Consider the following 53,642-nt stretch of genomic DNA (forward strand, 5'->3'; position numbering starts at 1 on the left):
CAAAACCCCGGGACGCCGACATCCACCCGATGAGCGGCTCTTTGATCCGAGATTGCTGCCAAGCGATGCGAGTGGCAAGAGCGAACCGTGGCTTGAGACCTTTGCGCCGGGATATCAGACCTTTGCGCTAGAATCGCCGACCGGTCTTGGCGTCGAACAGATGAGCACAGGCGCGGTCGATCTCGATGCGCATCTGCGCGCCTTGCTTCAGCGCAAGCCGCTCCCGGAATAGGCAGGAGATTTCCTCGCCGGCGCAGTCGACCCTGGCGAAGATTTCCGAACCCGTGGCTTCCAGAAGCACGATCGTGCCGGCAATACCCTGGGAAATCGTTGCTCGGATATGTTCGGGACGGATGCCGTAGATGAGTTCACCCACGGGAATTTTTGCCAGGTTGATGCCTTCCGGCAGCGGCAGGGTCAGCCCGCCGGTGCTGCGGAAAACGCCTTCCTCGACGCGGCCGGCAATGAAGTTCATGGCCGGCGAGCCAATGAAGCCGGCAACGAACAGATTGGCCGGACGGTCATAAAGGTCGAGCGGCGCACCGATCTGCTCGACAAGGCCGTCATGCAGCACGACGATCTTGTCGGCCATGGTCATGGCCTCGATCTGATCATGCGTGACGTAAATGGTGGTGGTGCCCAGCCGCTGGTGCAACGCCTTGATCTCGCCGCGCATCTGGACGCGCAATTTGGCGTCGAGATTGCTGAGCGGCTCGTCGAACAGGAAGACTTGCGGGTCGCGCACGATGGCGCGGCCCATGGCGACGCGCTGGCGCTGGCCGCCGGAGAGCTGGCGCGGATAGCGGTCGAGCAGCTTGTCGAGGCCCAGGATGCTGGCGGCCCTGCCGACGCGGCTTGCGGTGTCGGCCGGATCGGCTTTCTTGATCTTGAGGGCAAAGCCCATATTGTCGGCCACCGTCATGTGCGGATAGAGCGCGTAGTTCTGGAACACCATGGCGATGTTGCGGTCGCGCGCCCGCAGATTGTTGACGGTGCGATCGCCAATGGCGATCCTGCCGCCCGAGATCGTTTCAAGTCCGGCAATCATGCGCAGCAGCGTCGACTTCCCGCAGCCCGACGGGCCGACCAGGATGACGAACTCGCCGTCAGCGATATCGACGCTGACATCGTGGATAATCCTGGCCGTTCCGAAAGCCTTTTGCACGTTGTTGATTGTGACCGATGCCATTGGGTTTTCCTCGAAAAAGAGTGCGATGCCGTAGCGTGCCTTCAGCCGCCCTTGACGGCGCCCGCGGTCAGTCCGGCGACGATCTGCCTTTGTGCGAACATGGTCAGGACCAGTACCGGCAGTGTCACCACCAGGGCCGCGGCGGCGAGCGGCCCCCAGCTCACTTGCTCGTAGGAGAGCATGTTGTAGACGGCGACCGGCAGCGTGCGCGTCTCACGGCTGGCGAGCACCACGCCGAAGACGAAATTGTTCCATGAGAAGATGACGGACAGGATAAAAGCGACCACTATGCCCGGCTTGGCGATGGGCAAGGCGACCAGCCGGAACACCTGCCAGGAACTGGCGCCGTCGATGTTGGCGGCCTCTTCCAGTTCCATCGGGGTGGTCTCGAAATAGCCGATCATCACCCAGACGACGATCGGCACGGTCACCACCAGATGGATGATGATCTGCGGCCACAGCGTGCCGAGAATGCCGACCCATTGGAACAGCAGGAACAGCGGGATGAGATAGGAAAGCCCCGGCGTCATGCGGGCGATCATGATGACCACCGCCGATCGCTCGGCCTTGAGCCGCGCGATGCCATAGCCGGCCGGCACGCCGATCAGCAGCGCCAAAAGCGTCGCCGTGCCGGTCACCAGAACCGAATTCCAGAGATAGAGCAGGAAATTGTTCTCCTCGAACACTTTTGCATAGTTCGACCAGGCGAGATGTTCGGGGATCAGGATCGGCGGATAGGCGCCGTTGTCGATCTCGAATTTCAGCGACAGCGAGATCATCCAGAGGAAGAACAGGATCGCCGGCGAGACGAAGACCAGGGCCGCGAAGAACAGCCCGATCCGGTTGAGCAGTCGTGAAGTCATCTATTTGCCCTCCACGCCGATCCACTTCGAGCGCTGGCGCAACATCAGGAGGATGAAGGACAGGGCGACGATGACGATGAAGAACACCACGGCCATGGCCGAGCCATAGCCGATGTCGTAGTAGGAAAAGGCGGTGTTGTAGAGATAGATGTTGATGGTCTCCGAGGCCGTGCCCGGCCCGCCCTGGGTCATCGCGTAGATGATGTCGAAACTCTTCAGTGCGTCGATGGTGCGGATGATCACCGCGATCATCAGGAACGGCGCGATCATCGGCAAGGTGAGATAGCGGAATTGCTGCCAGGCATTGGCGCCGTCGATTTCGGCGCTTTCGAACGGCTCGCGCGGCACGGACGCCAGGCCGCCGAGCACGATCAGCATCACCAGCGGCGTCCACTGCCAGGTCTCGACCGCAACCAGCGACGGGATGACCGTGTTGGCGTTGAAGATCCATTCCTGCGCCGGAATGCCGACCAGCGACAGAAGATAGTTGAGGACGCCGAGCTGGGGGTGGAACATCATCGTCCAGACCAGCGCCACGGCGACCGGCGTTGCCATCATAGGCATCACGAAGACGCCGCGCAGCAGGCCACGCAGCGGAAACCTGGCGTCGAAGATCAGGGCGGCGATGGTGCCGAGCAACATCGGCGCGGCAACCGAAAGGAAGGTGTAGCTCAAAGTATGGAGAAGCGATTCCCAGAAGCGTTGGTCGTACGCCAGCCGCAGATAATTCTCCATCCCGGCAAAGCTTCGCGACTGGCCGAGCGTCCAGCGGTTGACGCTCATCCACAGCGTGAAAGCCCAGGGAAAGACGATCACGGCGCCGACGACGACGAGCGCCGGAACGACGAAAGGCCAGTAGTTGGGAGCCAGCCGGATCGTCTGGCTCCCTTCGATGGCTTGCGTCGTCACCCCGGTGCGTTCTGGGGTGGTGGCGGACATCAGCCTTGCTCGCTCCTGTCGAGGACCGGCTGGAATTGGTCGGTAGCCTTCTTCAACTCCTCGGCGGGATCAGCGCCGGCGATCAAATTGGTCAGCGCCACGCCGTAGATGTCGCGGAACTCTGTGACCGGGATGATGACCGGCAGCGATAGCCGGCTGACATTGCCGGAGCCGACCACCGCATCGAGCCAGCTTGCCGGCATGGTGACACCTTCGCGCACCTTTGGATCTTCGAGCACCGATTTGCGGAACGGTACGCCGGCGCCTGCCTGCAGCAGGCGCGCGCCCATGACCGGCGACACTGCCCACTGGCAGAACAGATAGGCGGCCTCCTTCTTCTCGCTGGTGGCCGTCACGCCGATACCGTCGCCGAAGGTGCCAGCCGCGTGCGCCTTGGGACCCTTGGGCATGACGCCATAGCCGACCTTGCCGACCACCCGCGATTTTTCCGGATTTTCCATCGGCGGGGCAAAGCCGACGCCATCGAACCACATGCCGATCTTGCCTTGCAGGAAGGCGGACTGCGCTTCGGCCCAGTTGAAGCCAGTGACGCCTGGAGGCGCGGATTTGGTCATCAGCCGCTGGTAGAGGCCGGCGGCCTCGATCGCCTCGGGCGACGTCGTGCGCAGCTTGCCCTGAGCGTCGAGTGGCGTCATGTCGTAGCCGAGCATGAGCGATGTCCACACCGGCGTGTTGGCGTTCTTGATGCCGCGGGCGACGAAACCGTAAGTATTGGTCGACGGGTCGGTCAGCGCCTCGGCCGCGGCCACCAGCTGCTCGAAGGTTTCGGGATATTTGAGGCCCTTGGCCTCGAACAACTCCTTGTTCCAGTAAACGATCCAGTAGTCGACCGAGAAGGGCAGCGAGCGCAGCACGCCCTGACCGTCCTTGGCGAACAGCATGCCGGCGTCGGCGAAATCGTTTTCGACCAGACCCGGATCGGTAAGGGTGGGGTCGGCGAGATAGCCTGATATGTCGGCAAGCCAGCCGCCTTTTTCGAACTGCCGCTTCTGCACATGGTAGCTCAGATGCACGACGTCGAAGCTCGGCTTGCCGGAGCTCAATTCGATCACCGTCTTCTGGCGCTGCTGCTGCTCAGGCGTTGCCTCGGCATTGACCTTGATCCCGGTCAACTCCTCGAACTCGGCGAGATATTTTATCAGGGTGTCGCTGCGCGGGCTTTTCACCAGATTGACGTCAAGCGTCGTGCCGGCAAAGCGCTTCCAGTCGACGGCCGCGGCAAAGCCTGGGCGAACACCCACAAGGCCGGCGGCGGCAAGTGCCGCGGTTCCCTGGAGGAGTTGCCTCCTGGTTGGGTTGAACAGATTGGACGACATTTCTTCCTCCCGGTTGCTGTCGTTGTCGAATGCGTCGCGACCGCGACGCGGCTCATGCTTCCTCAGATTTGCAGCGCCAGCCGGCGCGCCTTGTCGATGTGCAGGCTGATCGCCTCGACCGCCTTCTGCGGGTCGCGGCTTTCCATGGCTTCGATGACCGCAAGGTGCTCACGCATGACCGGCACGACGCGCCCGTCGATGCGGAAGCGCTCCTGATGGATCAGCCGGATCTTCACCGAGTTGACCAGATAGGCCTTGGCGATGATCTCGTTGCCCAGCGCATCGATGAAAGTGTCGTGCATCGCCCAGTCGATGCTCTGCGCCCTGGCTTCCATTTCCGGCGTCGGCGCCTGCGAAAGGGCTTGAGCCAGCATCTCCTCGTGTTCGCGCCGCAGGCGGGCAAGTTCGTCATCGGAAGCGCTGGCGGTGAACAGCGCCACCGCTTCGCGCTCCATGAACAGGCGGAACTGAAAAGCCTCGCGGATCAGGCTGATGTCGATATGGGCGATCTGCATGCCGCGCTGCGGGATCGTCGTCAGAAGCCCTTCGGCCTCGAGACGCGGCACGATTTCGCGAATGGCGCCGAGCGGCAGACCGGTGAAGGCGACCAGTTCGCGCTGCGATACGAACTGGCCCGGCAGCAGATCGCGGGCCAGCAAATGCCGCGTGAAGCTGGCATAGGCTTTTTCCCTAAGCGTGGTCGGCTCGCTGCCGTCTTCCATTTCAGCGCGTATCCCTTTGCTGGTCAGGCTGATTCCCTGGCAAACAGCCCATGATAGGCGTCAGCCAGCTGTTGTCGCCCCTGCGAACCGATCGGCTCCAGCGGCGGACGGACCGCCAGCCAGCGGTCGTCGCTGGTCTTGCGCGCCACCATGACCTTCACCGCCGGCGTTACCGGGTGTTTGAGCAATTCGAGCACGAAACGCTCGACGCGTGTGTCGTCGCGTCCGTCCTCGGCCATGGCCCGGATTTCGCTGGTAACGAAATTGGCCATGCCAGAGATTGCGCCTTGAGCGCCAATTCGCACGGCTCGTGCCAGATGCCGCTCGTCACCGATCAAGATCACCAGATCGCCATGGGCGCCGAGCAGCGCCTCGCTGTAATCCCAATCCCCGCCGGAATCCTTGACCCCCGCAAGGACATCCGGAAAAGCCGTACGCAATCGGCCGATCAGGTCAAGCGAGAGCTGCACCATGGTGACCGACGGGATGTTGTAGAGCAGAACGCCACGGGCGAGGGGACCGAGCACGGCAAAGACAGTGGAAAACCAGCCGAAAAGACCATCGTCGCCGACATTCTTGAAGTAGCTCGGCGGCGCCAGCAGAATGTTGCGGGCGCCGCGCTGCAAGGCATGCCGGGCCTGCTCAGCGGCGTCTTCGGCCGCATCGACCAGCACGCCGGCAACAAGCTGATGCGGCAGGATGCCGGCGGCCAGCATGGCTTCGGTCACCGACCGCCGCTCCCCGGTGCCAACCGATGCGCCTTCGCCGGTGGTGCCAAAAAGCGTAACACTGGTGCACCCCTCCGCCAGGCAACGCTTGGCCTGGGCGACCATGAGGGCGGTGGCGATCTGCCCGGAGGCGTCAAAAGGCGTGGCAAGGGCGGCCGAAAGGCCAAAGCGTGATGTCACCGGAAGTCTCCGAAAGAGGTTCGGAGGCAGTGATATCTCACTAACATGTCAGTTGTAAATCTGGTTGCTGCGTTTTTTCTGCCCCCGGATGACGTGGGCGAATCTTCTTGCTGGGAAGCGAACAGCGTCACACCGGAGGTGTCGGTCAGACAGAAGAATCCCCAAACACCAGCGAAACATGTCCTCCCGCATGGCGCTCGAGCCGGCCGGCGAGGTCGAGTTCCAGCAGCACCATGAACACTTGGGCCGGGTGCAGGCGGGTATGGCGGATGATCTCGTCGACCGGCACTGGCGTCGGGCCGAGCGCCTCGATGACGCGGGCGCGGTCGCTTTCGCCGGGCGGTGGTGCGGCCAAGAAGTCGGGCGGCTCTTCGAACGGCGGCACGTCGGGCGCTCGCATGCCGGTCAGCGGCGCGATTGCCCTGGAAATATCCGATGCCTCGGTGACCAGGGTGGCGCCCTCCTTGAGCAGGCCGTTGGCGCCGGCGGCGCGTGGATCGAGCGGTGAGCCCGGTACAGCGAAGACCAGTCGGCCCATTTCGCCGGCAAGCCTGGCGCTGATCAGGGACCCAGAGCGTTGCGCTGCCTCGACCACCACCAGCCCAAGGACCGCACCCGCGACAAGGCGGTTGCGGCGCGGAAAATCCTGAGCGCGCGGCTGCCAGCCGAACGGCATCTCCGAAATGATGGCGCCACGCTCGGCAATCTCTTCGCACAGGCCTGCATTTTCAGGCGGATAAGGCTGGTCGAGGCCGCCGGCCAGCACGCCGATCGTGCCGGTCGCAAGACTGCCCTGATGCGCCGCTGTGTCGATGCCGCGCGCCAGGCCGGAGACGATTGCGTAGCCGTCGCGGCCGAGGTCGGCTGCCAGCATGCGCGCCATCTTGATGCCGGCCAGCGACGCGTTGCGTGCCCCGACTATGGCGACACCCGGCAGCCGGAAAACAGCTGCGTTGCCCTTTACCGCCAGCAGGGGCGGCGGATGATCCATGTTGCGCAAGAGGGGTGGGTAGTCTGCTTCACCGATGCCGACAAAGCGGGCGCCGGCCTTTCCAGCTGTTTCCAGTTCGGCCTCGGCCTCGGCAACGGACGGGATGCGGGCGATCCGGATGGCGCCGCCCGAAATCATCAGTTCCGGCAGTATTTCAAGCGCCGCTTCGGCTGAGCCGAAGCGGTTGATCAGGTCGCGAAAGGAGGCAGGGCCGACATTCTGGGTGCGGATCAGTCGTAGCCAGCTCAGCCGCTGCCGGTCGCTGAGGCGCGGCCCGGCGGTCGGCTCGCTCATCCCTTGGCTCCGATCTTGCCCTCGGTGCCGGCAAGCAGGCGCGAAATGTTTTCCCGGTGCTTGATGAAAACGATGACGCTCATCACCACGAACAATCCGGCAATTTGCGGCGTGCTCAGGACATAGAGGGCGATCGGCACGATGACCGCCGCCGTCAGCGCCGCAAGCGAGGAATAACGGAAGAGGAATGCCATCACCAGCCAGACGACGGCGAAGATCAGCGCTACCTGCCAGGCAAGGCCGATCAGCACGCCGAGATAGGTGGCGACGCCCTTGCCGCCCTTGAAGCCCAGCCATACCGGGAAGAGATGACCGAGAAAGGCGCCGAGACCGGCCCAGATCGCCAGGTCAGGCGCGAAATAGCCAGCAATCAGCACGGCGGCCGTGCCCTTCAGCACGTCGAGCAACAGCGTCGCCGCGGCTAGGCCCTTGTTGCCGGTGCGCAGAACATTGGTGGCGCCGATGTTGCCCGAGCCGATCTGGCGCACATCGCCAAGGCCGGCCGCGCGGGTGAGCAGAAGCCCGAACGGAATCGAGCCCAGGAGATAGCCGAACACAAGCGATGGGATGAGGCTGTAAGTCATTGTTTCCCCCGCATTTCCCCCAGTTTGGCCGGATCAGGCGCGGTGCGCGGGTTGTCCGGCTCAGACGGAGAGCACTGTGCGGCCCGCAACCAGAGTTTGCAAGACCTTGCCTTGCAGGCGCGCACCTTCGAAACAGGTGTTTTTTGAGCGCGAACGAATGCCGCTTTCGCTGACGATCCAGGGTTCGTCGAGGTCGACAAGCGCAAGATCGGCGACAGCGCCGGGCTTCAGCGTGCCACCGGGCAGTCCGAACAGTTTTGCCGGGGCCGTGGACAGGGTCTCGATCAGCCTCAGCAACGGCACGTCGCCATTGTGGTAGAGCCGCAAGGCCGCGCCCAGCAGCGTCTCCAACCCGATGGCGCCGGCCGCCGCATCGGCGAAGGGCAGGCGCTTGGTGTCGACATCCTGCGGATCGTGCGAGGAGACGATGACGTCGATCGTACCGTCCCTGACCGCCTCGATCATCGCCAGCCGGTCTTCCTCGGCACGCAATGGCGGCGTCAGGCGAAAGAAGGTGCGGTATTCGCCGACATCGTTTTCATTGAGCGACAGATTGTGGATCGCCACGCCCGACGTCACCGTCGCCCCGTCGGCCTTGGCACGCGTTACAGCGTTTGCCGCCATCGCCGTCGAGATCTTCGCCGCATGGTACGAACCGCGCGTCAGCCGCGCCAGCGCAAGGTCGCGTTCCAGCGGGATGGATTCGGCCTCGCGCGGAATGCCGGAAAGGCCGAGCCAGCTGGCGTAGAGGCCTTCATTCATCACGCCGGATGAACCGAGGTCCGCATCCTGCGTCTCATGCACGATGGTGGCGCCGAAGTCGCGCGCATAGGTCAGCGCGCGGCGCATCACCAGCGCACTCGATATGGTGTGGCGGCCATCGGTGAAGGCGACCGCGCCGGCTTCGCGCAGCAGGCCGAACTCGGTCATCTCGCGCCCGTCGAGGCCCTTGGTGATCGCCGCTGCCGGAAAGACGTTGACGATAGCCGTGTCTTTCGCGGTGCGCAGCACGAACTCGACCAGCGCCACATTGTCGATCACTGGGTCGGTATCGGGCATCATGACGATGGAGGTGACGGCGCCAGCCGCCGCCGCGACACTCGCCGACGCAATGGTTTCGCGATGCTCGCCGCCCGGTTCGCCGATGAAGACGCGGCCATCGACCAGGCCTGGAATGATCGCCTTGCCGGCGCAGTCGATTATGGTGGCGCCCTCGGGCGCGCCCTGGTTGAGCGCTGCCTTGCCGGCGGCAACGATCTTGCGGCCATCGACGATGACGGCGCCGATCTCGTCGATGCCGCGCGAGGGGTCGACGATGCGGGCGCGCTCAAAGACCGTTATGCTCATGCGCCGCGGCCCTCTTGGTTGCGACGGGGATCGAGCAGCGCTTCCATGACCGCCATGCGCACAGCAACGCCCATTTCGACCTGTTCCTGGATGACGCTTTGCGGGCCGTCGGCGATTTCCGAAGCGATCTCGACGCCACGGTTCATCGGTCCGGGGTGCATCACCAACGCGTCGTCTTTGGCCGCCTTCAGTTTTTCCGCATCGAGGCCGAAATAGCGGAAATACTCGCGCACCGAAGGCACGAAGGCGCCTTCCATGCGCTCGCGCTGCAGGCGCAGCATCATCACCACATCGGCGTCCTTGAGGCCTTCGGCCATCGAACGGGTGACGATGACGCCCATCTTCTCGATGCCAGTGGGCAGCAGCGTCGACGGCGCAACGACGCGCACCTGCGCGCCGAGCGCGTTGAGCAGCATGATGTTGGAGCGCGCCACGCGCGAATGCAGGATGTCGCCGCAGATCGCCACGATCAGCTTCGACAGCGGGCCTTTGGCGCGGCGGATGGTCAGCGCGTCGAGCAGCGCCTGTGTCGGGTGCTCATGCGCGCCGTCGCCGGCATTGACGACGGAGCAGCCGACCTTCTGCGCGAGAAGCGCGGCCGCACCGGCCGACTGGTGGCGGATGATCAGTATGTCGGGCCGCATGGCATTCAGCGTCATCGCCGTGTCGATGAGCGTTTCGCCCTTCTTCACCGAAGAGCTTGCCACCGACATGTTCATGACATCGGCGCCAAGCCGCTTTCCGGCCAGTTCGAACGACGACTGCGTGCGCGTCGAGGCTTCATAGAACAGGTTGATCTGTGTGCGGCCGCGCAGCGTCGAGGTTTTCTTCTCGGACTGCCGCGAGATCGCGACCGCCCGGTCCGCCCTGTCGAGCAACAGCTCGATGTCGGCAGGGGAAAGGTCGCGGATGCCCAGAAGATGGCGATGAGGATAGGGGGACGAAGCGTCGGTCATCTCAAGGGGCTGCTATAGGGTGGAGACTTTGCGGCTGCAAGCGCCAGCTTTGCATTGGAGCCGTTCTCCTCATTTTTTTCGTGTAGACGGCCGATTGTATCGGCCGGTATTTTCATCGCGCGCGCTGCATGGCTTGGCTATATCTAGCCGACAGCCTCGGATTCGTGGCTTTCTGACGATAGAAGGATTGGGCGTGACCGACGACGTGACGAACCAGCCGCCGCCGCTGACGGGCGGCAACGCCTGGCGGGGCGATCCGTTGCTGATCCAGCTCGCGGAGCGTTTTTCCGATCCGGTGCGCCGGGAACTCGACGGTCTCGGCCGTTTCGTGCTGACGCAGGAGGCGCAGGAACTGGCGCGCCTCGCCAATGTCGAGACGCCGAAGCTGAGGACGCATGATCGCCAAGGACGGCGCATCGACGTGGTCGAGTTCCATCCCGCCTATCACGCCTTGATGCGCCGCTCCGTGGCCAATGGGCTGCATTCCTCGGTGTGGGAAAACGGCGACACCGAGATCGGCCGCCGCCATCAGGTCCGTGCCGCCCGGTTTTATCTGACGGCGGAGCTCGAGACCGGGCATCTGTGCCCCATCACCATGACCAACGCTTCGCTAGCGGCCTTGATGGCCAGCCCGAAACTGTTTCGTGAATGGGCGCCGCGCGTGACGACGCGCAAATATGACCAGAGCCAAAAGCCGCCGGTCGAGAAAACCGGGCTGACGCTCGGCATGGGCATGACCGAGAAACAGGGCGGCACCGATGTGCGCGCCAATGTGACGAGGGCGGAACGCGCCGGCAGCGGTTTTTATCGTCTGACCGGGCACAAATGGTTCATGTCGGCGCCGATGTCGGATGCCTTCCTGGTGCTGGCGCAGGCGCCGGAGGGGCTGTCGTGCTTCCTCGTACCGCGCGTTCTCGGTGACGGCTCGGGCAACGGCTTCCGCTTCCAGCGGCTGAAGGACAAGCTCGGCAACCGTTCCAACGCATCCTCCGAAGTCGAATTCGTCAATGCCATCGGCGAGATGGTCGGCGAACCCGGTGCCGGTGTGAAGACGATCATGGACATGGTGACGCTCACCCGGCTCGATTGTGCCATCGCCTCGTCGGCGATCATGCGCGCGGGCCTCGCCGAGGCCGTTCATCATGCCCGCCATCGTCAGGTGTTCGGTTCGACCCTGATCGAGCAGCCGTTGATGCAGCGCGTGCTGGCCGACATGGCACTCGATGTCGCCGCCGCCACCGCACTGTCGTTCCGGCTGGCGCGGTCCTTCGACGAGGCGGCCAGCGACCGCGGTGAAGCGGCGTTTGCCCGCGCCATGACGCCGGTCGTCAAATACTGGGTCTGCAAGATCGCGCCGCCTTTGCTCTATGAGGCGATGGAGTGCCTCGGCGGCAATGGCTATGTCGAGGAGGCGCCGCTCGCCCGCTATTATCGCGAGGCCCCGGTCAACGCGATCTGGGAGGGCTCGGGCAATGTCATGGCGCTCGACGTGCTGCGCGTGCTTGGCCGTGCGCCCGGCCTGTTCGAGGATGTGCTGGCCGGCATCGACCGCGATCTCGGCGCCGGCGGACGCGGCACGATCGGCGTGCTGAAGGCGGCGATGCAGGTCGCTACAACCGACGAAGGTTCGGCTCGGCTGCTCACCGAGCAGCTGGCTCTGTCGGCTGCGGCGGCAGAATTGCGCCGTCTGGGGGCAGGGCGGATCGCCGACGCTTTCGTCGAGACGCGATTGGCCGGCCAATGGCGCAACACCTATGGCATGATCGATTCGCGCCACGATGCACGCATGATCATCGACACGCTCTATCCGCCGGTGAACTGAGCCGCGAGCATCGCAAAAACCGGCGCCATCCACAGTTTTGAGGCGTTGGTCCGTATCCTCTCGCATATGGCTAATTTCCGTTAACCTTAACAAATGGTTTCCGTTGCGATGGCGAGCGGCAAGGCCCACTGTCCCGGCGCAAGCAGGCAATGGTTCAGATTGGCCGTCTCCTGCTTTGCGAAGCAGGAACACCGATGCGACAGGTACTGACCTCTTTTCTGACCTTGCACTGGACGATTGTTTTCGCCCTGCTTGCGCTCATCTGCATCGACGGAAACCGTGGTGTGGCGGCGGCGCTCGGCGTGATCGGTGCCACAATCGAGGGTACCCGCTTCGTCAACCTCGACAATTTCGTTGTCGTGGCGCCGCTTGCCACCGCATTGCTGGTCGTCGCGGTTCTGTTTTTCTGGGCCTTTGTCGAAGCCCTGGTCAACGACGCGACCAGCCCGGACGCCGACAGCGTTGCCCGCATCGCCTTCATCTGCGCGTCCGGCGTGTTGTCGCTGATCGTCATCGGGGGTGCTGCGCAAGGCATAAACGGGCTGTTCATGGCTGTTGCCGTGCAGCTGGCAGCACTTCTGGCATCCTATGTCGCCATGCTTGCCGAACGGCGGTCCGTGGTTGCGGCAGCGGCTTCGGGCGAAGGCGAGATCCATGCCGTCGCGCACGGCATGGCAAAAGCCGCAGCCCACAATTCGCTGCTTTCACTCATATCAGGCCGAACGGTGTCCAAAACCGGCTCCAATCCCAGGGGAGGCCGCTGATGCGCTACATCTTCGGATTCTGGGCGGCGCCGATGGCGATTTTCTGGGGCTGGTTCTATCTGTCGGCCAATGACATCAATTTCGGCTACGCGATGCTCAGCCGCCAGATGCACGACTTCTTCTTCCAGCTCTACGGTCAGATGCTCGGCATCGATCCGGCGATCATCCCCGGCATGGTGGCGAAGACGTGCGTCTTCGACGGGTTGCTGCTGATGGCGCTTTGGGCATTCCGCCGTCGCCGCGAAATCGCCGGCTGGGTCAGACAGCGCTGGGCGGGTCCGGTTCCGTTCGAGCGGATGCGTGGAGCGACTGAAGCCGGTCCAAAACTCCCTGCAGAATAAACGCGGCTGCCGCCGAATCGATCTTACCGGCGCGCTTGCGGCGCGAGAAATCCATCTCGATCAGCGTCCTTTCGGCCGCGACCGTCGATAGCCTTTCATCCCAGAGCACGAAGGGCAGGTCGCTCATTTGTGCCATGTTACGGACGAAGGCGCGCGATTTCTGCGCACGCGGACCTTCCGAGCCGTCCATGTTGATCGGCAGCCCAATCACCACGGCGCCGGCATTCTCCTTTTGTAGCAAGGCGAGCAGCACCGCCGCATCGAGCGAAAATTTCCTTCGCATGATGACCGGACGCGGATGGGCGAAGGAAAACCTCTGGTCCGAGACCGCGACGCCGATCGTCTTGTCGCCGAGGTCAAGCCCCGCCAGCGTCTTACCGCCGGCTAACCGCGCCGGCAATTCTTCGATCGTGATAATGCCCACCGGCCGTCCTTCGCCTTTCACCACCAGGTGTTTTGTCAAACGCGTGGCGGACAAGTAACCCTTTGATCTCGGGGCCACTGGCGTTCTATCCTTTGGCAAGTCAAAAATCGAGGAATGCATTCATGAAACTGACCTGGTACGGCCACTCGGCCTTTCGGATCGATACCGCTGATGCCAAGATCCTCATCGACCCCTATCTGATAGGCAATCCGTCATGGACGGGTGGCTGGGAGGGCCCGGCTGAGGGTGTCACGCATGTGCTGCTGACGCATGGCCACAGCGACCACATCAGCGGCGCGGTGGAGGTGCTCGGCAAAAGCGGCGCCCAGCTCGTCGCCAATTTCGAGATCTGCATGTATCTGGTCGGCAAGGGCGTCAGCGACAAGAAGATCAATCCCGGCAACATCGGCGGCACCGTCGATTGCGGCAGCTTCACCACCACTTTTGTCCAGGCGCTGCACTCATCCTCGTTCCCGGGCGAGGGCGGCCAGAACACCTATCTCGGCAATCCGGGCGGCCTCGTCCTGCATTTCCCGGAAGACAAAACGCTCTATCACATGGGCGACACCGACATCTTCTCCGACATGGCGCTGATCAACGAGTTGCATGAGCCGAAGATAGGCCTGGTGCCGATCGGCGACCGCTTCACCATGGGCGGCGCGGTGGCGGCACTTGCCTGCCGGCGCTTCTTCAAATTCGACACCGTGGTTCCCTGCCACTTCGGCACGTTTCCGATGATCGACCCGACCGCCGATAAGTTCGAGGCCGGCCTGGAAGGATCCGGTGTAAGGCTGGCGTTGCCGAAAATCGGTGAGACGATTACGATCTAGAAACAGCTAAAGTGGAATAAATCCATGGTATTGGGGCGATCTCTTTGCGTTTCGATGTTTGTCGCGGCGTCGCCCGCGCTCGCCGCGGATGATTTCATCGAAGGCGTCTATCTTCAGTCCGAAGAGCTTTGCACGCAGGCCAAAAAGGACACGCTGCAAACGCTGATCGACGCCGGCAACATCGTGCTTTCGGCGCACGGCCTGCAGAGCGTGGAATACAATTGCGAGTTTCTGCAGGTCAGCAAGGCGACCGCTTCGCCGAGTTGGGCGGTGACGGCCATCTGCCAGGAACCGGGCTATGTCTTCCCAGATGTCCTCTCGGTGACGCAAATGAATGAGAAGCAGATCGATCTCGTGTCGGTCCGGCCCGTCAACGACGAAAGCGAAGCAAGCGGCAACAGCGGCAGCTACTATTTGTGCGAGGGCGTTGCCCTGCCGTAGACATCATCCTGTGCGTGGATCGATGGCCGAAGACTAGGCCGCCGCCGCAGCCTGGTCTCTCGCACGATGCATGTTGCGCAGCGCGCGCGGCGCCGCTATAGCCCGAACTGGTTTTCCCCGAGGCAAAAACATGTCCGTAGATCTTCAGACAGTGAAGCGCGTCGCGCATCTCGCCCGCATTGCAGTGAGCGAGGAAGATGCCGAACGGATGACCGGCGAGCTGAACGCCATTCTGGGCTTCGTCGAACAGCTGAATGAGGTCGATGTTTCCGGCATCGAACCGATGACCTCGGTGACGCCGATGGACATGAAGAAGCGTCAGGACGTTGTTACTGACGGCGGCAAGGCAGCTGACATCGTCGCCAACGCGCCGGCGACCGAAGAGAATTTCTTCCTCGTGCCGAAGGTCGTGGAGTAAACCGGACGATGGCAATCGACATCGCCATTGAAACGCCACTGCAGGACGACGTGCGCGGCCTGGTCGAGGAACTCAACCAGACCTTGCTCGAACTGACGCCGCCGGAGCATTGCTATCATCTGACGGTCGAGCAGATGGCTGGTGAGGACACGACTGTCTTCATCGCCCGCGACAACGGCATGGCCATTGGCTGCGGTGCGCTGAAACGCCATGACGGCGCTGTCGGCGAGGTCAAGCGCATGTACACGCGGCCCTCGCATCGCGGGCAGAAGATCGGCGCGAAAATCGTCGAGCAGGTCGAGGCGCTGGCGCGCAACGAGGGGCTGAAGCGCCTGGTGCTGGAGACGGGCGACCGTCACCCCGCGGCGTGGACCGTCTACGAACGCGCCGGGTTTTCGCGTTGCGGCCCGGTGCTGGATTATCCCGATTCCGAGTGGTCGGTGTTTTACGAAAAGAGCCTTTGATGAGCGACCTGACCCAGCTGACGATTTCACAGGCCCGCGGCAAGCTGCACGGCAAGGAAATCACCGCGACCGAGATCACCGAGGCCTATCTCTCGGCCATCGATCGCGCCAATCCCGCGCTCAATGCCTATGTCGCGGTGACAGGCGACAAGGCGCGCGACATGGCCAAGGCGTCCGACGCAAGGCTGGTCAAGGGCGAGGGCGGTGCGCTGGAAGGCATCCCGCTCGGAATCAAGGACCTGTTCGGCACCGAAGGCGTCCATACGCAGGCCTGCAGTCATGTGCTGGACGGGTTCAAGCCGCGCTACGAATCGACCGTTACGTCAAATCTGTGGGCCGACGGCGCCATCATGCTCGGTAAACTCAACATGGACGAGTTCGCCATGGGCTCGTCCAACGAGACGTCCTACTATGGCCCGGTCATCAATCCGTGGCGGCGCTCGCGCCTAGACACGGTGGTGATGCCGACGATGCATCAGGGTGATGGCGGCTTCGTCTCGGCCGGCGGCACCAGGACCGCGCGCAGCCTGGACAATGCGCAGCTGGTGCCGGGCGGTTCTTCCGGCGGTTCGGCAACCGCAGTGTCGGCCTTCCTGTGTGCCGGCGCGACCGCGACGGATACTGGCGGCTCGATCCGCCAGCCGGCCGCCTTCACCGGCACGGTCGGCATGAAGCCGACCTATGGCCGCTGCTCGCGCTGGGGCATCGTCGCCTTCGCCTCGTCGCTCGACCAGGCCGGCCCGATCGCTCGTGACGTGCGCGATGCCGCGATCCTGCTGAAGTCGATGGCCTCCGTCGATCCGAAGGACACGACGTCGGTCGACATGCCGGTACCGGACTATGAGGCCGCGATCGGCAAGCCGATCAAGGGCATGAAGGTCGGCATTCCCAGGGAGTACCGCGTCGAGGGCATGCCCGAAGAGATCGAAGCGCTGTGGCAGAAGGGCATTGCCTGGCTGAAGGACGCCGGCGCCGAGATCGTCGATATTTCCCTGCCGCATACGAAATACGCGCTGCCCGCCTATTACATCGTGGCGCCCGCCGAGGCTTCGTCCAATCTCGCCCGCTACGATGGCGTCCGCTACGGCTTGCGCGTGCCGGGCAAGGATATCGTCGACATGTATGAGAAGACCCGTGCCGCCGGTTTCGGCCGTGAGGTCAAGCGCCGTATCATGATCGGCACCTATGTGCTGTCGGCCGGCTATTACGACGCCTACTATCTGCAGGCGCAGAAGGTGCGCAATCTGATCAAGCGGGATTTCGAGACTGTCTTCGCCGCCGGCGTCGATGTCATCCTGACCCCGGCAACGCCATCCGCCGCCTTCGGCATCGCCGACGAGGACATGGCTGCCGATCCGGTCAAGATGTACCTGAACGACATCTTCACCGTCACGGTGAACATGGCCGGCCTGCCGGGCATCGCTGTGCCCGCCGGGCTCGACGCCAAGGGTTTGCCGCTCGGGCTTCAGTTGATCGGCCGGCCGTTTGACGAGGAAACCCTGTTCCAGACCGCCGCCGTCATCGAGCAGGCCGCCGGCACATTCCAGCCGGAGAAATGGTGGTAGCATGCCGCCCCCGTCTCGCATTTCCATCGTCGAGACGGAAGACGAACTGCTGATAACCAACCCACCGCGCATCTCGGATTTCAGGATGGGCTTCGTCCTGGTTGGGGCCGCGATCGTTGCCTACACCGGCTACATGGGATTGACCGACACGTCGCCCGCAAACGTCGCCAGCGGCACTCTCGGACTGCTGTCGTTCACTGCGATCATTGCCCTCTTCACCTACTTCCTCGGCAAGGATTTCATGTGGCTGGTGTTCGGCAAGGAAACCCTGCGGCTAACCGACGTGGCAGCCGTGCGCGACGTCAGGGGTTTTGTGCGAAATCGTTCCTCATTGCCTTTGAAAGGGCACCTTGAGGCCGAAATCCTCGACCATACCTATCCAACGGATGAAGCGGGGCTGTCGGAAGTCATCAGGTTGACCAACACCAACGGCGTCCTTGTTTTCGGCAGGGAGTTGAGCCGGCCCGAGGCCGAGGCTGTGACAAGTGCCGTCGAGCATTTCACCGGTCGTGAGAATTCGAGCCGACGATAGGCAGCCAATGTTCTTCTATCTTTCCAAGATCTTCTGGTTCTTCATCCAGCCGCTCAACCTGGCGATCTTCCTGCTGTTGGCGGGACTGCTCGCGGTCACGATCGGGCGCCGACGGTTGGCGGCCGCCGGCAGCGTGCTGGCATTTTTGATCCTTGCACTGTCAGCATGGACGTCGCTCGGCGCCATGATGCTCAATCCGCTGGAAGAGCGTTTCGCGCGCCCGCCGCTGCCGGAAAAGGTCGACGGCATCGTCGTGCTCGGCGGCGGCTTCGAGGGCGCCATCAATCTGGCGCGCGGCGGCTATGAGCTGAACAGCAGCGGCGATCGGATGGTCGAGACCGCGATTCTCGCCCGGCGCTTTCCCACCGCCAAGGTGGTCGTCTCCGGCGGCACCGGCGCGTTGTTTCTCGATGGCGAGGGCGATGCCGCAACCGCGCCGCGCCTGCTCACCGCGCTTGGCGTGGCCGCCGACCGGATGATCCTGGAGAACAAGTCCCGCAACACCTATGAGAACGCGGTCTTCACCAAGGAGTTGGTAACGCCGAAGCCCGGCGAGACCTGGCTGCTGGTGACCTCGGCCTTCCATATGCCGCGCGCCAAGGCGCTGTTCGACAAGGCCGGCTTTGCAACCGTTCCATGGCCGGTCGACTATCGCACCTCGGGACGAGAAGGCGTCGGCCTGTTCCGCGACAATCCAGCCGATTCGCTGCAGGCCACCACCATGGCCATCCGGGAATGGATCGGGCTTTTTGCCTACTGGCTGTCAGGCCGGATCGATCAGCCTTTTCCGGGTGGCTGACCGATCACCGCCTGCCTGGCCGCCGAGAAGAACTGGCGCCGCACCAGCACCGCCAGCAGCAACAGCGTCGACAACACGAACACCATGGGGTCGACGAACCAGCCGAGATAACCGATCGAGAAGAACACGCCGCGCAGGCCGGAGTTGAAGTGCTTTCCGGCCAGCATGTTCATTTGCGCCGCACGCCACACCGCCGTTTCGGTGACCGGATTGCGCGAGGCTTCGCCATGCGGGATCGGTACGGCGCCGATCAGGATCGTGCAATAATTGAACAGCCGGTACGCCCAGCCGAATTTGAAGAACGAAAACGCCAGGATCAGCACCAGCCCAAACACCTTTATCTGGAAGGCCGCGCGCGACGGCGCGCCACCCAGAGGCAGGTCGCTGAGCACTTCAAGAACCCGGTCGGACGCGCCGAGCAGGGCAAAGCAGCCGCCGATCGCGATCAGCGAGCTGGAGGCGAAGAAGGCGGTGCCTTGCTGCAGCCCGCTCATGATGGCGGTGTCGACGATGCGGATCTCGCGCTCGGCCATGGTCCGCATCCAGGCTTGCCGCTGTGCATTCATCGCCGTCGTCAGCGACACCCGGCTGACAAGCTTGCCGTCGGAGGCAAACGTGTGCAGCAGCCACGCGACGAGGAAGAAGGCCAGCGCCGCGAGATCGGCTGTCGAAAGATCGAGGGAATCGCCCATGGCCTGAATTTATCACATTCAGCGCGATCGCTTCGATGTCCGCATACAGCGATCGTGCCAATGTCGCTGCCGGAGCAAACAAGGTCGGCGGGTGCAGCGCCGCGATTTCCAAAAGAGCGGAAACATCGTGGGAATTCCTATATGTAGTCCTCGACCTGACTCCAGGAGACAACGCCGCGTGTTCCTTTCGGTTTTCGACCTGTTCAAGATCGGCATAGGACCCTCGAGTTCGCACACGATGGGACCGATGACCGCCGCGGCGCGGTTTCTCGACGAGGTCGCGGGAAATGACTGGCCGCGCCCGGCGGGTGTGAAGGTCGACCGCCTTGGCGCCAGCCTGCACGGGTCACTCGCCTATACCGGCATCGGCCACGGCAGTGACCGCGCCGTCATGCTCGGCCTTGCCGGTCTGACGCCGCAGACGGTCGATCCCGACCAGGCCGATGGCATTGCCAGCCGCATCGCCGCCGAAAAGCGTATTTCGCCGCCCGGCCATCCCACCTATCGCTTCGATCCGGCCACCGATCTGGTGCTGGACCGCAAGACGCCGCTCACCGGCCACGCCAACGGCATGGCGTTCTACGCCTATGATTCCGGCGGCCGCCTGCTGCTCAAGCGCATCTATTATTCGATCGGCGGCGGCTTCGTGGTTTCCGAAGAGGAACTGCAGCGGATGAAGGCCAAGGGATCGGTGACGACGGAAGGCAAGAAAGTGCCTTATCCGTTCAAGAATGCGGTCGAGATGCTGGCCATGGCCGGCAAAAGCGGCCTTTCCATCGCCGACATGAAACGCGTCAACGAGGAGACGCAGATGACGCGCGAGGCGCTCGACGCCGGCCTCGACGGCATCTGGAGCGCCATGAAAGGCTGTATCGACCGTGGCCTGTCGCAGGACGGCATCATGCCGGGCGGGTTGAAGGTGCGCCGCCGTGCCCGCATGCTGCATGACAAGCTGCAGGAGCAATGGCAGCAGAACAAGCCCAATCCCTTGCTCGCCAATGACTGGCTGTCGATCTACGCCATGGCGGTGAACGAGGAAAACGCCGCTGGCGGCCGGGTCGTCACAGCGCCGACCAACGGTGCGGCCGGCACGCTGCCGGCGGTGCTGCGCTACTGGCTGCATTTCCATCCCGAGGCGGACCAGCCGAGCATTCGTGATTTCCTGCTGACGGCTGCTGCCGTCGGCGGCATCATCAAGACCAATGCTTCGATCTCCGGCGCCGAGGTCGGCTGTCAGGGCGAGGTCGGGTCGGCATCGGCAATGGCGGCGGCCGGCCTGTGCGCCGTCATGGGCGGTACGCCCGAGCAGGTCGAGAATGCCGCCGAGATCGCGCTCGAACACCATCTCGGCATGACCTGCGATCCGGTTGGCGGGCTGGTGCAGGTGCCGTGCATCGAGCGCAATGCGCTGGGCGCGGTCAAGGCGGTGACGGCAGCGTCACTGGCCATCAAGGGCGACGGCACCCATTTCGTACCTCTCGATGCAGCGATCGAGACCATGCGCCAGACCGGCCTCGACATGAACGAGAAGTACAAGGAAACCAGCCTGGGTGGGCTCGCCGTCAACGTCGTGGAATGCTGAAGGCTGGCCTAAACTGCCACTGTGGAGAAGTCGATCCGGTCGTTGACGCGTCCGCATGCGGGACTAACCTTAAGCGATGTCTCTCAATCTCATAAAACTCTGTGTCGGCTGCGACAGCGTCGAAGATCTCGAGGAGTGGATCGCCTTCCGCCTCGACGAGCGGCGGCGCGCCGGTGAGCCGGTCGAGCAATATCACACCACGCGCATGATGCCGACGCGCGGCGCCGAGGTCACCGATGGCGGTTCGCTCTATTGGGTGATCAAAGGCAATGTGCAGTGCCGCCAACTGATCACCGAGATCCGGCCGTTCACCGATAGTGAAGGCATCGGCCGCTGCCACCTGATTCTCGACCCCGAGGTTGTTCGAACCGACTGGCAGCCGCGCCGGGCCTTTCAGGGCTGGCGCTATCTGAAGCCGGCCGACGCGCCGCTCGATCTGGGCAAGGGCAAGGCCGGACTGATCGAGATGCCGCCGAAACTCAGGCGCGAGCTTGCCGACCTCGGCCTGCTCTGACCCCAGGTGGCATCACCGTCTGGCCCTTTGTGCCGCCCGATGTGGGGCTTGCAAGCGATGTGGCAACGCCACATCTTGTTTTTTATGAGCGATAAGAAGCAACCTGTGCCAGCGAGGACCAATCCTGCGCCGATCAAGCCCCAATCCAACGCCGGCGAGATCGACGCCTTCATTCGCCAGGCGAGGACACTTGCCGCATCGGCGACCGGTTCGGGCAGGCTGATCCTTGCTCTCGACGCGACGATGAGCCGCCAGCCGACATGGGATCTGGCCTGCACGCTGCAGGGCCAGATGTTCGACGCCGTCGGCAAGGCAGGAACCCTCAGCGTGCAACTGGTTTATTTTCGCGGTCTTGGCGAGTGCCGTTCGTCCGCTTTCGTGAGCGACACCAATGCCTTGAAGCAGCTGATGACGCGGATCGAGTGCCGCAGCGGTCATACCCAGATCGGCAAGGTGCTGGCGCATGCGTTGAAACAGACGGCAACCGCTAAGGTCAATGCGCTGGTCTATATCGGCGATGCGATGGAAGAGGATATCGACGATCTGGCCGAAAAGGCCGGCAGCCTCGGCCTTCATGGCGTTCCTGTCTTCGTCTTTCAGGAAGGCCATGATTCCAGCGCGGAAAAGGCGTTCAAAGAGGTTGCGCGGCTGTCCAAGGGGGCCTGGTTCCGGTTTGATCGGCGGGCTGCCGCGACCCTGGCCGGACTGCTTTCGGCTGTCGCCGTGTTCGCGACCGGCGGGTTGAAGGCGCTCGAAGCCAGAGGCAGGCCGGAAGACCGGCTGATGATCGAGCATCTGCGGGGCGGCGGAAAATAATGGGCGCAATCATCGCTTTTGTAGCGTTGCTTTTGCTGCTGCTTGGCGCGGTGACGATCTTTCTGCGTGCCGAGCCAGCGAAACTGGCGGGCACGCTGCGAACGCTCGGGCCGGCTCTTCTGGCAGTTGTCGGCGTCGCCGTGCTGGTGGTCGGCCGTGAAGGCATCGGCGGCATGATCCTCACCGCGGCAATTGCCTGGTATGGTTCCATGCGAATGAAACGCCAGCCGGCGGGGCTTGCACCGGGCAAACGATCGACGGTGCGCACAGCGGCATTGGAAATGGAGCTCGATCACGATACCGGCGGCCTCGAAGGACTGGTCCTGGCTGGCCGCCACGAAGGCAAGATGCTTGGCGCGATGGGGCTGGTGGAATTGCAGCACCTCTACCGCGAACTCTCCGGTGATCCGGAGAGCCGGCAGTTGCTAGAGACGTATCTTGACGGCAGATTTCCCGTCTGGCGCAAAAACACTGAGACGAACGGTGGCGAAGGGCTGGGTGTTGCGCCAGGTCCGGGCGCCATGACTAAGGAGGAGGCCTACAAGGTCCTTGGTCTTGAAGCGGGGGCCGCCGCGGCGGATGTCCGCCAGGCGCACCGCCGCCTGATGCAGCGCCTGCACCCCGATGTCGGCGGCACGTCTTTCCTGGCGGCGCGGATTAACGAAGCCAAGGACGTCTTGCTCTCCAATCACAACTAGTCTCCTTCGACGCAGAATTTTTCCGGGAGATGATTTCCACGCCGTCCTACTGCTGGACGGCGTAGCACTCGATGTTCTTCTTCTTCAAAGCGGTGCAGGCCTTCCAGGCGGCGGTCTTCGAACCGAAGCCGCCGAAGCGGGCGCGATAGTAGGTGACGCCGTCCTTGTCGAAGGCGACGGTGAAGCCGGAGGCGTCGGCCAGCACCTTGGGCGCCTGCTTGGTGGTCTTGTCGAGGAAGGCCTGTGCCTCGGACTGCTTTGGCGACGAGGCGACCTGAATGGCCCAGCCTGACGGCACCGACGCCGTGTTGACCGGGTCGACGGCCGCTGGCGTTGGCTCGGCATAGGCAGCGACGACCTGGGCCGTCGCGACCTGGGGAGCTGAAACGATGACGGTCTTGACCTTTCTGGTCTTGACGACGGGGGCTGCTTCTTCGGCCTGCGGGGTATCGTCTTCCGCGACCGTGGCGTCCTCGGCGACGGTGGCGTCGTCCTGCGCCACAACAGGCTTGTCATCGGGCGTCGGAGCGTCATGCTTGGGCAGGAGAACCTGGGCGAGGGCGGTGACCGGGTTGTTGCCGCCGGCCTTGGCCACCAGATCGCCACCGCCGCGAGTCGATGCCCTCGGCAGATAGGTGTTGATCAAGCTGGCCATCTGATTGTCGCGGCTGCGGCCGGAACTGCCGCCCATGACCACGCCGACGATGCGGCGATTGCCGTCGGAAACCGACGAGACGAGGTTGAAGCCGGAGGCGCGGGTGTAGCCCGTCTTGATGCCGTCGACACCCTTGATGCGTCCGAGCAGGCGATTGTGACCGTTGATGCGCTGACGCCCGTAGAGGAAGGAGCGCTGCGAGAAATAGCCGTAATATTGCGGAAAATGCTCGCGCAGCGCGATGCCGAGCGTCGCCATATCGCGCGCGGTGGTGAACTGGCCAGGGTCTGGCAGGCCATTGGCGTTGCGGAACACGGTGCCGTTCATGCCCAGCGCACGCGCCTTGGCGGTCATCATGCGGGCAAAAGTGGTTTCATTGCCGCCGAGCATTTCGCCGAGCGCGGTGGCCGAGTCGTTCGCCGACTTGGTGACGATCGACAGGATCGCGGTCTCGACCGTGACCGAACCGCCCGGCTTCACGCCAAGTTTCGTCGGCGCCTCGGCTGAGGCCTTGGCGGAAAACACCACTGGCGTATTCCTGCTGATCTTGCCCTTCGCCATCGCTTCGAAGGTCAGGTACAGCGTCATCATCTTGGTCAGCGAAGCTGGATAGCGCCTGCCGTTGGCATCTGCGGAGTAAAGCACCTTGCCAGTCTTGGCATCCACGACGATGGCCGCCTGCTTGGCCGCCAGCGACGAGGCAACGTCTCCAAAAACGAATGTCATCGCCAAGGCGATGATCATCATCGTTTTGAGAGGGGAGGTGGATTTGGAAACGATGCCCAACAACGCCTTACGCACTGGTACTTCCCTTGGATTTCTTCGTTGCGTTGGAGGCGGCAAAGGGTCCTGCCTCGCTTCCGGCCAAGCTACCGGCGCAGCGTTACCAATCCGTTTATGGTAACCGCCGCGTTCACCATTTTCTTCGTGCTTGAAGCTCTCTTTATTCGATTTTTAGCCATTGGCTGCGCAGGCGGGTCCGCAAGCCCGCGAAATCTTGACTTTTGTGCGGCGCACAATATATTATCTTGCATTGCACAAGGGCGCCCCGAAGAAGGACGCCTCAACCGTCAAGGGAATCGTGAAATGACCCAGACCTATGAGGACTTCAGCAAATACGGCAAAGAGTTCGCCGACACCGGATTGAAGAGCTTCGCGTCGCTCTCCAAGGGCGCACAGGCGATTGCCACCGAGGCTGGTGAATACACCAAGAAGAGTTTTGAAACCGGCAGCGCCACTGTGGAGAAGCTGTTTTCAGCCAAGTCGCTGGAAAAGGCCATCGAGATCCAGTCGGACTATGCCAAGCAGTCCTATGAGGCTTTCGTCGCCGAGGCCACCAAGATTGGCGATCTCTATGCCGAACTCGCCAAGGAAGCCTACAAGCCATTCGAATCGATCGTTGCCAAGGCGAAGTAATTTCGCCCGGGCGAACTGATTTCGCCTGACGTGACCCAGATTCAGCCTTTTGACCCGAGAAAAAGCCCGGCCGTGGAAACGTGGCCGGGCTTTTTCGTGTCAATTTCCGTTCCAGAGCCTCGCGCCCCTTCACGATTGCGAAAATCGTCCAAGTTTGGTGACCTAGCCATATTGTCAGCTAACCAGAAGGGCTTAAAATCGTACATCGAACACCTACATGTCGAACTCGCATGGGGAATCGAAAGAGGCAGGAATACGTGACGATCGGTTTGACTGCCACGAGACGCGTGGTGCGAATGCAAGACGGCGACGGTAACGGCAATGGGGCCGGCCGTGGGACGGCCGTTATCACGCGCACCAAAACCAAGACCAAGAAGCCCAGCCTTTATCGGGTCCTCATCCTCAACGACGACTACACTCCGATGGAGTTCGTGGTTCACGTGCTGGAGCGTTTTTTCCAGAAGGATCGCGAAGCCGCCACACGCATCATGCTTCATGTTCACAATCATGGAGTGGGCGAGTGCGGGGTCTATACATTCGAGGTGGCCGAGACCAAAGTGTCCCAGGTCATGGATTTCGCCCGACAGAATCAGCATCCGCTGCAATGCGTGATGGAGAAGAAGTGAGGTAACATGCCGGCTTTCTCCCAAGGCCTGGAAAAGGCGCTTCACCAGGCGCTGACGCTCGCCAATGAGCGGCACCATGAATATGCAACCCTAGAACATCTGCTGCTCGCGCTCATCGACGATACCGAGGCGGCCGCCGTCATGCGCGCCTGCAATGTCGATCTCGATGAGCTCAAGCATACGGTTCTCACCTATATCGACACCGAGCTGGACAACCTCGTCACCGGCTACGACGAGGACTCCAAGCCGACGGCCGGTTTCCAGCGCGTCATCCAGCGCGCGGTGATCCATGTGCAGTCTTCTGGCCGCGAGGAAGTGTCGGGCGCCAACGTGCTCGTCGCTATCTTCGCCGAGCGCGAGAGCCATGCCGCTTATTTCCTGCAGGAACAGCAGATGACCCGCTACGATGCGGTCAACTACATCTCGCACGGCATTGCCAAGCGTCCGGGCGCGTCGGAGACACGCTCGCCGCGCGGCGCCGACGACGAGCAGGGCGGCCAGAACGGCGCCGAGCCGCAAGAGGAAGGCGGCAAGAAGAAGCAGCAGCAGGACGCGCTGACGGCTTATTGCGTCAACCTCAACAACAAGGCCAAGGCCGGCAAGATCGATCCGCTGATCGGCCGCGAGTCCGAGATCAACCGCACCATCCAGGTGCTGTGCCGCCGCTCCAAGAACAACCCGCTCTATGTCGGTGACCCCGGCGTCGGCAAGACGGCGATCGCCGAGGGCCTGGCCAAGCGCATCGTCGAGGGCGACGTTCCCGAAGTGCTGCACAATGCAACCATCTTCGCGCTCGACATGGGCACGCTGCTCGCCGGCACGCGCTATCGCGGTGATTTCGAGGAACGGCTGAAGCAGGTCGTCAAGGAGCTCGAGGATTATCCTGGCGCCGTGCTGTTCATCGACGAGATCCACACGGTGATCGGGGCAGGGGCGACTTCAGGCGGCGCCATGGATGCGTCCAACCTGTTGAAGCCGGCGCTGTCGTCGGGTGCGATCCGCTGCATCGGCTCGACCACCTACAAGGAATTCCGCCAGTTCTTCGAGAAGGACCGTGCCTTGGTGCGGCGCTTCCAGAAGATCGACGTCAACGAGCCGACCATCGAGGACGCGATCGAGATCATGAAGGGCCTCAAGCCCTATTATGAGGAGTTCCACAAGGTGAAGTTCACCAACGAGGCGATCAAGGCCTCGGTGGAGCTGTCGGCACGCTACATCAACGACCGCAAGCTGCCGGACAAGGCGATCGACGTGATCGACGAGACCGGCGCCTCGCAGATGCTGGTGCCGGAAGCCAAGCGCAAGAAGACTATCGGCATCAAGGAGATCGAGGCGACGATCGCCACCATGGCCCGCATCCCGCCGAAGACGGTTTCGGCCGACGACGAGAAGGTGCTGCAGGGCCTCGATATCGAGCTGAAGCGAGTCGTCTATGGCCAGGACACTGCGATCACCGCACTGACCTCGGCGATCAAGCTGGCGCGTGCCGGCCTGCGCGAACCGGAGAAGCCGATCGGCTCCTACCTGTTCTCCGGCCCGACCGGCGTCGGCAAGACCGAAGTGGCCAAGCAGTTGGCAGCGTCGCTCGGCGTGGAGCTGATCCGCTTCGACATGTCGGAATATATGGAGCGCCACACCGTGTCGCGGCTGATCGGTGCTCCTCCCGGCTATGTCGGCTTCGACCAGGGCGGTCTTCTGACGGACGGCGTCGACCAGCATCCGCATTGCGTGCTGTTGCTGGACGAGGTCGAGAAGGCGCATCCGGACCTGTTCAACATCCTGTTGCAGGTTATGGACCATGGCAAGCTGACCGACCACAACGGCAAGCAGATCGACTTCCGCAATGTGATCCTGATCATGACCACCAATGCGGGCGCGTCGGATGCGCAGCGTGCGGCGATCGGCTTCGGCTCGACCAAGCGCGAAGGCGACGATGTCGAGGCGATCAACCGGCTGTTCACGCCGGAGTTCCGCAACCGTCTCGATGCGATCATCCCGTTCGGCTCGCTGCCGGTGCCGGTCATCCATCAGGTGGTGCAGAAGTTCGTCATGCAGCTCGAGGCCCAGCTTTCCGAGCGTGGCGTCACCTTCGACCTGTCGGCGGACGCGATCGCCTGGCTCGCCGACAAGGGCTATGATGAGCGCATGGGCGCGCGGCCGCTCGGTCGTGTGATCCAGGAGCACATCAAGAAGCCATTGGCCGACGAGGTGCTGTTCGGCAAGCTCAAGAAGGGCGGCACGGTGCGCGTCACCGTCGAGAAGAAGGAAACCGGCGAGACCGGCCTGAAGCTCGAATCGCTGGCCGACGAGGCGCCGGTGAAGCCGAAGAAGGAAGAGCCGGAAGAAACGCCGAAGTCCAGAAAGGCCGTGGTGAAAAAGCCGACGGCCAAGAAGCTGGTGGCGCAGAAGCCCGAAGCCAAGGGCAAGGACGGCGGCAAGCGCAGCCTGGTGCCACAACTGCCCCGAAAGAACTGAACCTTACGAAAGTCAAGAAAGCCCCGGGCACGGGGCTTTTTTATTGGAGCGAGGGTAGGCATAATCGGCCAGATCATCACCCTGAACGGTGCGCCGCGATCGAAAAACAAGCATCGCCAAGGCTGTTCAGGGGTGCTTCGATGGCGTCTGGATCAATCTCGGTGTCGACGTTTGCGATCAGGCCATGCCGCCGCGCTATCGACCCGGGATGGGATTGCGGCCCGGTGGCGCGCCTGTGGCAGGAAGAGGTGCACCGGCCCGGTGTGTACGATCTGGAAGTCGACACGTCGCTCCTGAGCCCTGGGCAATGCGCGGACACGCTCGCAGAGCAGCTTCGGCAAGGACCGTATCCAACAGCGTTTCGGAAATTGTCCAACCCATCCAGCGCCGCCCTTGAGGCGTTTTGACCGGCATGCCGCCGCAGGCGAGTTCGTCCAGATCGGCGAATTTACATCCCGCAAAGGGCCGGCGATTGCATGGTGGAGCTCTCAGCGGCCGCGCTGTCCGACTCGAAACGGGTCAGCAAATATCCGCACGCCTTCCAGATCGCGACCATCAGGGATGCGCCCGCATAGCCATCCACGGCATAGTGCCAGCCAAGCACGACGGCTCCGACCATAATGACGCCCGCGAATAACCACATCACAACACCGGCCAGCCGAGACCGCCGCGTTGCATAGAGAGCGAACAGCACCGCCATCGCAACGTGCAGGGATGGGAAGGCGGATATACCGACGCTGCCGGTAGTTGCGCCGGTGTAGCCACCCCACAGCATATCCTGCGTGTTGAGCGCCCAGATTGGATAGATGCGATCGGCGGTGGCGAGTGCTTGCATGAGGGCGTGAAAGTCGTTGCCGAACCCCAATCGCTCGTAAAAGCAAGGGCCAGCCGACGACAGGCCCATCGCGAGGAAGAAGCCACCCAGCGTCCACACCGTCATGAAGCTCATCAGGAACTGGTGACGCAGCTTCGTATCCTTGCGTGCGATGCACACGGTGAAAACCGCGGTAATGAGCACGACGAACCAGAAATTGTAAGCGATGTTGATGATCTTCAATGCAAGCGGCGACTGGACGATAAACCACAACCATTCGTGCGGGGCTCGACCGAAATGCAGGATGCGGTCGGCCTGAGCCAATGCCTTGTCCCATGCAAACGGAGAGAGGATTGCAATGGCTCCCTTCAACACACCGATCGCGGATATGAAGGCAAGACCCGCACCCAGGCCATTCAGGCTGTTGGCAATGCGTTCGGCGTCGCCAAAGAATCTACCCAGTGACTTCAGGAAGGTGTGCAGCGGTTCGGTATCCCGCTGGACCAGCGCAAGATGGAGAAGCGTCCCAAGTGCAAAGGCTGAGCCGCAAATCCAGAAGGCGATGAAAAGATACTCAGCGTATTCCTCCAGAACGCCGAAATCCGGCATGTTTCCAGTGTGCCACCCGACTGCGCTTGCCAGAAGCAGCGCAGCGGCAGCCATAGCGTGCAGCAGCCGGTGTCGCCAAAAGGCATCCGCCAAGATGCCAAGAAAAGCACGCTCGACAATTGCCCCCGCCAGTGGGGCCGATGCCGCAACCGAATGTTCCATGGTTTTGAAGCCCCACAGCTCGCCACGCGTTAGCATTTTACCGTGAGATGGTTCGATATTTCCTAATCAGACGATTAGAGTTGCAAACGGTTGAGTCGGCACTGGGCACGGCCGGGCATTAGAATCGGCTTCTGGACTGAACGGCGCTTGTTAGTCCGATATTCTCGACCAGGTCCACCACATCATTGGCGGACCTCCCGCTCTCAATTTTTGAGTGCAGTCCGTATCTTTTCGGCGTTCCCGACCAGAATCTCCGGCTTCTCCATCTCGCCCGTGTGCGGCTTCAGCGGGATGCCGTCGAAGCGCGGAATGACATGCACATGCAGATGATAGACGGTCTGCCCCGAGGCCGGCTCATTGAACTGCATGACGGTGACGCCATCGGCGCCGAAGGCCTTTTTCACCGCCAGCGCCACTTTCTGAACGGCGCTCAAGAGATGGCCGAAAATTGACGGATCGGCATCGAGAAGGTTGCGCGACGGCGCTTTCGGCACCACCAGCGTATGGCCGGGCCCCTGCGGCATCACATCCATGAAGGCGATGACCGCGTCATCCTCGTAGACACGGTGCGAGGGAATTTCGCCGCGCAGGATCTTGGCGAAAATGTTGTCGGTATCGTAGGCGGCCTCGGTCATGGCGAACGCTCCGGATTGTGCCTTCGTGTAGCGAAGGCGTCGAAATTCGGCAAGATAATCGTCGCCCCCCAATCGGCCAACCGGGGCTACTCCTCGAGATCCTTGCGGAACGGGGTATGCTCTTCCAGATATTCGCTCATCCGCTCCACCTCCTGCCGTTCGCGCCGAAGATAGTCGGCGACGGCGTTGCGCAGGCCTGGGTGCGCAATGTAGTGCGCGGAATGCATGGTCACCGGCCGGTAGCCGCGCGCCAGCTTGTGCTCGCCCTGCGCTCCCGCCTCGACCACCTTGAGCTTGCGCTCGATGGCGAAGTCGATCGCCTGGTGATAGCAGACCTCGAAATGCAGGAAGGGATGGTCCTCGATGCAGCCCCAGTTGCGGCCATAAAGTGCATCCGAACCGATGAAATTGATCGCGCCGGCGATATAGCGCCCGTTGCGCCTAGCCATCACCAGGAGGATGTCGTCGGCCATGCGCTCGCCGATCATCGAGAAGAATTGACGATTGAGATAGGGCCGGCCCCATTTGCGACTGCCGGTGTCCATGTAGAAGGCGAAGAAATCGTCCCAGGCTTTCTCCGTGAGGTCCTTGCCGGTCAGCCGGTCGATTGAGATGCCTGGGGCAAGCGCTTCGCGCCTTTCCTTTTTCATCGCCTTTCGCTTGCGCGAGGCAAGGGTGGCGAGGAAGTCGTCATAGGTTGAAAAGCCTTCGTTGAAGAAATGGAATTGCTGGTCGGTGCGGTGCAGGAAACCGGCTGCTTCCAGCACCTCCACATCGCTCTCTTGCGCGAAGGTGACATGTGCGGAAGAGACACCGAGCTTTTGCGTCACCGCCTTCAGGCCCGCAGCGAGACCGGCCTTCACCTTGGCACTGTCCTCGCCCCTGGTGACCAGCAGGCGAGGGCCGGTGACCGGGGAGAACGGCACGGCACTTTGCAGTTTGGGATAGTAGCGGCCACCGGCGCGTTCGAACGCATCCGACCAGCCATGGTCGAACACATATTCGCCCTGGCTGTGCGATTTGAGATAACAGGGCACCGCGCCCAGCAATCTGCCCCGCCCATCCTCCAGCCTGAGATGGTGGCCCTGCCAACCAGTGCGGCGCACGGCGCATCCGGAATCCTCAAGGGCGCTCAGGAAAGCGAATGAAACCAAAGGATTGTAGCTGGTTTCTAAATCGCCGCGCGCAGTTCCCGCAAAGCCATTCCATTCATCACAGGTGAAGGCGCCGATGCCGGCGGCGACGCGGATCGAATAGTCCGCATTGGCCGTTTGTCCGTCACCCTCGTCGCCCTGATCCATGAGGCTTATTTAAGCTCCGTCCGGCCTGGTGCAAGTCACGTTTCAGACACTCAGGCGACTTTGACCAGATCGGGTTCGAACCCTTCGAACGTCATCTGATCGGCATATCTGAAGGTCAGGTCGACCGCCGGCTGGTCATGCACCGTCCAGGTGATAACAGGCATTTTCAGCCTTTCACGCACGAAGCTGACAAATGGGTTTGGCAGGTCGCCGGCGGCGTAGGAGGTGAAGGCGATCTCATGCGCCAGCATGGCGAAATGCGCCTCGATCAACCCGACGTCCTTGCCGTAGGCGGTGAGACCCCCTGGGATACCCGGCGCGTCCTTTGGGAAATCGCGGACCAGCCAATGGTCGAACGACATGATCGCCGCCTTGCCCTTGTAGCGCTTGAGCATCTTGCCGACGCTTGCCACCAGGCCTTCGTCATAGCCGGGCGTGCCTTTCAGCTCGACGACCAGTGGCACGCGGCCATCGACCAGGTCGAGCGCTTCCTGCAGCGTCGGCACATGGTCCGCCGTGCCACCGACCCTGAGCGCCGCGAGTTCAGCTGCGGTACGCTGCCAGACGAAACCATCCTGGCCGGTCAGGCGCTTGAGATCGCCGTCATGGATGATGACGGGAACGCGGTCGGACGACAGGTGCACGTCGCATTCGATGGCGTAGCCGCGTTCGGCGGCTGCGGCAAAGGCCGACAGCGTGTTTTCCCAGCGCGTCTTGTTCATGTCGTGGAAGCCGCGGTGGGCAACGGGCCGGGCGGTCAGCCAGGATAGGTCGGTCATATCTGTACCCTGGCTCATGCGACTTCGAAGATGGCTTCGATTTCCACTGCGGCATTAAGCGGCAGGCAGGCCGTGCCGACGGCGGAGCGTGCATGCTTGCCGCGCTCGCCAAGGGCGGCGACCAGGAAATCGGAGGCGCCGTTGGCAACCAGATGCTGCTCGACGAACTCGGGTGACGAGGCGACGAAAACGGTGATCTTCACCAGACGGCTGATCTTCTCGAGGTCGCCGAGTGCTGCCTTGGCCTGCGCCAGGATGTTGATCGCGCAGTATTTTGCCGCGTCCTTGCCGCCTGCCGTGTCGACGTCGCGGCCGAGCAGCCCGCTCGCCTGCAGCTTGCCGTCCTTGAGCGGCAATTGCCCGGCAGTGAACAGCAAATGGCCGGTCCTGCAATAGGGCACGTAGTTGGCGGCGGGCGCGGCGGCGACGGGAAGCGTCACACCCAGATCGCTTAGCCGCTTTTCGATTGTTTCACTCATGGTATTTCCCTATTGCTTGGTGACGCCGCGCCGGCCGGGCCGAAATTGCTATTTTTGCCTCGCTTCCGCCACGACTTTTTTTAAGCTGGACCATCTTTCCCTGCGGCCTGCCATCAGTCGCGACGATCGGAGTACCTCATGCGCGCAACGCGCCTCGCATTCCATGCCGTCCTGTTGTCGGGGATATTCTCGATAGGCCCTGTCTTCGCAGCGCCGGCGCTGCAAGCCCACCGCGCCGTCTACGATCTTACCCTGAAAAAGGCTTCCGATCAGTCCGGCATCACGGGTATATCCGGCCGCATGGTCTATGAGTTCAACGGCTCGGCCTGCGAAGGCTATACGGTGAAATTCCGCTTCGTCACCCAGATCGTCACCGCCGACAACACCAGGTTGACCGACCAGCAGACGACCACTTTCGAGGATGCCGAGGGCAAGACCTTTTCGTTCGTGACAAAGTCCTTCGTCGACCAGAATCTCGACAAGGAGGTCAAGGGCATCGCCACGAAAGAGACCAAGGGCCTCAAGGTCGACATCGACAAGCCTGAAAAGAACAGCGTCGAGCTCGCGACAACCCAATTCCCGACCCAGCATCTGGTCGAACTGATCGGCAAGGCCGAAAAGGGCGAGAATTTTTACGAAACCAACCTGTTCGACGGTTCCGAAGACGCCAACAAGGTGATGACCACCACCGTCGTTGTCGGCAAGAAAACCGATGCCGACAAGGCCGACCCGGAAGCTTCGGCACTGGCAAAGCTCGCCACCGACAAATACTGGCCGGTCGACATCGCCTATTTCGACGACACCAACAAGACCGGCGAAGAGGTTCCGGAATACCGTATCAGCTTCAAGCTGCATGAGAACGGCATCACCCGCGATCTCGTCATGGACTATGGCGACTTCTCGATGACCGGCAAGCTGGTCAACCTGTCGCTGTTCGACCAGACAAAACCTTGTCCCGCCAAATAGTGCCTGTCTAGGCAGCTGATTTGCCACGGCACGGCGTGGTCGTAACGAACGACTTGAACGTGCCGCAATCGTCTCCCAACCTGCTTCCCAGCGTCCAGGCGCGAGGGGGATCAGCTTGAGCAGGATCGATACGTTCGTCGCGCCGCGGCCCAACCCGGCACTGATCAGGGCCATGACATCCGTCAACCGGATCGTCATGCTGCGCGGCATTCCCGGGTTTCGGGATCTGTTGCCGTTCAATCGCCTGGCCGGTCTGCGCGGCGTCTCAAATGTCCGCCATATCGACTTTCCCGACGCTGATCTTGAGCGGCTGAAGGCCAATTGCGGGGCAGGGAAGGCGACCTTCATTACGCCCAATCATCCCGAGTTCTTCACCGACTGGATGATCGACAAGGAAATCGTGTCGCAGGTCAGCCCGCTCACGGCCTCATGGGCGACCAATGGTGTCGTCAACGGCCTTGGCCGGCTGATGCAGAAGTTCTGGCTGGCCAACAATCTGATCGCCCAGATTCCCGGCAACAGCGGGGCAGCGAAGGAACACTCGATCGCCTGGGCCTTGAAAGGCCATGGCGTGCTGCTGCATCCCGAAGGCGGCGTCGGCTGGCATGCCAATGTCGTTGCGCCTTTGCTGCCGGGTGCCGTCGAGATGGGACTGGAGGCCCTCAAGCGCGGTCGGGCCACGGATCCCAATTTCAAGGTCTGGATCGCGCCCGTCGTCTGGAAGCTTGTCTTCACCGGCAACGTCGAAGCGGCACTGGCGAAGGAATGTGCCTATGTCGAGAAAAACCTCAAAATAGAACGCCAGGCGACCGACACGCTGCCGCAGCGCATTCACCATGTCTATTCGACACTGCTGGCCCGCGATGAAGCTGCCAGCGGTATGCCGTTCGCCCAAGGCGCTTCCTATGCCCAGCGTCAGAGGGTTTTGGTCACCGAGCTCAGCCGCCAGCTCGGCAAAAGCATCTCAGCCGACATTGATGTCGCCGACATCACCGAGCTTCTGCGGCGGGCGCGTCGCTGGCAGCGCGAAAACACTGGCGATGCCGAACGGCAAAGGCAGGTCCGCGCGCTCGCCGATAGGGTTCAGAGGCTGCAACGCGTCGGACCCTGGGCCTGCGCCAATCCGCGCATTAGCCAGGAGGAGATCGCCGAACATCTGAAGCGGATCCGCAACGACTATTGTCGGGGCGGGCTGCGCGACACGATGAACCGGTTCGTTCCGCAGCCGGCCGGGCCGCGTTGCGCCCACATCCGGGTGCCGGAGGCACTGGGCTTGCATGAGCATACGGGCTCGATCGACGATGCGGTTGCCGATCTGCACCGTCGCATGCAGGATACAGTCACCAACATCGTCGCCGAGCTTGCAGCCAATGGCGGCTTCATTTTCTATCCCAATCCATTCTATCGTCACTGACATCAGCCGGGCCATGTGGCCGACTGTCGTGACGGATGGAAGGCAGACAGCAAGCTTTATGGCAGCCTATGTCGACGCAGCGATCTGGAACTGGGCCGGCCATCGCTGGTGCCATCTGTTGGCCGACGACACCGACGAGTTGCATCGCTTTGCCGCGCATCTTGGCGTCAAGCGCTCATCCTACCAGGGGCCGCCCAAGACATCGGCGCCGCATTATGACATAACCGGCTTCGAGCGTGACCGTGCGGTGCGGCTCGGCGCCATCGAATGCAGCCGCGAGGAGATCGTCGCGGTCTTCCGGCGGGTGCGGGTGCCGAACGGCAAGATAAAGCGCTGACGGCAGCGCGCGGATCGTCGCACGCCGCACACAGGTCCCGCGGCACTTGCGTTTATCGCGCATCCCCTCTATATGCGCGCTCATTCCACACACGGACTTTGGTGTCTGCCCGGGAGAAATCCGGCTGAAACCTCCGGTGGCGTTCGAGGACAAAGTCCAAAAATGCCTGTGTCCGTGGAGGCTAACCGGAAAGGAACTTTGAATGGCACTGCCTGATTTCAGCATGCGCCAGCTTTTGGAAGCTGGCATTCACTTCGGCCACCAGACCCATCGCTGGAACCCGAAAATGGCGCCCTACATCTATGGCGCCCGCAACAACATCCACATCATCGACCTCTCGCAGACGGTGCCTTTGCTGCACCAGGCGCTGAAGCAGGTTTCCGACACCGTCGCCAAGGGCGGCCGGGTGCTGTTCGTCGGCACCAAGCGCCAGGCGTCCGACATCGTCGCCGATGCGGCACAGCGTTCGGCCCAGTACTACGTCAACTCGCGTTGGCTCGGCGGCATGCTGACCAACTGGAAGACGATCTCGAATTCGATCCAGCGCCTGCGCAAGCTCGACGAGATGCTGGCCGGTGAGGCGCAAGGGTTGACCAAGAAGGAACGCCTGAACCTCGACCGCGAGCGCGAGAAGCTCGACAAGGCGCTGGGCGGCATCAAGGACATGGGCTCGACGCCCGACCTGATGTTCGTGATCGACACCAACAAGGAAGCGATCGCCATTCTCGAGGCCAAGCGCCTCGGCATTCCGGTCGTCGCCATCATCGATTCGAACTGCGATCCGGACAAGATCGACTTCCCGATCCCCGGCAATGACGACGCGGCCCGCGCCATCCAGCTCTATTGCGATCTGATCGCCAAGGCTGCGATCGACGGCATCGCCCGTCAGCAGGGCGCGCTCGGCGTCGACATCGGCGCTTCGATCGAAGCTCCCGTCGAACCCGCGCTCGACCCGGCTCCGGCCCCGGCTGCAGACGCTCCGGAAGCTTGATAATCGAAGGCCGGTTGCGGCCTTCACCTTTCTCATATTCTGGCACGCTAAACAGACGCACCATCGAATACCGATGGTGCGTCGGTGCATTTAAAACAAAGAGGCGACAATGAGCATTTCGGCTGCACAGGTCAAAGAACTCCGCGACTTGACCGGCGCGGGCATGATGGATTGCAAGGCGGCGTTGACCGAGACCAACGGCAACATGGAAGAGGCCGTCGACTGGCTGCGCAAGAAGGGTATCTCCAAGGCCGACAAGAAGGCTGGCCGCACCGCGGCTGAAGGCCTGATCGGCGTCGACAACGGCGTGCGCGAGGCTGCCGTCGTCGAGGTCAATTCCGAGACCGACTTCGTTGCCCGCAACGCCGCGTTTCAGGAAATCGTCGCCAATGTTGCCAAGGTTGCGCTGGCCTACGGCACGACGGAGGCTGTGGCCGCCGCAAAGTATCCGGGTTCCGACAAGTCGGTTGCCGACACCATCAAGGACGCTGTCGGCACCATCGGCGAAAACATGGGCTTCCGCCGCTCGGCCAAGCTCACCGTCCCGCACGGTGCTGTCGCCACCTACGTCCACAACGCAGTTGCCGATGGTCTTGGCAAGCTCGGCGTTCTGGTCGCGATCGAGACCACGGGCAATGAGCATGCCGCCAATGCCTTTGGCCGCCAGGTTGCCATGCATGTCGCCGCCACCAACCCGCTGGCGCTGACGGCCGAGCAGATCGATCCGGCTGCGGTCGAGCGCGAGAAGGCGATCTTCGCCGATCAGGCGCGCCAGTCCGGCAAGCCGGAAGCGATCATCGAAAAGATGGTCGAAGGCCGCCTACGCAAGTTCTATGAGGAAGTCGTGCTCCTGAAGCAGGCCTTCGTGCTCAATCCCGACATCACTGTCGAGCAGGCACTGAAGGATGCCGAGAAGGAAATCGGCGCTCCGGCCAAGATCTCCGCCTATCTGCGCTTTGCGCTCGGCGAAGGCATTGAAAAGGAAGAGACCGATTTCGCGGCGGAAGTCGCGGCTGCGGTGAAGAAATAATCCTTACAAATAGCCCCTGAAGGGGCTTCTCAGCTCAGGCAACTCGGCCGGGTGTCCGCAAGGATGCCCGGCCGATTTCTTGTGCGGTGTCGATAAAGGCCCTGAGCTTCGGCGCCATTGACGCCCGGCGCGGGAAATAGAGGAATAGCCCCGGTTCCTCGATCGCCGTCTGCGGCAGCATCTGGACCAGGCGGCCCGCGGCAAGATCGGCGCGCGCCAGCGGCTCGAAGACATAGGCAAGCCCGACGCCTGCAAGCGCAAGATCGATTGCTGCGAGCGAATCCGTCACGACAACGCTGCCCCGCGTCTCCATGGCGATGTCCTTGCCATCCTCGATCAGATCCCAGCGATAGAGCGCACCAGAGCGGACGAGCCGGTAGCCAATACAATTGTGGTTCGCCAAATCGGCAACGCTGCTGGGACGGCCGTGCCGTCCGATATAAACGGGCGAGGCCACGATGACGACGGAGAACGGCGGCGTCAGCCGGACCGCGACCATGTCCTGGGCGATCATCTCGCCAAGCCGGATGCCGGCATCGAAGCCTTCGCCGACGATGTCAACCAGACCCTGGTCAGCGAAGACCTCCACCGTAACCTCCGGATAGCGTTCGGCCATCGCGGCGACCACCGGCGTCACCGCCAATGGTATGGCGATGTTGGAGGCGTTGATCCTGAGCAGGCCAGACGGCCTGCCTTTGACGCTGCGGATACGGTCCATCCGCTCGGCAATATCCTGGAGGGCCGGAGCCGCCGTTTCCACCAGCGCCTTGCCGGCCTCGGTGAGCGAAACGCTGCGCGTCGTCCGTGCGAACAAAGGCTGGCCGATCCGCTCTTCGACAATGCGCACCGCATGGCTGACTGCCGAAGGGCTCATGCCGAGTTCGGCGGCGGCAAGCGCGAAGCCGCCGCGTCGGGCCACGGCGACGATCACAGGCAAGTGGGTGAGCAGGTCCCGGTACATTCATGCATGATATCGCATGGTCCATGCGAACAATGCAATCTTGTCGATGTCGGCCGAGCGGTCCACATTGCCGGCCGCACGTCGACGATGGGCTGATGGCATCGAGGAGAAAGAACATGAATGCGTTGAAGCGCGTAACTTTCGCGGCAGGCATGGCGTTGGCGCCGATGGACGCCGGCGAGGCGGAGCCATCAGACTGGCGGGCGCTCGCAGACGAACGCGCGGTCATTCGCATCGCCGATGCCATCGACCGGGCCGTCGACGCCCAGAACTGGAAGCTTGCACGCAGCTATTTCGCGGATCGGGCCACTGCCGATTTCAGCAGCCTTTCCGGACAGCCGGCGGCCAACATCGCTTCCGACGACCTGATTGGCGCCTGGGCGGCCAACCTCAAGGGCAGCAAGACAAGCCTGCATCTGCGCACCAATCACCAGGTCGTTCTCGAAGGGGACACGGCGACTGTCCTGTCGAACGGCTATGCCTGGAACCGGATGGAAGGCAATGGCGACCCGCTTTGGGAGGTCTGGGGCACCTATGAGCATCACCTGACGCGTTTTGCGGATGGCTGGAAGGTCGATGGCTTTGCGTTCCGCATGACACACGAGCGCGGCAATCCCTGGGTCAAGACCACTCCGGGCCAGTGACGCTCGGGCATCTATCACCAAGCATTGGAAGACGATTATGACCATGACCTACTACACTCTTGGCAACAGCGGCCTCAGGGTCAGCCGGCTGGCGCTGGGCACGATGACTTTCGGCACGGAATGGGGCTGGGGAGCCGACAGGGATACGGCGCGGGCGATGTTCGACGCCTATGTCGAGGCGGGCGGCAATTTCTTCGACACGGCGGATCTCTACACAGACGGCACGGCCGAAGCCTGGCTTGGCGAATTCATCGCCGAGCGCGGCTTGCGCGACATGGCGGTGATCGCCAGCAAGTTCACCATGAACATGCAGCCCGGAAATCCGAATGCCGGCGGCAATGGCCGCAAGAACATCATGCGGGCCGTAGATGTTTCGCTGAAACGGTTGGGGACCGACTATATCGATCTCTATCTCATGCATGTCTGGGACAGGCTGACCCCGGCCGAGGAGGTCATGCGCACGCTGGACGACCTGGTTCGGATGGGCAAGGTGCGCCATGTCGGCCTTTCGGATGTGCCCGCCTGGTATGCGGGCCGCGCACAGGCGATCGCCGAATTGCGCGGATATGAGCCGGTTTCGGCGCTACAGCTCGAATATTCATTGGCCGAACGCGCGATCGAGAATGAGTTCGTGCCATTCGGCACGCGCCATGGCGCCGGCATCATGGTGTGGAGCCCGCTGGCCAGCGGGCTGCTGAGCGGCAAGTATCGGCCGGCTCAGGCCGGAACCGCGGGCCGGCTCGACGGATTTCGCAACTCGACGCATCCGGGGTTCCAAAAGTTCACGCAACGCAACTGGGCTATCGTGGCCGAACTCGAGAAGGTCGCATCCGAGATCGGCCGCAGCATGCCTCAGGTCGCGCTCAACTGGGTAGCGACGCAGCCGGGGATCGCGACCGTCATTCTCGGTGCGACGACGCTCAGCCAAATGCAGGACAATCTTGGCGCGCTGGATTTCGAGATTCCGAAAGCGCATCGCGACCGGCTGGAGAGGGTCAGCAGAACTCCAGCGCCGTTTCCCTATTCCTATTTCGGCGCGCAGATACAGGCGCGCGTCACCGGCGGCGCGACAACCGGCGACAAGCCCTCCAACTACGTGTCACCGGTGCTTATCGAAGGAGAGTCGGCCAGCGTGTCCACCAATTGATTGATGGGACAGGAAACCGGCGAATTTGCCGTTTGGGCGCCGCGTGACATCGCGGCGCCCTTCGTGTATCGGAACGCCATTGTTTCGAGGCGGCGCCTGCGCGAGGGTAGCCACCGGAACGCGCCACATGCAAATGAAGAGGCCCAGATGACGTTGAAGCCCCTCTACCGACGTGTCTTGTTGAAAGCGTCGGGCGAAGCATTGATGGGCGAGCAGCATTTCGGCATCGACGTTTCAGTGGTGGATCGCATCGCCGGCGACATCGCCGAGGCGCGTGCATTGGGCATCGAGGTCGGCGTCGTCATCGGCGGCGGCAACATCTTTCGCGGCGTGGCGGTTGCCTCCAAGGGCGGCGACCGTGTCACCGGCGACCACATGGGCATGCTTGCCACGGTGATCAACTCGCTGGCGCTGCGCACGTCGTTGAACAAGATCGGCGTCGACGCCGTGGTGCTTTCGGCGATCGCCATGCCCGAACTTTGCGAGAGCTTTTCGCAGCGCCAGGCGACTGCCTACATGAACCAGGGCAAGGTGGTGATCTTCGCCGGCGGCACCGGCAATCCGTTCTTCACCACTGATTCGGCCGCCGCCCTCCGCGCGGCTGAAATTGGCGCCGACGCACTGTTCAAGGGTACTCAGGTCGACGGCGTCTACTCGGCGGACCCGAAGAAGGACCCGAATGCGACGCGTTTCGAGCGCATCAGCCATGGCGAAGTCATAAATCGCGGCCTTTCCATCATGGATACTGCAGCGATTGCACTTGCGCGCGAAAACAACATTCCGATAATCGTCTATTCGATCCACGAAAAAGGTGGTTTCGGCGATATTCTGAGGGGCGGCGGCCGCTGCACGGTCGTCGCGGACGATTGATCGGCGGCCTGGCCCGAAGGGAAACCGGTTTTCGAAGGTCCGATTCGAAGACGGCCCCGAAGCAGTGAGCCCGCATTAGACGGGTCGAGGAGATAAAGATGAGTGGTGAGTACGACGATCTCAAGCGGCGCATGGATGGGGCCATCGCCGCGTTCAAGCATGATCTGGCTTCGCTGCGGACCGGTCGCGCCTCCAGCAATCTGCTCGATGCGATCCAGGTGCAGGCCTATGGCACCACCATGCCGATCAATCAGGTCGCCAACGTCTCGGTGCCGGAGCCGCGCATGATCTCGGTGTCGGTCTGGGACAAGTCGATGGTTGGCGCGGTCGACCGCGCGATCCGCGAATCCAATCTGGGTTTCAACCCGATCGTGGACGGCACCAACCTCAGGATTCCGCTTCCCGAACTCAACGAACAGCGCCGCAAGGAACTGGTCAAGATCTCGCACACCTACGCCGAGAACGCCCGGGTCGCCGCGCGCCATGTGCGCCGCGACGGCATGGACTTCCTGAAGAAGGCGGAGAAGGACGGCGACATCAGCGAGGACGATCAGCGCAAGCGCTCGGACCAGGTTCAGAAACTTACCGACGAGACGATCAGCACCATCGACCACCTGCTTTCCGATAAGGAAGCTGAAATCATGCAGGTTTAGGGTCTTGGCCTCCGGCTGACCCGAAAGCGAGAACATGGCAACGCCCGCGCATGTCGCGATCATCATGGACGGAAACGGACGCTGGGCCAAGGCGCGCGGCTTGCCTCGTCTTGCGGGCCATCGTGCCGGCGTCGAGGCGCTGCGCAAGACGGTGCGCGCAGCACCCGGGCTCGGCATCTCCTACCTGACCGTCTACGCTTTCTCGTCGGAGAACTGGTCGCGGCCGAAATCCGAGGTCAGCGACCTGATGGGCCTTCTGAAAATGTTCATCCGCCGTGACCTTGCCGAACTGCACCAGAGCGGTGTGCGGGTTAGAATCATCGGCGACCGGGCAGGGCTGCAGCCCGATATCAGGGGACTGCTCGACGAGGCCGAAACGCTGACGGCCGCAAATGAATCTCTGACGCTGGTGATCGCCTTCAACTATGGCGGACGCGACGAGATCGTTCGCACGGCGCAAAAGCTCGCTTTGGCCGTGGCGCGTGGCGAACTCGACGCCGAGGCGATATCAGCCGAAAGCTTTGCCGTTGCGCTTGATACGCAAGGCATTCCCGACCCGGAACTGGTCATTCGCACCAGCGGCGAGCTTCGCCTGTCGAATTTCCTCCTGTGGCAGGCCGCCTATAGCGAGCTCGTCTTCCTGCCTTGCTACTGGCCCGACTTCAGCCGCGAGCACCTTGCCGAGGCCTTGCGTGAGTTTGCTGGCCGCGAACGCCGGTTCGGTGGACTTGGAGGCCAGGACGTCGCTTCGCGACCGGCCGCGGGATGAGCAATCTCCAGCTGCGTGTCGTTTCGGCGATCGTGCTCGCCATCATCACTCTCGGTCTGACCTGGATCGGCGGTCTGCCGTTCCGGCTGCTGTGCGCCGTGATATCGGCGGCGATCTTCTATGAATGGACCCGCATGTCGCGCCCGACCGGGGCCACGGGCCTGGGTTTCCTGCCGGAAGCATTGCTGGTCGTCTTCGTTGGCGCCTTGATCGGCGGCCTGGCCGCCTCCTGGCTGCTGCCGCTTGTGGCGGCCATTGTTGCCGCAACGGCGATAGCCGCCTCGCTTCGCAAGACCGGACAATGGGATGCGAGCGGCCTCGCCTATGCCGCGGTTTCAGGCCTGTCGCTCGCCTTGCTGCGCGATGGCGATCGTTCGGGCCTCATTGCCATCCTGTTCCTGTTTGCGGTCGTCTGGGCCACCGATATCCTTGCCTATTTCGTTGGCCGTGCCGTTGGGGGGCCGAAACTGGCGCCCTCTATCTCGCCCGGCAAGACGCGCAGCGGCGCGCTCGGCGGTGCGCTCGGCGGCGTCGTCGCCGGGCTGGTCCTCGCCGTAGCTGCCGGTGTCGGCAATCTGGCATTGCTCGGCCTGGTGGCGCTCGTGCTGTCGATTGTCTCGCAGGCAGGCGACCTGTTTGAATCCTGGGTCAAGCGCCGCCATGGCCGCAAGGACTCAGGCGCGCTCATCCCGGGCCATGGCGGCGTCATGGATCGTGTCGATGGGCTTGTCGCAGCTGCATTCGCCCTATACGTCATCGGCTGGATTTCGGCGAACGCCGATCATCCGGCGCAGGGTCTGTTTCCCGTTTGAGTGGTGTCATTTCAGGTCCTTTGCGCGATGCGCCTTGGATTCGCCCGGATTGGTGTCACAGTCACGGCGCAGTCTGCGCCGTGGAAGAATTGAGGGTTTGTCTTGAACGAGATTCTTCACGCGCTTTTCAGCACACAAGGCTTTGTCCTCGGCACGCTGGTGCCATTCCTCTTCGTGCTGACCGTGGTCGTGTTCGTCCACGAAATGGGCCATTACCTTGTCGGGCGCTGGTGCGGCATCGGCGTCAGGGCCTTCTCGATCGGCTTCGGCCCGGAACTCTTCGGCTTCAACGACAGCCACGGCACGCGCTGGAAACTGTGTGCGATACCGCTTGGCGGCTATGTCAAATTCGTCGGCGACATGAACGCCACATCGAGCCAGCCGACGTCGGAAGAAATTGAAACGCTGACCGCGGAAGAGCGCAAGGTCGCCTTCCACACGCAGCCGATCTGGAAGCGCGCGGCAACGGTGGTGGCCGGACCGCTGTTCAATTTCCTGCTGACGATCGTCGTCTTTTCCGTGCTGTTCACCGCCTATGGCCGCTATGTCGCCGAGCCGATGGTGGCCGAGGTGACCGCCGACAGCCCGGCGGCGAAGGCCGGCATCCTTCCCGGCGACCGATTCGTCAGCGTCGACGGCAACAAGGTCGAAACCTTTGGCGACGTTCAACGCCTGGTTTCGGGCCGTGCGGACGACGCAATCACTTTCGTCATGCTGCGCGACGGCCGGGAGGTCACTGTGACCGCGGCACCGCGGCTGATGGAACAGGAAGACGCGCTCGGCAACAAGGTCAAGGTCGCTGTAATCGGTGTCGTCAACAACAAGGAACTCGGCCAGCCACGGCTCATCACCTACACGCCTGTTGGAGCTGTCGCGGCAGCGGTCGAGGAAACCGGTCACGTCATCCAGCGCACCGGCCAGTTCCTGCAGCGCTTTGTTGTCGGGCGCGAAGACAAATGTCAGCTGGGCGGCCCGGTGAAGATCGCCGACATGGCGGGCAGGGCTGCGAAACTGGGATTCGAATGGCTCGTGCAGCTGGTTGCACTGCTATCCGTTGGCATCGGAATTCTGAACCTTTTGCCGATTCCCCCCCTCGACGGCGGTCACCTCTTGTTCTACGGGGTGGAGGCTGTCATTCGCCGTCCGGTGTCGGAACGGATGATGGAAATGGCCTATCGGGCCGGGTTGCTTCTGGTGCTGTGCTTCATGGGGTTCGTTTTTTGGAACGATCTGTTTGGGTGCTGAAATCATGAAGAAATTTGGCTTCTGCATGGACGATGTTGAGACGCCGTTTACCATGCAAGGGGATATGAGTGACGCGAAAGCCACGCCGCAGGGTTAAGTAAATACAAATTAACCAGAAGCCTTGCGTGTAGGGAAAATCCGGTTAATACGGTAGGGGAAATTACCGCACGTCCGGTTTTCTCGCCGTGGGGACTACGAGAAAAGGTTATTAAGCCCGATGAAGGCAGCATCCAAGTTTCTAAGCGCCGCGTCCGCGGTGACCCTGTCCGCGGCCATGGTCGTGCCAGGCGCGCTCGCAGTGCAGTTCGTTGCCACATCGGCGGCTGAAGCCGCTGTCGTCAGCAGAGTCGAAGTAAGCGGCAACCAGCGTATCGACGCTGAGACCATCCGCAATTACATCACCATCAAGCCGGGCAAGGCTTTCTCCAGTTCCGATATCGACGGTGCGGTCAAGGCACTGTTTGGCACCGGCCTGTTTTCGGATGTGCAGATCAACCAGGTCGGCTCGACGCTGGTGGTGAAGGTTGCCGAGTATCAGGTTGTCAACCAGGTGCTGTTCCAGAACAACAAGAAACTCAAGGACAATGCGCTCGCGGCGGCGGTGCAGCTGAAGCCGCGCGGAACGTTCTCGCAGGCGACGCTCGATGCCGACGTGGAGTCGGTCAAGGCTGCCTACAAGCGCATTGGTCGCGACGACGTGACCGTGACCACGCAGGTCATGCAGCTTGGCGACAATCGCGTGAATGTGGTCTTCAACATTGCCGAAGGCGATCGCACGCAGATCGCGGCGATCAATTTCGTCGGCAACAGCGCCTATTCCAGCCGCCGCCTGTCGGATATCATCAACACCAAGCGTTCGTCCTGGGTTTCCTTCATCCTGCGCGACGACGTCTACGACGATGACAAGCTGCGCGCGGACCAGGAGCTGCTGCGCCGCTTCTACTACAATCACGGCTATGCCGACTTCCAGGTCGTGTCCGCCGTCGGCGAGCTCGACAGCGCGACGAACAAGTACACGGTCACCATCACCGTCCAGGAAGGCGACCGCTACACGTTCGGCGATGTCAGCGTCGAGAGCACGATCCCTGAAGTCGACGGCAAGTCGCTGGAATCGGTGATCGAGACCCACAAGGGTGACGTCTACAACGCCAAGAACGTCGAGGATTCCATCATCGCGCTGACCGAGAAGGTGGCCGGTTCCGGCTATGCCTTCGCGCAGGTCACGCCGCGCGGCGACCGCAATTTCGAGAACCACACCATTTCGGTGGTCTATACGATCGACCAGGGCACCAAGGCCTATATCGAGCGCATCGAGATCCGCGGCAACGATCGCACGCGTGACTATGTCATTCGCCGGGAGTTCGACGTCAGCGAAGGCGACGCCTTCAACCAGGTGCTCATCCAGCGCGCGAAGAAGCGCCTGGAAAACTTGAATTACTTTGAGAAAGTCGACATCTCGACTGTGCCGGGTTCGCAGCCCGACCAAGTCGTTCTGGTGGTTGACGTGGTTGAGAAGTCGACCGGCGAGTTCTCGGTGGGTGCTGGTTATTCGACCGGTGGCGACACGGCCGGTCCGTCGGTCGAAGGCTCGGTGACCGAGCGCAACTTCCTCGGCCGCGGCCAGTTCATCAAGGTGTCTGCGGGCGGCGGCAAGAATTCGCGCGACTACAGCCTGTCCTTCACCGAGCCTTATTTCCTCGGACGGCGCATCGCCGCCGGTTTCGACATCTTCAAGCAAACCCGGAACTACGATCATTACGACAGTGACACCACGGGTGCGACCGTGCGTTTCGGCCTGCCGATCACCGACAGCATCACGACGCAGCTAGCTTACAACATCTCGCAAGAGAAATATAAGCTGGATGATGATTGCGTGACCGGTGGCATTTATGATCCCCTTAAGTGCAATGTTTCCGACGCTATCCTGGATGGCATAGAGCAGAGCCCATGGATCAAGTCTTCGGTTAGCCTGGGATTGGTCTACAACACCATCGACGACATGAAGAACCCGCACGAGGGTATCTACGCCACCACGACGGTGGAAGTCGCGGGTCTCGGTGGCGATGCAAAGTTCGTGAAGGTCACGGGGCGAGGCAGCATCTACCAGACGCTGTCGGAGCAGTATGATCTGGTCGGACTTATTTCGGGCGGCGCCGGTCATGTCGAAGGCTACGGCGGCGACGGCGATCTGCGCGTGTTCGATCACTTCCAGAGCAGCGACCGCATGATCCGCGGCTTCGCCTACGGCGGCATCGGTCCGGTCGACAACGACGGCGCTGGCGACCATCTGGGCGGCACGACCTATTTTAACGCCTCGGCGGAAGCCCAGTTCCCGCTTCCGGTCGTTCCAGAGAGCTTCGGCCTGCGTGGCGCGGTCTTCGCGGATGCGGCCACGCTCTACGGCAGCAAGGTTGCCAACGACTTGGTCGACCAGTCGACGGTGGGCATGAAGCTGCGCGCTTCGGTCGGTGTTGGCTTGATGTGGGCGTCGCCGTTCGGTCCGATCCGTATCGACTACGCGATCCCGGTCAAGAAGGAAGCGTCTGACGACGTGCAGGAATTCAACTTCGGCATATCGACCCGCTTCTGATCGGCGGCCAACGATGCTCCCGGGTCTTCAGGGTCCGGGAGAAATGTTCCGACCTAGCTGGATATAGCTTCTGGAATGACCGATCCGGTGTTCTTCGCGCCATCACGCCGGTATACGGCGGGCGAAGTCGCGAATCTGACCGGCTCGGTGCTTGTCGATTCCGGCCACTCCAATATTTTGATCGAAGCACTCGCGCCGGCCAGCGAGGGCGGCGAGAATGCGCTCGTCTTTGTCGACGGCAAGCGTAATTCCGCGCTGATGCCGTCGCTGCGGGCTGCCGCGGTGCTGTGCCCGGCGGAATTTGCCGGCAAGGCGCCGGCAAGCGTTGCCGTTCTCATTCATCCGCGTCCGCAGCAGGCCTTCGCGCTGATCGGGCGTCTGCTGTTTCCGAGGGCAGCGACACCAGGGCCGATGACCAGTGAAACCGGCGTCTCGCCGCACGCTCATGTCGATGCGACCGCGCATGTCGAAGCCGGTTCCGTCATCGAGGCCGGCGCGGTTATCGGGCCAGGCGCTTCGATCGGCAGCGGTACTGTCATCGCCCCGAATGCGGTCATCGGACAATCCTGCCAGATCGGCCGCGACGGCTATGTCGGTCCGGGCGCCAGCATCCAGTATGCCTTGATCGGCAATCGCGTCATCATTCATGGCGGCGCCAGGATAGGCCAGGATGGTTTTGGCTTCGTCGGCGGGGCCAAGGGTCCCGAACGCGTGCCGCAGATCGGCCGTGTCGTTATCCAGGACGACGTCGAGATCGGCTCCAACACCACCGTCGATCGCGGCGCCATGTCCGATACGATCATCGGCCAAGGCACCAAGATCGACAATCTCGTGCAGATCGCCCATAACGTCCGCATCGGCCGCAATTGCATAATAGCCGGGCTTTCGGGTATTTCGGGTTCTGTGGTCGTGGGTGACAATGTCACCATGGGCGGCGGCGTGGGGCTTGCGGATCACCTGACCATAGGGACAGGGGCCAAGCTTGCCGCCAGAAGTGGATTTATGAGCAATGTCCCTGCAGGCGAGATCTGGGGCGGCTATCCGGCACAGCCGATGGCGGAAGCCATGCGGGAGATAGCCATGCTGCGCAAGCTCGCCAGGACCCGCAAACAGGGCGAGGGAGGCAATGGCTGACATGATCGCGTCGACGACGCTGGAAGCGGTCGACATCATGGGGCTGATGAAGCTCCTGCCGCACCGCTATCCGTTCCTGATGATCGATCGTATCGTCGACATCGATGGCGACGAATCCGCCATCGGCATCAAGAACGTGACCATAAACGAGCCGCATTTTCAGGGCCATTTCCCTGAGCAGCCGGTCATGCCGGGTGTGCTCATCGTTGAGGCGATGGCGCAGACGGCCGGCGCCATCTGTATCCGCAGCCTGGGTACCGAAAAGCCGTCGCTGGTCTATTTCCTGACCATCGACAACGCCAAATTCCGCAAACCGGTCGTTCCCGGCGACCAGTTGAAGATCTATGTCAAGAAAATCAAGAAACGCGGCAACCTGCTCAAATTCGCTTGTGAAGCCATGGTCGACGGCGCCAAGGCGGCCGAGGCCGAGATTTCAGCCATGATGGTCACCAGCGACTGACGATCGAGTGCTTATGAAAATCAAGACATCCATCCATGCTTCCTCCATTGTCGAGGAAGGCGCCAAAATCGGCCAAGGTGTGCGCATCGGGCCGTTCTGCCATGTCGGCGCCGATGTGGTGATCGGCGACGACGTCGAACTGGTCAGTCATGTCTCGGTGATGGGCGCGACGTCGATCGGCGCCTCGACCAAGGTCTACCCGATGGCGACATTGGGCGCGCCGCCGCAGAACACCAAGCACAAGGGCGGCCGAACCACCCTGGTCATCGGCAGGAACTGCACGATCCGCGAAGGCGTGACGATGCATCTCGGCACCGATTCCAGCCGCGGTGAGACGACGGTCGGCGACAACGGCAATTTCCTCGCCTACGCCCATATCGCCCATGATTGCGTCGTCGGCAACAATGCGACGTTCGCCAATGGCGCAACGCTGGGCGGCCACTGCGAGGTCGGTAACAACGTCTATATCGGCGGCCTGACCGCAGTGCATCAGTTTGTCCGCATCGGCGACAACGCCTTTCTGGGCGGTTGCTCCGCGATCGTCGGCGATGTCATCCCCTTCGCCATAGCGGTCGGCAACCGCGCCAGTTTGCGCGGTCTCAACATCATCGGGCTCAAGCGCTCCGGCCTGCCGAGGTCCGAAATCCTTGTGCTGCGCAAGGCTTACAGGATGATCTTCGATCGTTCCCGCACTGTTGGCGAGAACATCGAGTTCGCCAAGGCGGAGTTCGCGTCGTCGCCGACCGCCATGAAGATCATCGATTTCATCACCAGTCGCGGCAAGCGGCACTATGCTGTGCCGTCGCTCAAGGGCGGCGATGGCGACGACGTCGATGACGAAGACTGAGACAGCGGCAGCGCGTCTTGATCTTCCGCCGGGCTCCAGGGTCGGCATCATTGCCGGCGGCGGCAGTCTGCCGGTCGAAGTCGCGGCCGGCTCGGTTGAACAAGGCTATCCGCCCTTCGTCATCCTGATGGAAGGCGAGGTCGACCGCATCGCGGAGCTCTCCCGATACGATCATGAAAGCCTCGCTCTGGAAGGTATAGGCTCGCTGGTCCCATTGCTACGGCGGCACCGGATCACCCATCTGGTGCTTGCAGGCGAGATCAAGCGCCGGCCGCGATTGCTTGCGCTGCGCCCCAGTCTCAGCCTGCTCGCGGTAATTCCGCTGGTCGTCTTGGCGCTCGCGCGTGGCGACGATGGCCTGCTGAAGGTCTTGGCGAGGGGCCTCGAAGCCCGTGGAATAAAAGTTGTCGGCGCCCATGAAGTCGTGCCGAGCCTTGTCGCCGCCGAAGGCGTCCTGACCAACGCCGCGCCACAAAAGTCGGACTGGCGTGACATCGAGGCAGGCCTTGCCGCAGCAAAAGCCATCGGGGCGCTGGACATCGGCCAGGCCGCGATCGCCATCGGTGGCCGGACCATTGCGCTGGAAGGCATCGAAGGAACAGCCGGATTGCTTGAGCGGGCAAAGCTTTTACGCGGCCACGGCCGTATTGCGGGCAAGACCCGCGGCGTCCTGGTCAAGTGCGCCAAGCCTGGCCAGGAACTGCGAGCGGATCTTCCGTCCATCGGCCTGCAGACGGTCGAAGCAGCGCATGCAGCCGAGCTTGCCGGGATTGCCGTCGAGGCGGGACGTTCGCTGGTTCTCGAAGGTCCTGAAACCATCGCGCGCGCCAACGCACTCGGCCTGTTCGTCATTGGCCTGCCTGCCACGACGGAGCCGCACAGTGGCTGACAGGGCATTGAAGATCGCGATTGTTGCCGGCGAGGAGTCCGGCGACCTGCTCGGCGCCGACATAGTACGCTCGCTCAGGCAGGCGGCCGGGCGCGAGGTGCAACTCGTCGGCCTCGGCGGCCGTCATTTGCAGACGCTGGGACTGGTCTCGCCATTCGATGCCGGCGAGATCGCCCTCATGGGGTTCAGTGCCGTCCTGCGCGACCTTCCGCGCCTGATGCGGCGGATCAGCCAACTGGCCAAGACCGTTGCCGACGAAAAGCCGGATTGCCTCGTCACCATCGACAGTCCGGACTTTTCGTTGCGCGTCGCCAAAAAGGTGCGTGCGGCCAACCCGTCGATTCCGATCATCCACTATGTCTGTCCCAGCGTATGGGCGTGGCGGCCGGGCAGGGCGGTCGCGATGAAGCCCTATGTCGACCACATCCTCTGCATCCTGCCTTTCGAGGTTAAGGAGTTGGAGCGGCTCGGCGGGCCACCGGGCACCTATGTCGGGCATCGCCTGACGCACGATGCGGGCTTGCTCGCTGCAGCCAAGGCGCAGGAGTTGCCGCGCGACCTTTCTCCTGATCGGGTCAAAACCTTGCTCGTCCTGCCCGGTTCGCGGCGTAGCGAGGTACGGCGGCTGCTCGACCCGTTCGGCGAGACGGTGTCGATCCTGCGCGCGCGCGGCCACCGCTTGCGGCTGCTGCTGCCGACCGTCCCGCATGTCGCCGACCTCGTCAAATCTTCCGTCAACCGCTGGGATGAAAAGCCTGAGATCATCGTCGATCCCCAGCGCAAATGGCAGGCTTTCGGCAGGGCCGATGCGGCGCTGATCGCGTCCGGGACGGTATCGCTGGAACTGGCGCTGGCCGGCGTGCCGATGATTTCCTGCTACAGGCTCGACCCGGTCGCGCGCATCTTGGCGCCGTACCTCGTTTCCGTCTGGTCGGCGCTGCTGCCCAATCTGATATCGGATCGAGCGCTTATTCCCGAATTCTACGACGGCTATATCAAGCCGAACAACCTTGCCCGGCAATTGGAAGCACTGTTCGCCGACAGCGGCATGCGTGCCTGGCAGAAGGATGGATTTGCAGAGATCAGGCGGCGCATGGCTACCGGTAGACCGTCCGGCGAGATCGCCGCGCAGGTGGTGATGCGGTATGTCAAGAGAGTGAGTAGTCAGTAATCAGTAGAAATGGTCGACTTCACTACTCACTACTCACTACTCACTACTCACTATTTCCTAATTCACCGCTTGGCGATCGGCACGTAATCCCGCTCCGGTGCACCGGTATAGAGCTGGCGCGGGCGGCCGATCTTCTGGCGCGGATCCTCGATCATCTCTTTCCACTGGGCGATCCAGCCGACGGTGCGGGCGACCGCGAACAGCACGGTGAACATGGTGGTGGGGAAGCCCAGCGCCTTCAGCGTAATGCCGGAATAGAAGTCGACATTCGGGTAGAGCTTCTTCTCGATGAAATAGGAATCGGTCAGCGCGATCTTTTCCAGCTCCATGGCGATGTCGAGCAGCGGATCGTCCTTGATGCCGAGCTCGCCCAGAACCTCATGTGCCGTCTTCTGCATGATCTTGGCGCGCGGATCGTAGTTCTTGTAGACGCGGTGGCCGAAGCCCATCAAGCGGAACGGGTCGTCCTTGTCTTTGGCGCGGGCGATGAATTCGGGGATGTGATCGACATGGCCGATCTCGCCAAGCATGTTGAGCGCCGCTTCATTGGCGCCGCCATGCGCGGGTCCCCACAGGCAGGCTATGCCGGCGGCGATGCACGCAAACGGGTTGGCGCCCGACGAGCCGGCGAGGCGAACGGTCGAGGTCGAGGCATTTTGCTCGTGGTCGGCGTGCAGGATGAAGATGCGTTCCATGGCGCGCGCCAGCACCGGATTGATCTTGTATTCCTCGCAAGGCACGGCAAAGCACATATGCAGGAAGTTGGCGGCAAAGTTCAGCTCGTTCTTCGGGTAAATGAAGGGCTGGCCGATGTGGTATTTGTAGGCCATCGCCGCGATCGTCGGCATCTTGGCGATCAGCCGCATGGAGGCAACCATGCGCTGGTAGGGGTCGGAAATGTCGGTGGAGTCGTGATAGAAGGCCGACAGCGCGCCGACCACGCCGCACATCACCGCCATCGGATGCGCGTCGCGGCGGAAGCCGGTGAAAAAGCGCGACATCTGCTCATGCACCATGGTGTGGCGCGTCACGCGGTAATCGAAATCGTCCTTCTGCGCCTTGGTCGGCAATTCACCGTAGAGCAGGAGATAGCAGACCTCGAGGAAGTCGCCATGTTCGGCCAACTGGTCGATCGGATAGCCGCGGTGCAACAGGATGCCGGCGTCGCCGTCGATGAAGGTGATTTCGGACTCGCAGCTTGCCGTCGAGGTGAAGCCGGGATCGTAGGTGAAAGCGCCGGTGGTTGAGTAGAGCGAGGCGATGTCGATCACATCAGGCCCGACCGAACCGCTTCGCACCTTGAATTCATGGGTCTTGCCGGCGAATTCAAGCGTTGCGGTGGCCTCTTGGGTCTTGCCCAAATCCAGTTTTTTCGCAGCTTCGGTCATTGCAAACTCCTTCTTGTTTCCTCATGCCGGCAAAGGCAAATTTCGCAGAGCGACACGTCGAAAATCACCGCAATGCGCGTATTCGCCACCGCATTTCAGGAGGTGCGTGCCAGATTGGGCCAAGGCCTAATGTTGCACTGCGAAACCCGCCTTTCAATGCCAATCTTCTTGGGCCAGTTTGCTCCTAATCGATTTGATCTGAGATGCGCGCCAGGCTTTCCTCGCGGCCGAGCACGGCGAGCACATCGAACACGCCCGGCGAGGTGCTTTTGCCGGTCAAAGCGGCGCGCAAAGGCTGGGCCACCGCGCCGAGCTTGTGGCTGCCGGCCGCTGCCACCTCGCGGATCGCCGCCTCCGCCGAGGCGGCTGTCCAGTCACCCGCAAGCCCGTTCAAAGCTTCGTGAGCACTGCGCAGGATCTTGCGGGCGTCATCGGTGAGCAGAAGGGCCGCCTTGTCGTCGATCGGCAGCGGTCGGGTGGCAAACAGGAAAGCCGCGCCGTCGACGAGCTCCACCAGCGTCTTGGCGCGCTCCTTCAGGCC

The 53,642-nt window shown here is 62.3% G+C and carries 55 protein-coding genes and 2 pseudogenes; 36 read left to right on the top strand and 21 right to left on the bottom strand.

Going from position 1 to position 53,642, the window contains the following annotated elements; genetic code table 11:
- Nucleotides 1-127 precede the first annotated feature (127 nt).
- The 10 genes from ugpC to EN990_RS17445 all read right to left on the bottom strand — a co-directional run bounded on the left by ugpC (nucleotide 128) and on the right by EN990_RS17445 (nucleotide 10,130).
- Nucleotides 128-1,189 (bottom strand): sn-glycerol-3-phosphate ABC transporter ATP-binding protein UgpC, encoded by a 1,062-nt coding sequence (gene ugpC / locus EN990_RS17400; protein WP_127369499.1) that lies wholly within the window; start codon nucleotides 1,187-1,189, stop codon nucleotides 128-130.
- Nucleotides 1,190-1,230: 41 nt separating this feature from the next.
- Nucleotides 1,231-2,052, bottom strand: coding sequence for a carbohydrate ABC transporter permease (locus EN990_RS17405; protein WP_127385629.1), 822 nt, complete (start codon nucleotides 2,050-2,052; stop codon nucleotides 1,231-1,233).
- The gene (locus EN990_RS17410; protein WP_127370202.1) at nucleotides 2,053-2,991 is read right to left on the bottom strand and encodes a sugar ABC transporter permease; all 939 of its coding nucleotides are present in this window, start codon (nucleotides 2,989-2,991) and stop codon (nucleotides 2,053-2,055) included.
- Complete coding sequence (locus EN990_RS17415) at nucleotides 2,991-4,328, bottom strand: sugar ABC transporter substrate-binding protein (protein ID WP_027161536.1); 1,338 nt, start codon at nucleotides 4,326-4,328, stop codon at nucleotides 2,991-2,993. Before EN990_RS17415 ends, EN990_RS17410 begins: the two co-directional genes overlap by 1 nt.
- A 62-nt stretch (nucleotides 4,329-4,390) precedes the next feature.
- Nucleotides 4,391-5,050, bottom strand: coding sequence for a GntR family transcriptional regulator (locus tag EN990_RS17420; protein WP_064995846.1), 660 nt, complete (start codon nucleotides 5,048-5,050; stop codon nucleotides 4,391-4,393).
- Nucleotides 5,051-5,073: 23 nt separating this feature from the next.
- A complete protein-coding gene (locus EN990_RS17425) occupies nucleotides 5,074-5,958 on the bottom strand; it encodes a dihydrodipicolinate synthase family protein (protein WP_127370137.1) in 885 nt (294 codons plus the stop codon).
- A gap of 145 nt (nucleotides 5,959-6,103) precedes the next feature.
- On the bottom strand, nucleotides 6,104-7,243 hold the full coding sequence (dprA, locus tag EN990_RS17430; protein WP_127385888.1) for a DNA-processing protein DprA: 1,140 nt from the start codon (nucleotides 7,241-7,243) through the stop codon (nucleotides 6,104-6,106).
- Entirely contained in the window at nucleotides 7,240-7,827 is a 588-nt protein-coding gene (gene plsY / locus EN990_RS17435) for a glycerol-3-phosphate 1-O-acyltransferase PlsY (RefSeq protein ID WP_013531796.1), read from the bottom strand. The genes dprA and plsY overlap by 4 nt, the downstream gene beginning before the upstream one ends.
- Before the next feature lie 60 nt (nucleotides 7,828-7,887).
- Entirely contained in the window at nucleotides 7,888-9,174 is a 1,287-nt protein-coding gene (locus EN990_RS17440) for a dihydroorotase (protein WP_127369566.1), read from the bottom strand.
- The gene (locus tag EN990_RS17445; protein WP_013531794.1) at nucleotides 9,171-10,130 is read right to left on the bottom strand and encodes an aspartate carbamoyltransferase catalytic subunit; all 960 of its coding nucleotides are present in this window, start codon (nucleotides 10,128-10,130) and stop codon (nucleotides 9,171-9,173) included. Before EN990_RS17445 ends, EN990_RS17440 begins: the two co-directional genes overlap by 4 nt.
- A gap of 193 nt (nucleotides 10,131-10,323) precedes the next feature.
- Here EN990_RS17445 and EN990_RS17450 point away from each other — a divergent pair, with 193 nt between their 5' ends.
- From EN990_RS17450 to EN990_RS17460, 3 genes are all read left to right on the top strand, one after another.
- Complete coding sequence (locus EN990_RS17450; protein ID WP_127369565.1) at nucleotides 10,324-11,952, top strand: DNA alkylation response protein; 1,629 nt, start codon at nucleotides 10,324-10,326, stop codon at nucleotides 11,950-11,952.
- Between the two features lie 194 nt (nucleotides 11,953-12,146).
- Nucleotides 12,147-12,716, top strand: a complete 570-nt coding sequence (locus EN990_RS17455; protein WP_013531792.1) for a hypothetical protein — start codon at nucleotides 12,147-12,149, stop codon at nucleotides 12,714-12,716.
- On the top strand, nucleotides 12,716-13,057 hold the full coding sequence (locus tag EN990_RS17460; protein ID WP_013531791.1) for a DUF6105 family protein: 342 nt from the start codon (nucleotides 12,716-12,718) through the stop codon (nucleotides 13,055-13,057). The genes EN990_RS17455 and EN990_RS17460 overlap by 1 nt, the downstream gene beginning before the upstream one ends.
- Here the strand turns inward: EN990_RS17460 and ruvX are convergent.
- Nucleotides 12,975-13,481, bottom strand: a complete 507-nt coding sequence (gene ruvX, locus EN990_RS17465; protein ID WP_013531790.1) for a Holliday junction resolvase RuvX — start codon at nucleotides 13,479-13,481, stop codon at nucleotides 12,975-12,977. The two genes, EN990_RS17460 and ruvX, sit on opposite strands and share 83 nt — an antisense overlap.
- Before the next feature lie 122 nt (nucleotides 13,482-13,603).
- Here ruvX and EN990_RS17470 point away from each other — a divergent pair, with 122 nt between their 5' ends.
- The 7 genes from EN990_RS17470 to EN990_RS17500 all read left to right on the top strand — a co-directional run bounded on the left by EN990_RS17470 (nucleotide 13,604) and on the right by EN990_RS17500 (nucleotide 18,530).
- Entirely contained in the window at nucleotides 13,604-14,311 is a 708-nt protein-coding gene (locus tag EN990_RS17470; protein WP_013531789.1) for a metal-dependent hydrolase, read from the top strand.
- Between the two features lie 24 nt (nucleotides 14,312-14,335).
- Complete coding sequence (locus EN990_RS17475; protein ID WP_082827391.1) at nucleotides 14,336-14,752, top strand: hypothetical protein; 417 nt, start codon at nucleotides 14,336-14,338, stop codon at nucleotides 14,750-14,752.
- Between the two features lie 130 nt (nucleotides 14,753-14,882).
- Nucleotides 14,883-15,170, top strand: a complete 288-nt coding sequence (gatC, locus tag EN990_RS17480; protein WP_013531787.1) for an Asp-tRNA(Asn)/Glu-tRNA(Gln) amidotransferase subunit GatC — start codon at nucleotides 14,883-14,885, stop codon at nucleotides 15,168-15,170.
- An 8-nt stretch (nucleotides 15,171-15,178) separates the two neighbouring features.
- On the top strand, nucleotides 15,179-15,634 hold the full coding sequence (locus EN990_RS17485; protein WP_013531786.1) for a GNAT family N-acetyltransferase: 456 nt from the start codon (nucleotides 15,179-15,181) through the stop codon (nucleotides 15,632-15,634).
- On the top strand, nucleotides 15,634-17,199 hold the full coding sequence (locus EN990_RS17490; RefSeq protein WP_127388339.1) for an amidase family protein: 1,566 nt from the start codon (nucleotides 15,634-15,636) through the stop codon (nucleotides 17,197-17,199). Before EN990_RS17485 ends, EN990_RS17490 begins: the two co-directional genes overlap by 1 nt.
- 1 nt (nucleotide 17,200) lies before the next feature.
- Nucleotides 17,201-17,731 carry a hypothetical protein gene (locus tag EN990_RS17495; protein ID WP_127385485.1) on the top strand — a complete coding sequence of 177 codons (531 nt, stop codon included), beginning with the start codon at nucleotides 17,201-17,203 and terminating at the stop codon, nucleotides 17,729-17,731.
- A gap of 7 nt (nucleotides 17,732-17,738) precedes the next feature.
- On the top strand, nucleotides 17,739-18,530 hold the full coding sequence (locus EN990_RS17500) for a YdcF family protein (RefSeq protein WP_127385486.1): 792 nt from the start codon (nucleotides 17,739-17,741) through the stop codon (nucleotides 18,528-18,530).
- Here the strand turns inward: EN990_RS17500 and EN990_RS17505 are convergent.
- Nucleotides 18,509-19,222 carry a DUF599 domain-containing protein gene (locus tag EN990_RS17505; protein ID WP_013531782.1) on the bottom strand — a complete coding sequence of 238 codons (714 nt, stop codon included), beginning with the start codon at nucleotides 19,220-19,222 and terminating at the stop codon, nucleotides 18,509-18,511. The genes EN990_RS17500 and EN990_RS17505 overlap by 22 nt on opposite strands.
- 178 nt (nucleotides 19,223-19,400) lie before the next feature.
- Here EN990_RS17505 and EN990_RS17510 point away from each other — a divergent pair, with 178 nt between their 5' ends.
- From EN990_RS17510 to EN990_RS17525, 4 genes are all read left to right on the top strand, one after another.
- On the top strand, nucleotides 19,401-20,804 hold the full coding sequence (locus tag EN990_RS17510) for an L-serine ammonia-lyase (protein WP_013531781.1): 1,404 nt from the start codon (nucleotides 19,401-19,403) through the stop codon (nucleotides 20,802-20,804).
- A gap of 76 nt (nucleotides 20,805-20,880) precedes the next feature.
- The gene (locus EN990_RS17515; protein ID WP_013531780.1) at nucleotides 20,881-21,318 is read left to right on the top strand and encodes a DUF1489 family protein; all 438 of its coding nucleotides are present in this window, start codon (nucleotides 20,881-20,883) and stop codon (nucleotides 21,316-21,318) included.
- Nucleotides 21,319-21,402: 84 nt separating this feature from the next.
- The gene (locus tag EN990_RS17520; RefSeq protein WP_027161546.1) at nucleotides 21,403-22,134 is read left to right on the top strand and encodes a hypothetical protein; all 732 of its coding nucleotides are present in this window, start codon (nucleotides 21,403-21,405) and stop codon (nucleotides 22,132-22,134) included.
- The gene (locus EN990_RS17525; RefSeq protein WP_127388340.1) at nucleotides 22,134-22,832 is read left to right on the top strand and encodes a DnaJ domain-containing protein; all 699 of its coding nucleotides are present in this window, start codon (nucleotides 22,134-22,136) and stop codon (nucleotides 22,830-22,832) included. The genes EN990_RS17520 and EN990_RS17525 overlap by 1 nt, the downstream gene beginning before the upstream one ends.
- A 46-nt stretch (nucleotides 22,833-22,878) precedes the next feature.
- Here EN990_RS17525 and EN990_RS17530 read toward each other — a convergent pair whose 3' ends face one another.
- Nucleotides 22,879-24,288: a D-alanyl-D-alanine carboxypeptidase gene (locus EN990_RS17530; RefSeq protein ID WP_013531777.1), complete on the bottom strand. Its 1,410-nt coding sequence runs from the start codon at nucleotides 24,286-24,288 to the stop codon at nucleotides 22,879-22,881.
- Between the two features lie 285 nt (nucleotides 24,289-24,573).
- On the opposite strand from EN990_RS17530, the gene EN990_RS17535 reads away from it, so the two are divergent.
- From EN990_RS17535 to EN990_RS17550, 4 genes and pseudogenes are all read left to right on the top strand, one after another.
- On the top strand, nucleotides 24,574-24,903 hold the full coding sequence (locus tag EN990_RS17535) for a phasin family protein (RefSeq protein WP_013531776.1): 330 nt from the start codon (nucleotides 24,574-24,576) through the stop codon (nucleotides 24,901-24,903).
- A 296-nt stretch (nucleotides 24,904-25,199) separates the two neighbouring features.
- On the top strand, nucleotides 25,200-25,529 hold the full coding sequence (gene clpS / locus EN990_RS17540; RefSeq protein ID WP_023812950.1) for an ATP-dependent Clp protease adapter ClpS: 330 nt from the start codon (nucleotides 25,200-25,202) through the stop codon (nucleotides 25,527-25,529).
- A 6-nt stretch (nucleotides 25,530-25,535) separates the two neighbouring features.
- The gene (gene clpA, locus EN990_RS17545; protein WP_063172102.1) at nucleotides 25,536-28,004 is read left to right on the top strand and encodes an ATP-dependent Clp protease ATP-binding subunit ClpA; all 2,469 of its coding nucleotides are present in this window, start codon (nucleotides 25,536-25,538) and stop codon (nucleotides 28,002-28,004) included.
- A gap of 60 nt (nucleotides 28,005-28,064) precedes the next feature.
- Nucleotides 28,065-28,411: pseudogene (locus tag EN990_RS17550) on the top strand (hypothetical protein).
- 41 nt (nucleotides 28,412-28,452) lie between these two features.
- On the opposite strand, the gene EN990_RS17555 reads toward EN990_RS17550, so the two are convergent.
- From EN990_RS17555 to EN990_RS17575, 5 genes are all read right to left on the bottom strand, one after another.
- Entirely contained in the window at nucleotides 28,453-29,589 is a 1,137-nt protein-coding gene (locus tag EN990_RS17555) for a phosphatase PAP2 family protein (RefSeq protein ID WP_245460910.1), read from the bottom strand.
- A gap of 203 nt (nucleotides 29,590-29,792) precedes the next feature.
- Complete coding sequence (locus EN990_RS17560; RefSeq protein ID WP_013531772.1) at nucleotides 29,793-30,224, bottom strand: HIT family protein; 432 nt, start codon at nucleotides 30,222-30,224, stop codon at nucleotides 29,793-29,795.
- Between the two features lie 86 nt (nucleotides 30,225-30,310).
- Complete coding sequence (locus EN990_RS17565) at nucleotides 30,311-31,525, bottom strand: GNAT family N-acetyltransferase (protein ID WP_013531771.1); 1,215 nt, start codon at nucleotides 31,523-31,525, stop codon at nucleotides 30,311-30,313.
- Between the two features lie 50 nt (nucleotides 31,526-31,575).
- The gene (locus EN990_RS17570; protein WP_024503355.1) at nucleotides 31,576-32,304 is read right to left on the bottom strand and encodes a glycerophosphodiester phosphodiesterase; all 729 of its coding nucleotides are present in this window, start codon (nucleotides 32,302-32,304) and stop codon (nucleotides 31,576-31,578) included.
- A gap of 14 nt (nucleotides 32,305-32,318) precedes the next feature.
- Nucleotides 32,319-32,783: a RidA family protein gene (locus tag EN990_RS17575; protein WP_127368436.1), complete on the bottom strand. Its 465-nt coding sequence runs from the start codon at nucleotides 32,781-32,783 to the stop codon at nucleotides 32,319-32,321.
- Nucleotides 32,784-32,921: 138 nt separating this feature from the next.
- Between EN990_RS17575 and EN990_RS17580 the strand changes: the two genes are divergently transcribed.
- The 5 genes from EN990_RS17580 to tsf all read left to right on the top strand — a co-directional run bounded on the left by EN990_RS17580 (nucleotide 32,922) and on the right by tsf (nucleotide 37,521).
- Entirely contained in the window at nucleotides 32,922-33,749 is an 828-nt protein-coding gene (locus tag EN990_RS17580) for a cell envelope integrity EipB family protein (protein WP_013531768.1), read from the top strand.
- Nucleotides 33,750-33,864: 115 nt separating this feature from the next.
- Nucleotides 33,865-35,163 carry a hypothetical protein gene (locus EN990_RS17585; RefSeq protein WP_127368435.1) on the top strand — a complete coding sequence of 433 codons (1,299 nt, stop codon included), beginning with the start codon at nucleotides 33,865-33,867 and terminating at the stop codon, nucleotides 35,161-35,163.
- Between the two features lie 58 nt (nucleotides 35,164-35,221).
- Nucleotides 35,222-35,500 carry a DUF4031 domain-containing protein gene (locus tag EN990_RS17590; protein ID WP_013531766.1) on the top strand — a complete coding sequence of 93 codons (279 nt, stop codon included), beginning with the start codon at nucleotides 35,222-35,224 and terminating at the stop codon, nucleotides 35,498-35,500.
- 202 nt (nucleotides 35,501-35,702) lie between these two features.
- Nucleotides 35,703-36,491: a 30S ribosomal protein S2 gene (rpsB, locus tag EN990_RS17595; RefSeq protein WP_013531765.1), complete on the top strand. Its 789-nt coding sequence runs from the start codon at nucleotides 35,703-35,705 to the stop codon at nucleotides 36,489-36,491.
- A gap of 109 nt (nucleotides 36,492-36,600) precedes the next feature.
- The gene (gene tsf, locus EN990_RS17600) at nucleotides 36,601-37,521 is read left to right on the top strand and encodes a translation elongation factor Ts (RefSeq protein WP_013531764.1); all 921 of its coding nucleotides are present in this window, start codon (nucleotides 36,601-36,603) and stop codon (nucleotides 37,519-37,521) included.
- Between the two features lie 34 nt (nucleotides 37,522-37,555).
- On the opposite strand, the gene EN990_RS17605 is transcribed toward tsf, so the two are convergent.
- On the bottom strand, nucleotides 37,556-38,482 hold the full coding sequence (locus EN990_RS17605) for a LysR family transcriptional regulator (protein ID WP_127368442.1): 927 nt from the start codon (nucleotides 38,480-38,482) through the stop codon (nucleotides 37,556-37,558).
- A gap of 116 nt (nucleotides 38,483-38,598) precedes the next feature.
- Here EN990_RS17605 and EN990_RS17610 point away from each other — a divergent pair, with 116 nt between their 5' ends.
- The 13 genes from EN990_RS17610 (at nucleotide 38,599) to lpxB (ending at nucleotide 51,713) form a co-directional block, all read left to right on the top strand.
- Nucleotides 38,599-39,126 carry a nuclear transport factor 2 family protein gene (locus EN990_RS17610; protein ID WP_127385400.1) on the top strand — a complete coding sequence of 176 codons (528 nt, stop codon included), beginning with the start codon at nucleotides 38,599-38,601 and terminating at the stop codon, nucleotides 39,124-39,126.
- A gap of 37 nt (nucleotides 39,127-39,163) precedes the next feature.
- Nucleotides 39,164-40,273: an aldo/keto reductase gene (locus EN990_RS17615; RefSeq protein WP_127368444.1), complete on the top strand. Its 1,110-nt coding sequence runs from the start codon at nucleotides 39,164-39,166 to the stop codon at nucleotides 40,271-40,273.
- A 147-nt stretch (nucleotides 40,274-40,420) separates the two neighbouring features.
- Complete coding sequence (pyrH, locus tag EN990_RS17620) at nucleotides 40,421-41,143, top strand: UMP kinase (protein ID WP_127368445.1); 723 nt, start codon at nucleotides 40,421-40,423, stop codon at nucleotides 41,141-41,143.
- A 98-nt stretch (nucleotides 41,144-41,241) separates the two neighbouring features.
- A complete protein-coding gene (frr, locus tag EN990_RS17625; protein ID WP_013531759.1) occupies nucleotides 41,242-41,796 on the top strand; it encodes a ribosome recycling factor in 555 nt (184 codons plus the stop codon).
- A 34-nt stretch (nucleotides 41,797-41,830) separates the two neighbouring features.
- Nucleotides 41,831-42,565: an isoprenyl transferase gene (locus EN990_RS17630; protein WP_013531758.1), complete on the top strand. Its 735-nt coding sequence runs from the start codon at nucleotides 41,831-41,833 to the stop codon at nucleotides 42,563-42,565.
- Nucleotides 42,562-43,377 (top strand): phosphatidate cytidylyltransferase, encoded by an 816-nt coding sequence (locus tag EN990_RS17635; protein WP_127368446.1) that lies wholly within the window; start codon nucleotides 42,562-42,564, stop codon nucleotides 43,375-43,377. Before EN990_RS17630 ends, EN990_RS17635 begins: the two co-directional genes overlap by 4 nt.
- Before the next feature lie 102 nt (nucleotides 43,378-43,479).
- Nucleotides 43,480-44,622 (top strand): RIP metalloprotease RseP, encoded by a 1,143-nt coding sequence (gene rseP / locus EN990_RS17640; RefSeq protein ID WP_024503348.1) that lies wholly within the window; start codon nucleotides 43,480-43,482, stop codon nucleotides 44,620-44,622.
- 217 nt (nucleotides 44,623-44,839) lie between these two features.
- Nucleotides 44,840-47,212, top strand: a complete 2,373-nt coding sequence (gene bamA / locus EN990_RS17645; protein ID WP_027161557.1) for an outer membrane protein assembly factor BamA — start codon at nucleotides 44,840-44,842, stop codon at nucleotides 47,210-47,212.
- 75 nt (nucleotides 47,213-47,287) lie between these two features.
- A complete protein-coding gene (gene lpxD, locus EN990_RS17650; RefSeq protein WP_127368447.1) occupies nucleotides 47,288-48,346 on the top strand; it encodes a UDP-3-O-(3-hydroxymyristoyl)glucosamine N-acyltransferase in 1,059 nt (352 codons plus the stop codon).
- On the top strand, nucleotides 48,339-48,806 hold the full coding sequence (gene fabZ, locus EN990_RS17655; protein WP_013531753.1) for a 3-hydroxyacyl-ACP dehydratase FabZ: 468 nt from the start codon (nucleotides 48,339-48,341) through the stop codon (nucleotides 48,804-48,806). The genes lpxD and fabZ overlap by 8 nt, the downstream gene beginning before the upstream one ends.
- Before the next feature lie 13 nt (nucleotides 48,807-48,819).
- Nucleotides 48,820-49,653, top strand: a complete 834-nt coding sequence (gene lpxA / locus EN990_RS17660) for an acyl-ACP--UDP-N-acetylglucosamine O-acyltransferase (protein ID WP_013531752.1) — start codon at nucleotides 48,820-48,822, stop codon at nucleotides 49,651-49,653.
- Nucleotides 49,640-50,542, top strand: a complete 903-nt coding sequence (locus EN990_RS17665) for an LpxI family protein (protein ID WP_164753762.1) — start codon at nucleotides 49,640-49,642, stop codon at nucleotides 50,540-50,542. The genes lpxA and EN990_RS17665 overlap by 14 nt, the downstream gene beginning before the upstream one ends.
- On the top strand, nucleotides 50,535-51,713 hold the full coding sequence (gene lpxB / locus EN990_RS17670) for a lipid-A-disaccharide synthase (protein ID WP_127385140.1): 1,179 nt from the start codon (nucleotides 50,535-50,537) through the stop codon (nucleotides 51,711-51,713). The genes EN990_RS17665 and lpxB overlap by 8 nt, the downstream gene beginning before the upstream one ends.
- Before the next feature lie 62 nt (nucleotides 51,714-51,775).
- Here lpxB and gltA read toward each other — a convergent pair whose 3' ends face one another.
- The gene (gltA, locus tag EN990_RS17675) at nucleotides 51,776-53,101 is read right to left on the bottom strand and encodes a citrate synthase (protein ID WP_013531749.1); all 1,326 of its coding nucleotides are present in this window, start codon (nucleotides 53,099-53,101) and stop codon (nucleotides 51,776-51,778) included.
- 184 nt (nucleotides 53,102-53,285) lie between these two features.
- Nucleotides 53,286-53,642, bottom strand: a pseudogene (locus EN990_RS17680) (glutamate--tRNA ligase); the annotation flags it as partial.

The organism is Mesorhizobium sp. M7A.F.Ca.US.005.03.1.1, assembly GCF_003997975.1.
GTDB lineage: Bacteria > Pseudomonadota > Alphaproteobacteria > Rhizobiales > Rhizobiaceae > Mesorhizobium > Mesorhizobium ciceri.

What these genes read in the sequence shown, in the direction of transcription:
- ugpC (WP_127369499.1), bottom strand. Translation starts at nt 1,189, where the DNA reads ATGGCATCGGTCACAATCAACAACGTGCAAAAGGCTTTCGGAACGGCC.
- EN990_RS17405 (WP_127385629.1), bottom strand. Translation starts at nt 2,052, where the DNA reads ATGACTTCACGACTGCTCAACCGGATCGGGCTGTTCTTCGCGGCCCTG.
- EN990_RS17410 (WP_127370202.1), bottom strand. Translation starts at nt 2,991, where the DNA reads ATGTCCGCCACCACCCCAGAACGCACCGGGGTGACGACGCAAGCCATC.
- EN990_RS17415 (WP_027161536.1), bottom strand. Translation starts at nt 4,328, where the DNA reads ATGTCGTCCAATCTGTTCAACCCAACCAGGAGGCAACTCCTCCAGGGA.
- EN990_RS17420 (WP_064995846.1), bottom strand. Translation starts at nt 5,050, where the DNA reads ATGGAAGACGGCAGCGAGCCGACCACGCTTAGGGAAAAAGCCTATGCC.
- dprA (WP_127385888.1), bottom strand. Translation starts at nt 7,243, where the DNA reads ATGAGCGAGCCGACCGCCGGGCCGCGCCTCAGCGACCGGCAGCGGCTG.
- plsY (WP_013531796.1), bottom strand. Translation starts at nt 7,827, where the DNA reads ATGACTTACAGCCTCATCCCATCGCTTGTGTTCGGCTATCTCCTGGGC.
- EN990_RS17440 (WP_127369566.1), bottom strand. Translation starts at nt 9,174, where the DNA reads ATGAGCATAACGGTCTTTGAGCGCGCCCGCATCGTCGACCCCTCGCGC.
- EN990_RS17445 (WP_013531794.1), bottom strand. Translation starts at nt 10,130, where the DNA reads ATGACCGACGCTTCGTCCCCCTATCCTCATCGCCATCTTCTGGGCATC.
- EN990_RS17455 (WP_013531792.1), top strand. Translation starts at nt 12,147, where the DNA reads ATGCGACAGGTACTGACCTCTTTTCTGACCTTGCACTGGACGATTGTT.
- EN990_RS17460 (WP_013531791.1), top strand. Translation starts at nt 12,716, where the DNA reads ATGCGCTACATCTTCGGATTCTGGGCGGCGCCGATGGCGATTTTCTGG.
- EN990_RS17470 (WP_013531789.1), top strand. Translation starts at nt 13,604, where the DNA reads ATGAAACTGACCTGGTACGGCCACTCGGCCTTTCGGATCGATACCGCT.
- EN990_RS17475 (WP_082827391.1), top strand. Translation starts at nt 14,336, where the DNA reads ATGGTATTGGGGCGATCTCTTTGCGTTTCGATGTTTGTCGCGGCGTCG.
- gatC (WP_013531787.1), top strand. Translation starts at nt 14,883, where the DNA reads ATGTCCGTAGATCTTCAGACAGTGAAGCGCGTCGCGCATCTCGCCCGC.
- EN990_RS17485 (WP_013531786.1), top strand. Translation starts at nt 15,179, where the DNA reads ATGGCAATCGACATCGCCATTGAAACGCCACTGCAGGACGACGTGCGC.
- EN990_RS17490 (WP_127388339.1), top strand. Translation starts at nt 15,634, where the DNA reads ATGAGCGACCTGACCCAGCTGACGATTTCACAGGCCCGCGGCAAGCTG.
- EN990_RS17495 (WP_127385485.1), top strand. Translation starts at nt 17,201, where the DNA reads ATGCCGCCCCCGTCTCGCATTTCCATCGTCGAGACGGAAGACGAACTG.
- EN990_RS17500 (WP_127385486.1), top strand. Translation starts at nt 17,739, where the DNA reads ATGTTCTTCTATCTTTCCAAGATCTTCTGGTTCTTCATCCAGCCGCTC.
- EN990_RS17505 (WP_013531782.1), bottom strand. Translation starts at nt 19,222, where the DNA reads ATGGGCGATTCCCTCGATCTTTCGACAGCCGATCTCGCGGCGCTGGCC.
- EN990_RS17515 (WP_013531780.1), top strand. Translation starts at nt 20,881, where the DNA reads ATGTCTCTCAATCTCATAAAACTCTGTGTCGGCTGCGACAGCGTCGAA.
- EN990_RS17520 (WP_027161546.1), top strand. Translation starts at nt 21,403, where the DNA reads ATGAGCGATAAGAAGCAACCTGTGCCAGCGAGGACCAATCCTGCGCCG.
- EN990_RS17525 (WP_127388340.1), top strand. Translation starts at nt 22,134, where the DNA reads ATGGGCGCAATCATCGCTTTTGTAGCGTTGCTTTTGCTGCTGCTTGGC.
- EN990_RS17535 (WP_013531776.1), top strand. Translation starts at nt 24,574, where the DNA reads ATGACCCAGACCTATGAGGACTTCAGCAAATACGGCAAAGAGTTCGCC.
- clpS (WP_023812950.1), top strand. Translation starts at nt 25,200, where the DNA reads ATGCAAGACGGCGACGGTAACGGCAATGGGGCCGGCCGTGGGACGGCC.
- clpA (WP_063172102.1), top strand. Translation starts at nt 25,536, where the DNA reads ATGCCGGCTTTCTCCCAAGGCCTGGAAAAGGCGCTTCACCAGGCGCTG.
- EN990_RS17555 (WP_245460910.1), bottom strand. Translation starts at nt 29,589, where the DNA reads ATGGAACATTCGGTTGCGGCATCGGCCCCACTGGCGGGGGCAATTGTC.
- EN990_RS17560 (WP_013531772.1), bottom strand. Translation starts at nt 30,224, where the DNA reads ATGACCGAGGCCGCCTACGATACCGACAACATTTTCGCCAAGATCCTG.
- EN990_RS17565 (WP_013531771.1), bottom strand. Translation starts at nt 31,525, where the DNA reads ATGGATCAGGGCGACGAGGGTGACGGACAAACGGCCAATGCGGACTAT.
- EN990_RS17570 (WP_024503355.1), bottom strand. Translation starts at nt 32,304, where the DNA reads ATGACCGACCTATCCTGGCTGACCGCCCGGCCCGTTGCCCACCGCGGC.
- EN990_RS17575 (WP_127368436.1), bottom strand. Translation starts at nt 32,783, where the DNA reads ATGAGTGAAACAATCGAAAAGCGGCTAAGCGATCTGGGTGTGACGCTT.
- EN990_RS17580 (WP_013531768.1), top strand. Translation starts at nt 32,922, where the DNA reads ATGCGCGCAACGCGCCTCGCATTCCATGCCGTCCTGTTGTCGGGGATA.
- EN990_RS17590 (WP_013531766.1), top strand. Translation starts at nt 35,222, where the DNA reads ATGGCAGCCTATGTCGACGCAGCGATCTGGAACTGGGCCGGCCATCGC.
- rpsB (WP_013531765.1), top strand. Translation starts at nt 35,703, where the DNA reads ATGGCACTGCCTGATTTCAGCATGCGCCAGCTTTTGGAAGCTGGCATT.
- tsf (WP_013531764.1), top strand. Translation starts at nt 36,601, where the DNA reads ATGAGCATTTCGGCTGCACAGGTCAAAGAACTCCGCGACTTGACCGGC.
- EN990_RS17605 (WP_127368442.1), bottom strand. Translation starts at nt 38,482, where the DNA reads ATGTACCGGGACCTGCTCACCCACTTGCCTGTGATCGTCGCCGTGGCC.
- EN990_RS17610 (WP_127385400.1), top strand. Translation starts at nt 38,599, where the DNA reads ATGAATGCGTTGAAGCGCGTAACTTTCGCGGCAGGCATGGCGTTGGCG.
- EN990_RS17615 (WP_127368444.1), top strand. Translation starts at nt 39,164, where the DNA reads ATGACCATGACCTACTACACTCTTGGCAACAGCGGCCTCAGGGTCAGC.
- pyrH (WP_127368445.1), top strand. Translation starts at nt 40,421, where the DNA reads ATGACGTTGAAGCCCCTCTACCGACGTGTCTTGTTGAAAGCGTCGGGC.
- frr (WP_013531759.1), top strand. Translation starts at nt 41,242, where the DNA reads ATGAGTGGTGAGTACGACGATCTCAAGCGGCGCATGGATGGGGCCATC.
- EN990_RS17630 (WP_013531758.1), top strand. Translation starts at nt 41,831, where the DNA reads ATGGCAACGCCCGCGCATGTCGCGATCATCATGGACGGAAACGGACGC.
- EN990_RS17635 (WP_127368446.1), top strand. Translation starts at nt 42,562, where the DNA reads ATGAGCAATCTCCAGCTGCGTGTCGTTTCGGCGATCGTGCTCGCCATC.
- bamA (WP_027161557.1), top strand. Translation starts at nt 44,840, where the DNA reads ATGAAGGCAGCATCCAAGTTTCTAAGCGCCGCGTCCGCGGTGACCCTG.
- lpxD (WP_127368447.1), top strand. Translation starts at nt 47,288, where the DNA reads ATGACCGATCCGGTGTTCTTCGCGCCATCACGCCGGTATACGGCGGGC.
- fabZ (WP_013531753.1), top strand. Translation starts at nt 48,339, where the DNA reads ATGGCTGACATGATCGCGTCGACGACGCTGGAAGCGGTCGACATCATG.
- lpxA (WP_013531752.1), top strand. Translation starts at nt 48,820, where the DNA reads ATGAAAATCAAGACATCCATCCATGCTTCCTCCATTGTCGAGGAAGGC.
- EN990_RS17665 (WP_164753762.1), top strand. Translation starts at nt 49,640, where the DNA reads ATGACGAAGACTGAGACAGCGGCAGCGCGTCTTGATCTTCCGCCGGGC.
- gltA (WP_013531749.1), bottom strand. Translation starts at nt 53,101, where the DNA reads ATGACCGAAGCTGCGAAAAAACTGGATTTGGGCAAGACCCAAGAGGCC.